Origin of the sequence: Legionella tucsonensis, from assembly GCF_001468035.1 — a bacterium.
GTDB classification, from domain to species: domain Bacteria; phylum Pseudomonadota; class Gammaproteobacteria; order Legionellales; family Legionellaceae; genus Legionella; species Legionella tucsonensis.
The window spans coordinates 2,303,931-2,361,601 of sequence record NZ_LNZA01000001.1 but is presented as its reverse complement, the minus strand read 5'-3'; the positions used below and the strand labels follow the sequence as shown (position 1 = coordinate 2,361,601).

The window sequence follows — 57,671 nt, the reverse complement described above, 5'->3', positions numbered from 1 at the left end:
GGTAAAGCGTTTAATAATAAAGATTATCGGATAGTCATATACTCCCATATAAGTATGAAAATAAATCCCAAATAGTTGCGGTTCTTCAGTTGGAATTATGCCTACTTCTTCTTTTAATTCACGTATGATGGCTTCTTTAGCGGACTCACCTTTTTTTACACCCCCACCTGGAAGATACCAATGCGACTGATAAGTATGTTTTACCAACAGGATCTGATGGTGATGATTTAAAATAATGGCACGAGAACCAAGAGTTTTTAAACCAAGTAAAGATTGTATTTTTCGTATGCAACGAGTGACGTTTTTATAAAAAAAATATCGTAGGTTTATCATAAATTTTTTAATATAAACAAAGGGATAGGTGCAGTATATAGTGTGTGCACAGAATTTCAATAAACCTATTTTTAAGATTAATACATTACGTATAGGAGAGTAACATTTTGGGATAAGTTTGATCTTGTTTCGCCCGGTTTCTTATTGCATACTGAATTGCGACTTATTTTATAAGGAGATTGTTGCATGTTTAAATCAGGGATTTTGGGTTTAGGTTTTTTATCGATGGCACATGGTGTTTTTGCTTCACCTCATCAGGATGCAGTTCGAGTCATAATCAAATATAAAGAACAAATAACCAGTGTTTCCTCTTTAAAGTCACAAATAAAACAAGTAACCCAGTTGCCTGTGAAGGAATTGAATCCTATGGCAAATGGTGCGTTTTTATTAATTTTAGACACAACAAACAGTACTTTGGTTAAAGGGGATAATCAGGATGTTACATCTTTGATTGTGGAACGTTTGCGTAAAAATCCCCAAGTTTTATACGCAGTTAAAGACAGAATTAGTTATTTTAAACCCGCTCCTGATCCTGAAATTTTGGGTACAGGTGATTTATTATCGCACGAAAGTCAGTGGGATGAGTTTTCCCGCCCTGCAGGGATTATGTTGGAATCCAAACCCGGAGTTAGAGATGGTGCCTGGGCCTATACTACTGGCTTTTCTAAAACACCAATAGTCGTTGCAGTTTTAGATACGGGAATCGCTTTAAATGATAGCTTGATCAATAATCTGGTAAAAGATAGTGCAGGTAATTTATGGGGTTGGAATTTTGCGGGAAATAATAATAACTTAATTGATGAAACCCGATCCTACCATGGTACTCATGTTGCTGGAACTATTGCGGGCTATGGCAGTGTTATGAGCGGCATGGGTGAAGATTTAAAAATTCTTCCTTTAAAAATTCCTGCTGCTAATGGCATGTTCTATGAAAGCTCTGTCATTAACGCCATTTATTGGTCTGTAGGCGGTGACGTTCCTGGAGTACCTACCAACATTCATCCCGCTAAGATATTGAATATGAGCTTTGGTGTGGACAAGGGACCTAAAGAAGAAATTGATTATTGTGATCAAGCGTTACAAGAAGCAGTCTTTTTTGCACGTAAAAAAGGTGCGGTATTAGTTGTCGCAGCAGGAAATGATAATGTTTGGGAGCATTTTAATGCACCGGCAATCTGTAATGGAACCATAAAAGTTGCTTCTACTGGTCCCGAGGGATTTAGGTCCTATTTTTCGAATTATGGCCCAAGTATTACTTTAGCAGCTCCAGGGGGAGACAAGCGTTATGGCACTTGGGGAGGTATTTTATCTACAGTGAATCCCGGAGGGGGTTATCATGGATCGGGTTTTGATTTTTACCAAGGAACCAGTATGGCTACTCCTCATGTTGCTGGTGTTGCTGGATTGATTATTGCCGCCAGTGAAAAAGTACTTAGTTCAGAACAAGTGGAACAATTACTTTATACAACGACGCATGATTTTGGAGTAAGTAATGATGCGAACAAATCATGTGTTGGTAAAAAACCTTGCGGACATGGAATTTTAGATGCTGAAAATGCGGTTAAGGCTGCAGCAGCGGGTTATGATCTTCACTTTTCTGCTCCAAAAATGGAACGTTTAGCAATGAAAGATTGTGGAAAGAATGCACTCACTCCTAACAAAACTCGTGTTATTTCAGAGGGTAGTATTTGGATACAAAATCATACCACTTGTGATGTTAGGGCAAACCTTCAAAAACCTCATGTAGAACAAACTAAAAATGGAGCTATTATTGCCTATTATGGTTCTGTAAGTTATCAGCTCGATCAAAGTGCTTACAAGTCATGCCATGTAATTGGTTATGATGGAGTGGGTTGTTATTTATAATCCAGTTTCTACCTCTCTCTTAACGGAGAGAGGTAGATATATCCTGGAAATTCTAAGACACCGCCTGTATTTTTGCTTTAAAATAGTCTAAATTGCAAATAAATATCTCATCACAAGGAGTGTGCAATGATACTAGAGAGCCCTGCGTTTACTCATTATGCGCTTATTCCTAAAGAATATACCTGCAATGGTGTCGACCATTCCCCGCCATTAATATGGAAAAACATACCTAAAAACACTCAATCTTTTGTTCTAATCATGGATGATCCGGATGCGCCAATAGGGTTGTGGGTGCACTGGATTTTATTTAATCTTCCTGCTGACTGTCACGAGCTTAAAACAGGAGCTATTCCTTCGAATGCAATCAGTGCACGAAATAGTTGGAACAGAACGGGTTATGGTGGACCTTGTCCGCCAAGTGGTACTCATCGTTATTTCTTTAAACTCTATGCTTTAGATACCTTATTAAATCTAGGAGAGCATGCGACGAAAAAAGAAATAGAGACTGCAATGCAAAATCACATTATTGAGCAGACTGAATTAATTGGTAGATACAGCAAGCCGTCTTAAAAATAAAGTGTTGTAGCTTAGGTGAAGCTAAAAGCAAAACCTAGGTTTAGTTAGACCCTTTAGGTTCTACTTTGCTTCATCTTAGACAGAAGAAATTTAAAATCGGGCAATAGTTAAACCACAACACGACTCAGTTACTTCATTTAAATGTTCAACAACAGTACTTATGAATCGAGTAAGTAAGTATATGGGATTAAAAACAATAGAGGCAACTGCAGCACAGGCTGCGATAATGCCCATAGTTGCATCCACAACGGTATGTGCTGCACATGTTTTAAATGCAGAACATGTACTGGAACTGATATCTGTATTAGGGGCAAAAATTGCTAATAGCAAAGCTGGAACGGTTAACAATAAAGTAGCCATCAGATAAATAAAGCTTTTTAAAAAAAGCAATAGGGCATTTACTCCCAACCAAATAGGGCTATGGATTGGACGAACGATTAAGTTAGTAAAATCTTGTAAATCATGAATTGGTTTAAAATAGGAGGGATTTGGAATTGGAATCAACTCAGCGTATTTGCTTCGCAAACTATAATATTGATCCCAAGTCGATCCTAATTTTGAAAAAAAACCGGGCATAACATCTCTCTTTTTATTGTTTAGACTAGAATAATCCGCATAGACTCTGCTGCATCCAGATTGAAAACGTATACTTTTTTAATTAAGAAGGAATTTTTCCACAAGCAATACGATCGCCACCACCACCCAAAGTTGGATTATCACTATAATTATCTCCTCCTGCGTGAACCATAATGGCGTGTCCCTTGATATCTTTAGTTTTTAAACGTGGTGCTAATGTAGGAGTATTTGCTTCACCATTACTATCAACAACCAACACAGGTAAATCACCTAAATGCCCCTCGCCATATGGACCAAGATGTTTATTAGTATTGGCAGGATCTAAATGGGCACCCGCTTTTTTAGCATGATCGCCACAATCGGGATGTTGATGGATGTGGAAGCCGCGAATTCCCACAGGAAGTCCAGACAATTGGGGTTTAATAAGTAAACCGTATTTGCTGTCTTCAAAAACGACTTTTCCTATTGAAGTGCCATCTATGGTGGAAAGATCACTTGTTACGGTTCCTGCAGTGACTATTGACGCGATAAATAACGTCACAGCACCCATAATAATTCGTTCTTTTTGTTTGATTTTATTCATGATTAAATCCTTTTTAGTGACAATTTTTTCATTCTAACATAGCATATCACTTATATATGTTATTTAAATGTTGAATTTAAAAGAACGTGAATAATTTATTGGTTAATAAGGTCTGTTTCCATTTCGCTAGTTTGGCCAAGATAGTAGAGATGGAAACAGACCCTAGAAATTTATTACGTCTTTAAGGCTTTTATTATGATTAAAAATTTAACGTCCAATATCAGAACAGCTACATTACACGATGCTGAAGCTATTGCACAAATTCATATCTGTTCCTGGCAAAAGATGTATCGAGATTTCATTCCAGAAATTATATTACAAAACTTATCCTTAAAAGAGCGAACTCAGCAGTGGCGCGATTTGATAGAGCGGGAAGTTAAAGTATTAATCATGGAAATCAACAATCAAATTGTTGGCTTTGCCAGCATTTGTCCTTTTCGTGATTTTAGTGCAGATAATTCAATGGGGGAGATCAGTGCTATTTATTTACATCCCGATTACTGGCGTAGGGGATTAGGAACCCAATTATGTCTGGCTGCAATTTCTGAACTTGCAAATCAGGGATATAAAAAAATACTTCTATGGGTATTCGAAGACAATATTCAGGCACGGAAATTCTATGATGCCCTAGGTTTTGAAGCCACCAGCTCAACTAAATTAGAAGAATTTTATGAGGGCGGGGCTCTATTAAAAGAAATTCTTTATCAGAAAACTCTTTAATTGGTCGCTGTTTTATGAGTTGTACCTGGGCAGTATAGCGCTCAGCTTCATGTTGAATAAACTTAAGTTCCACAGAATGTTTGATATACTCGTTCGTGAGGCTTAGGTAAGCACTGTAAGTATTCAGTGTTTTTCTGTTGGTGATAAGGATTTTTTAGTACAGCTAAAAGATTATTCATTAAGCTGCTGTCGTTGTTTTCAATAAACTTTCTAATTGCATTTTCAACTAAGTGGTTTCTGGGAATATAGGCCGGGTTTACCTGGTTCATCTTGGTTTTTATTTTGTTGATCGCAATATTTTGTTGTTTAATACACACTAACCAGTCAGAAACCCACTGTTCACTGTTAGGTTGATTTCCCAGTGCATTGATTAAATCGGTTTGAGAGCGCTCACAATCAATGGCTTGACTCATCAGCCTAAAGGTATTTGTAAAATCCGGTTTATGTTGCTGTAATAATATGAAAAAATTGTTAATAAGTTCACTAGAGTGAGTATTTTCCTCAGAAAGACCTAACTTTTTTCTTATTTTTTTATTCCAGTATTGAGAGAAGCGTTCTGTGAATGAGTTGAGTACTTCGAGTATTTGTTGGGGTGCTTCCTTATCTTTAAATAAAGGCAGTAGGCTTAGACTAAATTGTGCCAAATTCCACTTTGCTATAGCGGCTTGATTGCCAAATGCGTAACGACCTGCAAGATCAATAGAGCTAAATACAGTACCAAAGTCAAATTCATCCATAAACGCACAGGGGCCATAATCGATGGTTTCCCCAGATATTGTCATATTATCTGTATTCATGACTCCATGAATAAAGCCTACGCCTATCCACTCAGCAATAAGGCTTGCTTGCCGATCCACAACTTTTTTAAACAACTCAAGATAGGGGTTTGCACTGGGTAAAAGTTCGGGATAGTGTCTTTCAAGAGCATAGTAAGCAAGAGAGTGGAGTAATTGCTTATCTTTTTGGGCAGCGGCATATTCAAAAGAACCCACACGCAGGCTACTGGATGCAACTCGGGTTAATACGCCTGATGGTACGGGACCATCCTGGCGATAGATCTTTTCTTGGCTTGCAATGGCAGCCAGGCAGCGGGTAGTTGGAATATTTAAACCATGCATTGCTTCGCTGATCAGATATTCTCTTAATACAGCGGAAAGAGGGGCTCTACCATCACCCATTCGCGAAAACATTGTTTTTCCCGAACCTTTGAGTTGTATATCCCATCGCTTCCCATCTTGACTGCATAGTTCACCAAGTAACACGGCGCGCCCATCTCCCAGAAGAGGGACATAGTATCCGAATTGGTGTCCTGCATAGGCTAATGCAATACTTTTAAGATGTCCTGGGACTCGATTTCCGGCATAAAAAGATATAATTTCTTTTTCATTGGCAAAAGAGGCGTTCGGGGCACAAAGATATGAAGCAAGTTCGTGATTGAATTTAACTAAATATGGATTTGCGATCGGCGTTGGCTCGATCACCTCGTAAAAATTAGCAGGCAATTTGAGATAAGAACTCGGATGAATGTAAGGAATCAAATCAAGCCAATCCATAAAAAAAGTGTATGTTAAATGTTTAACAAAAATCCTTCAATTTAATACAGTTAGAATTTAAAAAAAATTAAATAGCTCTACGAGAGTTATTACTGAATTAATTAAAAGAAAACCCCTTAATGATATTATAGTGTCTTGTGTTAGAAACAGCTAAAACTGAGGGATGAGAAATAAAAACCAAATCTTCATTCTCATCAGGGCAAACGCATGCTTTGTTTATTAATCCAAATTGTGTAATCCGGGTTCAGTCGGGGATCGATCTGGCAAACATAGTGATGTACCACGTTGAGGAATGGATTTCCGTCTGCGCTGGAATAACACGATTTGCATGATGAACTGACTTCAAATTGAGCTCAAAATGATACGATCTTGCCCTGCATGCTCATATAGGTATTTTTAAATTCAAAAAATTTCATGTATTATAGTTAACCCTTAATCGATGAGGTAAAGTGATGCAAGGGAATATTTTTCAAGTGCAAGATCTTATTAAAACAAACATGTGGTTTTTTTATGTTGTTATTACTGTTATTAGTACAGGTCTTTTGCATGCTCTTGTCGCCCGAATGCTTCGTCACCTGACACATAGGGGAGAGAGTACCAGAGTTATATTTGGCAAAGCTTTGTTGAGCGCCTTAAGTTTACCAATCGGGTTTCTTATCTGGCTATTTGGTTTATCTTTCGCCTGTTCTATTATTTTAACTCATAAAAAAAGCCTTCTTTTTATAACCAATCTCCTGGAGATCAGAAAAACAGGAGTCATTTTGATTCTGTGTTGGATTCTGGTGCGCTTCATACGGAAGATTGAATTGCTCTATATTCATAACTGTACAGAGCAAGGCAAAGATGTAGATAAAACGTTGATCCATGCTGTAGGACAGCTCTTAACTATTGCTGTATTCATCTCAGGTATGTTGGTGATAATGCAAATTATGAATATTCCTGTTGCGGGACTTCTGGCATTTGGTGGAATTGGTGGAGCTGGTGTTGCATTGGCTGCCAAAGACCTCCTTGCAAATTTTTTTGGTGGTCTGGTGATATATATGGACAGGCCCTTTAAGGTAGGGGATTGGATTCGCTCACCGGATAAGAATATTGAAGGCATTGTTGAGCATATCGGATGGCGGATGACACGGATTAGAACTTTTGATAAGCGGCCATTATATGTGCCTAATGGTATATTTTTAACAATCAGCGTTGAAAATCCATCCCGAATGTTACATCGTAGAATTAAAACCAATATTGGCATTCGTTATCAAGATGCGGATAAAATAGATACAATTACAAAGCAAATAAGAAAAATGCTTCACGAGCATGAAGAAATCGATAAATCACAATCATTGACTGTAAGTTTAGTTGAATTCGGTCATTCCTCACTCAATATAATGGTCTCTGCTTATTCTAAAATGACAAAATGGGACCAATTTCAAATAATACAACATGAGATTCTTATGAAAATCCTCGATATTATTTCAGAAAATAATGCTGAATGTGCGTTCCCTACACAAACATTGTACTTACAACCGTCCAATGCTTAGAATAAATGGATACGGTTATAAAATAAGTCCCTCTTTAATGATGAATAACCATGCTTGACCGACAGCACCTTATGCCATGGCTCAATTGGGGAATGGCTACCACTTTTGTGTTTTTTCAGTTTTTTCTCCAAGCCACTGCGGGATTGATGGCGGCCAAGTGGAGTCAGGATTTTCAATTAACTAAAACACAGGTGGGTTCACTGTCTGCTGCTTTTTTTCTAGCTTATGTAATCATGCAAATTCCGGTTGGATTAGCTTATGATCGATTTGGTACACGTAAAATTTTAATATCGGCATCTATATTGCTATGCCTTGGTATATTTGGCTTGGGATTAAGTCAACAGTATTGGCAAGCTTACCTCTCCCGATTAATCATGGGGTGCGGAAGTGCTTTTGGTTTTGTTGGAATGCTTTATGTCACTGCATCTTGGTTTTCCAATCGTCACTTTACGATGCTGGTTGGCATTTCCGAGACTTTAGCGATGATAGGAGTAGCTCTTGGGGAAATTGGTATGGCCTCACTCATTACTCATTTGGGGTGGCGCATTACCATGTATCTGGTTGGTTGCTGTGCTATTGTAGTCGCCTTATGTGTTATTTTTATTATTCAAGACCCAGAGGATCGCTCTCTTTCTGTAGAAAAAGAAACGATATCGCTAAGTAAAGCACTGCAACAAGTTCTACGAAATCCACAAGTCTGGTTTGCGGGATTCTATGGATTTGCCATGATCTCCATCGTTAATGCAATCGCCAATTTGTGGGGGGTTCCCTTTTTGGTTCATCGTTATCCAGCAATGTCATTGTATACAGTGAGTACCATGATGTCGGTCGTATTTATTGGATCAGGCATTGGAGGCCCATTTTGTGCCTGGCTTGTTCAATGCGGGATAAACAGACAAAAGGTAATGACATTATTTGCCTTGTTAACATTTTTGTTTTATTCATTAGTGATCTATTGGAAAGTTTATTTTCTGGGTATTGTTTATTGTTTATTGTTCATCACTGGTTTTTTCTCTGCCGCCTATATTCTGGTTTTCGGAGTAGTAAAAGACAGTATCACCAAAGAATTACACGGTACAGCATTATCAACAGCCAACATGATTTTAATGATGAGTGCTCTTATACAACAACCGCTGCTTGGTAAGCTACTTGAGTTGCATTTTAATTTTGAGCAGACCTTGTCTGTTATTACGGTAGCGCTTGTAGTTGCCACAATATTATCCTTGGCGTTAGATAAACACGCATAATAAGAGGCTATTATTCACAAGTTTTAATAAAGGAAAAGCGATTAGTTTAGTATAAAGTCTTAGGGACAATATAGAAAATGTGAGCTTAGCTGCATCCACGAGTTAAACGTCTACCTAAAACAACCTCTCCTCGTGAGCTCCTAAAAGATTCTCTCGAGACACGACTATTTAAGCTGATGCCACAAAATCAAGAGTAAGCTTACAGGGAGGATAACCTTGTTTTGCGGTTTTTTCTAGAATTCGTTCACAGCACTGTGCAAGTGCTGTAAAATCCTGAGATTCGTCTCCTTGACGCTCAAGAAATAAAGCCGCTTCTTTGAATAAGGTGAGACTTGATACCAGTTTTTTAGTGTCAGTATTTCCATTCATAAGGATAAGCGCTGGGATTTTTCTTGTTAGTTGTTGTTCTACCAGTTGAGTTATTGCGTCATAATTTTGAAAAAGCTCTTCATTTTGCAAATAGCTGCATGCCTCTTTGAAATCAACAATGCCAAAGTATTGGGCTATAGAACTGACCCCAAGCTGTTTTAACTGGGGAAAAATATACCATATCCAGTGGCTTTGTTTGTTTCCAGCTTTAAGCTCATCATAAGCCTGCTGGAAGGAGATATATGCGTCTTGGCCTTGCTGTGCTTTGATAAAGCGTTGAATGGTGCTCATCAAAAGTCCCTTAGATTAATAATCTGTATTTGTACATTATACTAAGTAAGTATAGCTATATGACAAATCTGACTCTTAACCAAAATTCAAATATACTTAAATTGGAGTTATCTATAAGAGTGAATAGTGGATTTTAAAAAGAAGTAGCCCCCATTTTCCAGAGTGCTTTATTTTCCAAACAGTTTTTTAAGAACTTATTTCAGGTTAGACCCTCTGTACTCGGCTTCTTGCAAGCGCATAGCAAACTCTTCATCAGATTCGATTCGAACGCCATGTTCATTTTCAAGAGCTTTTTCATTATCAAGACTTTTCTTATCCAGGTTTTCAATTTTGTTTTTAACATGAGCAAATAAACCCTGAGTTGATGCAGCTTGAATGAGTGCGTTAATATGTGTTCGATACTTTTCTTCGGGAATTTGAGTGGCTACAGTGGGTGTAATCACTGGTGTAGTTTCTTTATTTTTATGAACTTCTTCTATTTGTTTTGAGTTCTCAATACGTTCTTTTTCAATAGGCTTAGCTTTTAGCTTGGGCAACTCCTCTACAGTCGTTGTCCAATGGATCGATTCACCTTCATTATTTAAAACAACAGTGGGACAACCTTTCATTGGTTCTCCATTTAATTGATTGGTCACATAAAGATTTACCGCAAGTTGATCTGCAACTTCTTTTAAATCACTATGTGTTGCCCATCTTCCTTGTTCCTTGATCTGCTCTATCCCTTTTAAAATGACTGAACGAGGATTTTCTTTACCACGAGATATTACGTCTGCCAGTAATACCTCTTTAACATGCGCATTTTCTATTTTTTGGATTTCCTCAAAGGAAGATTTACCCACAAGTTTGGGCTCTAATGACTTAGCTGTTTTTTGGGCTAAGTCAAGAACTTCAGGTAATAAAGCCAACTCGTTGAACTGTTTTACCTTATCTAGTGTACCTTCTTTTTTATCGTCTTCTTTTAAATAAAAGTGCACTAATTCCATAAACTTATGGTATACAGCTGAACTTTCAACCTGGGTGCTTCCATTACTTTTTGCTTCTGCTATTTTCTTAAGAAGATCATTTTTATATGCAGTAGCAGAAATACTTCTTAAAGACATTTGTAATTTAAGTAAGGTTTCTTTTTTGTAAGTATAAGGGGATTCGTAGAGCTGATTTAAATCAATGTCTAGAATTTCTGGTAAGCTCACATTGCTAAGACCTTTCTTTTGCCATTGAGCAAAAGTTTTGCTTTTTTTGCTGTCTTTATGTTCTTTTTGGATAGTCGCTATTAAACCTATTGCTAATGCATAAAATCCGCAATCACCGCCACCAGGATTATCTATTCTATAAGGCATTTTATACTCGCTCTAGGGTTAAATTTATATATATATTATACAAATTATACAATGGTAACATTAAGTAATTATTATGTAATCAATATTTATGAGGTATTAAGCAGGGCTAAGGCACCTGAATTTTAAAAATTTAAACTATTTTTTATGTCATAGATAGCAACTTTGGTGGAAAAACAAAATGGAATTGTTTGGGGCAATAAAATGTGGAAATAAGGGTTGTGACATTGCAGCAATGGAAGCTTTATTGAAAACACCCTTTAAAAGCAGTGGATTGCCAAAAAAATTAGCTGGATTACCTTGTAGCAGCAAAGCGAATCAAGGTACCCCCTACATATCGGTTTAATGATTGAAGTGTGTAGCTGTGGCTCACATTTTACCTTGTTAATAATCTCGTAATAAATTATTAGTATAATAAATATACGAAGTGAACTTTTTTTCTTTTGAGTATATTATGCCTGATAATTATGGTCTAGCTCCAATCAGTGATGCACAAGAAGCTCTCGATGCTTGGGAGTCATTTTTTGGTCGTTTTTTCTCACCTGAAATTCCAAAAGGGGTTGATGTAGCGTTTAATCCAGAGTTACGTCAATTTACTCCTAGAAAAAAGAAAGACGCTAAATATAAACATCCTGGATTCAGGGACCAAGAAACTCTCGAGTTGCCTATAGATGCAGAAAGAACTCTGCATTCCGATGATTTTGATGACTTTCTAAATGGTAACACGGTTACTATTCCTGAACGTATTACTCTTACTCCAGAAGGTTTGCAGAAAGTTGAGAAAGCCATTGATCGTGGGGATTATGAAGATGAAGCCTTAAAAAAGGAAGATAATACGTTTTATGCGTTATGGCTATTTAAACAAAACAAAATCACCCGTCAACAAATGACCACCATTCTCGCCAGAGCCCAAATTCCAAAAGAGTATCCTCTGCAAGAAACATTTCATATTTTTGATGATCAGGGAAAGCTTACCAAAGAAGCTCAAGAATTATGGATTCCAGCTCTAAGGAGAGGTTGGTACGGTAAAGAGTTTACTAAGGAGCAGCTATCTCGATTATTGCTTCTTATTGCAACGCTACCAAAATCAGAACAAATCTTTTTTATTTCAAAAGATAATCCAAACATTGTCTCACCAGTTCGTCGTGAACTAGGAAATGCTTTGCACATAAATAATGCCTGGCATAAGACAACATATAAGGGAGAAACATACGATCTTCATTTTTCTTTCGGTGCGATTGAAGCAGTGCAAATTGCAAAGCATGGAGTTAATGGTGCCGCAGCCAGTCGTGCAAAACTAGGGAAGGTAGGAATTGATGAAGTCAGAGAGGGTGTTGAATTTTATTATAGGCCTACCGCTATTAGCATGCCTGATAGTGGTGTCGAAGCAACCACTAAAGGGATTCATGGGTATGATGATAGTCCACCGCCTGCAGTAACTGCACACGATGTTTTTCATTCAAAATTACATAATACGATCCGACCAGAATTTCATATGATGTTAAATCATATGAGTCAGATCATTAATAAGCACACAAAACAAAAATGGTCAAAAACAATATGGGAATTGGTAGACCGTGAGTTTCATTCTTTTCAGTACGAAACAATAAAGGACTTGACTCCTAGCAAAGGTGCTGTGCTTTTCATGGAAATGCTTCATCGTAATGGGAAAGATCCAGCGCTTTTATTCAGGAAATATAGCCCTCCAGAGTTAAGTGATGATGGTTTTGTCATAGTTTGGGATATGGTGAATCATCCTGATGTTTGGAAAAAACTTTATAAAGTGGATATTGATCAGATAGACTATCCTTATGACGAATTAATTGAAAAAATGAAAGCTTTTAAAAAAGAAGTTGGCAGCAAGCATAAGCATCCCGAGATACTTAGACTTAAATATCATTTTTTTAATGTAATAACTAATAACACCGAGTTTAAAAAAATTTGCAATATACTTGATTCACTTGGAGATAAATTAATCCTTGAGAAAAATCAAAAAACCACGGATAAAGATCAAAAATTAGTATTCGGAAAATATACTAAAGGGGGAGATAAAAATTTAACGATACTTAAATTTAAAAATTTTGGCCAAGAAGTGCAGATTGATGCAACTTCTGTAAAACAACTAATCCCTATATTGGTAAACATGCAACTTGCTTCTAAATTTAACTTTGGGGAAAAACAGGATGTAGCCATACGAGAAGAGTTGCAAAAAATATCTAGCGAATTCAAGAGTACTTATCATGAGAGTAAATTTTCCAAAAAGCAACTGGAGACATCCGTTTCTACTCTCCCATCACTCACTGCAAAACTGGATTTTCTTGAGGAGTGTTATGAAGAGATAATTCACTCAAAAGGATATACCAGACGTCACGGCACTGCGGATAATATGTTTTCTTTTTTTAAAAATCCATTAACTACATCTCAACGCGAACATATTATCTTATTAAAAGAGAAACTTAATGAATTAATTACTGAGTATCAGAAAGAAAATAATTTAGATACAGACGCCATCAAAGAACTGGAGTGGTGTATGAAAAATCGCGGGTCAAATCTGTATCTTTGTAATACCGATCGATTTTATTTACATCTGGACTCTACTGTTCCTTCTGCCAGAATATCAAAAAATTAGTTCGTTACTCATATTAAACCTTCGTTAATTAAACTTAATCAGTTAGAACTCAGGACTTCAGATACAATGCTATGCCGTAGAGCTAAAGATTTTACTTTAAAAGTCAATTAATCAATGGGTAGGAATATTTTTATCGACTCGACGGGAACTCAAGTGGCATAAAGCAGAATGTAGCTTTTTTGATTTTCTAAATGGAGGTATTTTGGTTTTACCATGAATCATTAATGGACAGTGTGATTTTTATAAAATAAAATAAAATATGATTTCTTTTTATGCAAAAGTAATATCAACTCAAGGGAGGTAGAGAATATGAGTTTAATTGATAACAGGATTGTGAAAGCTTCCTTTAGAGAGAACCCAGTAGAAGAAAGAAAACAGTTTCCTCAATCTTCTTGTCTTATGCCCATTAGTGTTGGACAACCAATTCATGAGGGCGAAAAATTTGCAGCGGTGATTAAACTCATTAATGGGGCATTTAAACAGTGTACCATCCTTGTTGATGATAGTGTTCAACGTCATACGATGGGTATTATGCATCATGCGACACCAGATGAATTATATCAGCTCGCTGTAAAAGAAGGTGATGATTGGTTACTGCGAAATGAAATGGCTTATAATCAATTAACCATTCCTTTTGAAATTATGCGTTGGGATGATTGGTATAACAGTCAGAATTACATTGACAGTCATGTGCGTGTGCAAAAAGAATATGACTCCAATGGCTCATTTCGTCATGCGATTCATGCAAATATTGATGATTTTTTAACACGATACTTGAGCCGATTTTCTGCTGTGAATGTTGATTATGAACGGGCATTCAGACTTTGTCTTGATTATTTAATTGAAGAATGTTCGGTGATGTGTCTATGGATAGAAAAAGCATATGATTTTGAAGTTTATCCTAGCGGCAGAAACAAGGCGATGGCAGCCACATATGAATATTTAATAAAGCCTCATTATCCAAATTATTTAAGACCTGTTGCACTTCGATTTAAAAAATATCCTGGAAAGGTAGCAGGAGATGAATTTCAAATGATTAAGGAAGCTGCTCAGGAAGGCGAATCAGTGGTTGGCGATTTTTAAGCGATTCATTTAAATTTGTAGTGGCGGCGAAGTGGAGTCTAGGAAAAATTATTAAAAGATAAAACCGATGCTTCGCTGTGCCAGGTTTTCAAAAATATCTCACTTAAAATAAGCTCTTATTAATTTTTATTCAGTGTTTGGCTAAGACCTGTTTGCAATTCACGAAATTACTTAAAAAGAGAAACCACGGTTTTTTTAAAAGAGTTAAGCAAAGCTAATGCTCCAATTTCTACTACTTGGTGCGTCACTTTGCCACTCCATTGTATTCGCGCTGCTTTCCACCCTATAAAAAAAGCGGAAGCAAGGAGTATCGGGGTTGTTAAATGATAGCGAGCTATTCCGCTTTGTGCAAAATACTCTTGATGTTCAATTACTTCATCTTTTTGGGATTGTAAAGCCCCATTCATCAGTTCAATTTGTGCTATGATCTGCTTCCTCGAGTTTTTCATGCTCAACACTCTCTTGCGAAAAAAATTCCCTTGTTTTCTGAAAACTCATACTCTTTATGTTAAAGGATAGATACTTAAGCAATCCCAGTAAGAATCCCACATTAAGAAGTAAAACAAACAAAATAGATAACAGAAGACGGTTAGGAACTAAATGCACAAAATACCCTGAAGCCAAGTACGCAAAATACCCTATTAAGAACATAACCGATAACCATACTGTAAATAACACAACTAACAAAAGGCATATATTCAGTAATAGGGGAAAAACGCTCAACCCAGCCAGCCTTGCTTCAAGACGAATTAAAGAGCAGACTGTTTTAATAACAGATATTTTTGCAGCAATTAGAGCTTCTAGCTGTTTTAAAGCTTCCATTACTTTTTCAATAGTCGAGATAACAAAAAACCAATTCCTCCTGCGATCAAAACAGAAGCCAATGGATTTTTCTGTATTTTTTTCAATAAATGATCTGACTGTTCTTTAAGGTTTTCTTCTACTTCATTTGCCTTGTTTACCCCATCTTCGTACAACTGATTCACCTTTTTCTTTCCTTCTGTTAATAATTGGCTTGCAGCTGCTTCAAGATGCTCTTTAGGAGTATATGCTCGATTTTTCATGTTAGTACCCTCCTTAGTTGAATAATATTTTAAATATAGTCATTGAATCAGATTAAGCAAATAAACCTTCTATTTTTAATTATTATTTATTTTTAAAAATATAAAAAACATTTTTTTATCAATTAAGATATCCTTTCTGTTATCAGTTTACTGAATAACTCGTTATTGAACATCAAAACCTCACATTGACTTCAATAAAAAGATACGTACACTAAATAACCAAGAATAATAATATATAGGTAAATAAATAAAATGGTAGACTTAACTCTTCTCAGTGACCTACAGCAGTTAGAAGTAGTTGTAACTTTTTATTGTCAGGGCAAAGCTCAATATCTTGCTGAAAAAACCCCCTTTAACTTTGTCTCAATTACAAATATTTATAACTCAATCAAATTGTTACCCATGGACAACGAAAAAATTGAGCTTATGGAACGTTTTCATGAAAATGTCTGCAAAAAAATAGTTGAGTTTCATCCTAAACTTTATATATTTATAAATTTTACTAATGAAATCAATGAATATAGACCTTTGCTTGAACAACTTAATGCACTAAAAAAGCAAGCTTCAGAACTTTATGAACATTATTTTGATATTGAGAAACCACACTTTGACTGGGAGGGTTTGCGTCAACTTCATATTCAAATTTATAACCTGGAAAATACCTCAGATAAAATACAACTCATGCAATTATTCGAGTATGGAGTATTAGCAACAATTACTCAAATAGAGCCTAAAGCCTATTCTGGCCTAACTTTTCACTCTGAATTAGCAGCAGGGGAAGAACCGCCAACATTAGATCATCAAAGCATTTCTTCCCACCAAATCAGATAAGTGTATTAATTATAGAACTCGCAAGAGTTCTATTAATTAATAAATTACTCAATAAAATATACCAACCTCCTAAAGAATTTGCTCATAGATTGAAAATCACTTCCGACGGAGCACGAATAATAAGCTTGAGGATCACCATTAATAAAACTATATTTTACTTATTGTGAGTTCGATATAAAAAATTTTATATCGGACAATTCCTGTTTAGAGTCGAACTCACGTTATTTAAGCTATTCTTATTGGAAAACATATGAAATAAGGAGATAAGTATGTTGAGTCTTGATACAGAAACAATTTGTAATCTTCTTGATAAAGCACGACAATTTCAAGTCAAAGAAGACGTCAGCTTTCCGGAAGTCACTGATGAAATGGATGCACTCTACGTATTAGCTGATTATCAAGATGATCCGGTTTATCAAGAGACAGTAGAATTTATTGATAATTTACGACCTGATCAGCAAGCAACTTTAGTCGCATTAATGTATTTAGGGCGTGGAGATTACACTCAAGATGAATGGGAAGATGCGCTTAATTTCGCCCAGGATGAATTGACTGAGCATACCGGGGAATATTTGTTATCCAGACCCACTGTGGCTGATGACATTGAGCAAGGTCTAAATATGCTAGGGATTTCCTACCAGGAATAGTTTTTTTCAGAGTTTAGCATGCTATTCGTTAATATTGGCACCTCAGGATGGGTCTATAAAGGTTGGAAAGAAGTTTTCTACCCTAAGTCTCTTGCTGTAAAAGATGAGCTAGCCTATTACTCAAACATCTTTAATACTGTAGAGCTTAATAGCAGTTTTTATCGCGTACCCACCCCAAGATCCATTACAAAATGGAAAGAGATAACTCCGAATCAATTTATTTTTTCGTGTAAAGCCAGTCGCTATTTAACTCATATAAAAATGCTTAAAGATGTTCAAGATAGTGTTAATTATTTATTGCAAGTACTTGAAGGATTAGAAGAAAAATTAGGTCCTATTTTATTTCAACTCCCCCCTTATTGGCCTTTTAATCTGGAACGTTTGGAACAATTTATCAAAGGGTTGCCTGAATCTTTTGATTATACATTTGAGTTTAGAAATAAAAGTTGGTTGCGTCAGGAAGTTTATGATTTACTCAAAAAAAACAATATTGCACTTTGTTTTTATGATTATAAGGGATTTCAGTGTCCAGAAATTATAACCAGTGATTTTATCTACTTACGATTGCATGGACCTCATCTCCAACCTTATTCTGGTCATTATGAAGAAAAATCGCTTTTAAACTATGCTCATAAATTTTCCAGCTGGCAGCAACACGTTAAAAAAATTTTTTGCTATTTAGATAACGATGAGAAAGTAGTTGCGCCCCATGATGCACAAGTATTAGAACGATTAGTACAGTCGACAATTATCAATACAGATCAATAATCATAATTTCGGGTAAATTAAAGAATTGTATTCAAACGCAAAGATTGTTTTATTTTCCAATAATCTGCCCATGGATCGCTCTTTAATGTGTCTAAGCGTTTGGGTAATGTTTTAATCGTAAATTCAATATCTCGCTTCTCCTTACTTAATTCATCCCAATGAATAGGTACGGCTACAGGGGCATGTATACGTGCTCTTGTAGAATAAGAGCTAATTGCCGTAGCACTTCGTTGATTTCGTAAAAAATCAATAAATATTTTATTTTTTCGTTTGGCTTTACTCATAGTACTCGTATATTGATTTGGATTAACTCGCTCCATAAACTCCGCAAAAACCTGAGTGAAGTTTTTTACCTCATCCCAATCATATTCAGGTGCAATAGGCACTACTATATGCAATCCTTTACCGCCAGTTGTTTTAGCAAAAGAAGTTAGTTTGAATTCATTGAGGTGTTTTTTAATTTCAAAAGCTGCTTTAACAATTGCTTCCCAAGTTACAGAGGGGCCAGGATCTAAGTCAAATACAATAAAATCCGGTTTTTCTATCTGACTAATTTGGCTAGCCCAGGGGTGAATTTCCAAAACATTCATTTGCACTAAACTGAAAAGCCCTTCTATTGTATTTAAATAAACATAAGGCTCTTTCTTTTTTTTAGTTTCTATAGATATAGCCTTTAAAACTTTTGGTGTTGAATCAATATAATGACGTTGAAAAAAACAATTATGCCGATTTTCAGGACAACGAAGTAAAGATAAGGGCCTATTTTTTATAAATGGCATTATGTAATCACAAACATATTCGTAATAATTCAATAAGTCTTTTTTGGTAATACCGTCTTCAGGATAAAGTACTTTATCAGGGTGAGTCATTTTAATTCTAAAGGAATGCGCTTTGGTATTTTTGGCCGCCCCTTTCTCTATTTTTTTTTCTTTATTTTCCAATGCGTCTTTTTGTTCACGAAAAACCTCTTCAGGTTTTTTATCCAGGCGCAGTCCTTTGAAACTAGGATGTCGTAAACGTCCTCCTTCAGTCCAATGAGTAAACTCGATTTCTGCGACCAATTGGGGTTGTACCCAAACTACTCCTTGGGATTCAGGGATTTCCTTATCAAAGAGCTTTTTCTGTGCCGGAATTTTTTGCAATAAAACGAATACTTCCTTAAGCGATGCCTCGGTAAAGCCAGTCCCTACATTTCCTGTATATTCCAACTCTCCTTGCTTGTTATATACTCCTAAATACAGAGCACGGAAATACTTACGCGAGCCGCTCGGTAAGGAGTAACCGCAAATAATAAATTCTTGCCGCATCAAGCACTTGATTTTAAGCCATCTTTTAGTGCGCCCTGATATATAGGAGCTATCGATTTGTTTGGAAATTATTCCCTCAAGCCCAAGTTCGCAAGCACGATGAAAAAGAAAACTCCCTTCACCGATAATATGATCACTGAAGCGGAGCACTTTATCCTGCCCTTCCAACACATTTTTCAAGATTGCTTTACGTTTCAATAAAGGTATAGTCCTTAAATCAAACTGCTCGTAATACAAAATATCGAAAAGATAATAAACATAGGGAGCATTAGGGTTCAATTTAATTGTATTTTGTAATAATTGAAAGTCAGATTTTCCATGTTCATCGAGTAAAACAACTTCTCCATCCAATATGGCTTGAGGTAAAGCCAATTTTTTAAGTGCATCTACTACGGATAATAAATCATTGGTCCAATCTTTATTATTACGTGATTTTAAGCGGATGTGTTCATTATGAATTAGCGCAATAATTCGATATCCATCAAATTTTATTTCATGCACCCAATCTGAACTTTCAGGAGCATGGTCAACTGGCGTAGCCAGCTGAGGTGCAATAAAACCAGGGAAGGAACTGATGCTTAAGTGCTCAGAAAGTTCTGGCTCGTGCTGATTATGCAGTTTTTTTTTACGTCACTTCTATTAGATTGATTAGTCCTACTGTAATACTCCCCTATCTGATCAATCGAAAGATTGGTCAACACACTATCTGGCTCTTCTTCAATGATGTTATATTCCTCCAGTTTTCGAGTAAATTTGTCTTTAAATTTGATTAAAAACCAATGTCTCTCATTCTTAAAACGTACTAAATCCCAACGTCCTTTTAACTTGATGGCCTCTAATTCAAAACGTAAGTGCCCGGATTTATAAGCTTTTTCAGGATCCTCATCAAGGGGTTTCCAGATGCCTTTATCCCATAACATCACATTACCCGCACCATATTGGCCCTTAGGTATTATTCCTTCAAAATAACCATATTCAATAGGATGATCTTCTACATGCATTGCAAGACGTTTTACCGAAGGATCTAAGCAAGGGCCTTTGGGAACAGCCCAACTCAATAGAACTCCATTTAATTCAAGACGAAAATCATAATGAAGATGGCTGGCAGCATGTTTTTGAATCACAAATAAATAGTTCGTCTCAGAAGAAACACCACCTCTGGGCTCAAGGGTTTTATTAAAATTCCTTTTTTTACGATAAGGCTCAATACCCATGCACCGCTCCTTTCAGCATGATTACTTTAATTTTAAGAAAAATACTAAGAATTTCCACTCAACTCTATTTCTTGTCTAGGTAAACAGGGCTTATTCCTCTGCGACTTTTAAAAATGGTCTACTCTTTGAATATGAAATGTAATTAAGGATAAAAGAATGCCTAAATCAATCTGGAAAGGCGAAATTTCCTTTGGTCTTGTTTCTATACCGATTTCGTTATATTCCATTGAAGAACAAGATGAGCTTAAATTTAATTTGCTTGATAAAAAAACGAAATCCAGAGTGCATTATCAACGAATTAGTGAAAAAACCGGAAAGGAAGTTCCTTGGGACCAAATAGTGAAAGGATTTGAATTTGAAAAAGACCGTTACATTATTGTCGATGAAAAAAAATTCGAAAAGGCGAGTCCAGATTTATTTAAAGCGATTAACATTGAAGAGTTTGTTGATTTTCAGGAAATTGATAGCCTTTACTTGATGAAGCCTTATTACCTTATCCCAGAAAGTAAAAATAAAAAAGCCTATGTATTATTGCGCGAGTCATTAAAAAAAACAAATAAGGCAGGCGTTGCCAAAGTCATTATTCGGACAAAAGAATCTATTTGTTTAATCATTCCTTATCATCATGCCTTACTTTTGTACTTAATTCATTTCAAGGATGAGATACGTGAAGAAAGGGAAATGGATGTTCCAAAAGAGGACCTTAAAAACTATAAAATTTCCCAATCAGAAATAAAAATGGCTGTTACTTTAATCAATGAAATGACTACTAAATGGCAACCCGAAAAATACCATAATGAATATCGTGAAGCATTGAGAAAATGGCTTGATCAACAAATAGCCAAACAACCAGTAATTAAAGAAGAGGAAGATTCTGAGGTTGCCAAGGAAAGTTCTGCAGATGTAGTTGATTTTATTTCGCTTTTAAAAGAAAGCATGCAAAAAAGAAAATCATCAGAAAATTCAAATAAGAAAAAAAGCTCATAAATCAAGAAAACAATCAATCTGCTCCATTGGCTACACTCTTGTCAAATTATCTCACTTTATGCAAAGATAATTGAGACAGCTTAAGAGTAAGCATCATAGACCTCTTTCGAAATTCGCTGCAGGGCGAGGAGCGAGAAGTCTGCAATAGAATTTCGGAAAAGTTCTAGTGTTAGAGCAGCAATCTCGGAGGGACATACAATGAGACGAATATTTAGAATTGATAAAACCATAAGTCAACCTAACTCTGTATTTAAAACACATCCATCTCAAACAATGCTTCCAGCAAAAAAAATAATAAAACCATTGTTTGTAGCTCAAAAAAAAGCACTAACAGCTCCCCTTGGGACAAAAGCACTCGATCCACTTTTTTTTACACAATTAAAAGCAGAAGAACACAAGCAATTTACGTCTAAAAAACGGCTTCGCTCTCAATACAAAGACAATTACAGTGCCGCACTCCACTTGCCCTATTCAAACCATCAATTAGCCATAAAGCATCACGATCAAAACGCACTGCTTACTATGTCTAAAAAAAATATTATTGAACATGCAAATCGACGAGTTGACTTGTTTTTTTATACGCTAATTGCTTATTACAAAACGGGGATCTTGCCAATCTATGGACATACAACATTACAACATGGCAGAGGTCGTACAACACGTAGTAATAGAAGTATCTCTGAAGCCTGTCATAGCAGTCTGACTCCTTCATTAGTGGATTCAAGCATTTATCAAAATAAGAAAACAGGAGAAAAACATAAAAGTTTAGTGTCTGATACACATTTTATGGATAGCCTGAATTCCACTGTCGAATTACCTCCTTTTGTCAATGATCTCGATGATCTGTTAGAAAATGCATTAAGAGAAAAAAGTTTGACTATTCTTCGCGAGGTTTCACTTGGAACAATAAATCCAATTACAGGACTCACTCAGTTTCTGCAAATAATGAGTACTGTTTTAAAAGGTTTTAAAGAAAATGCTGAAAATAAAAGCAAATCTGCCTTATCCCAGCATCCCTTAATCAAACAACCGATTACCCCAAATCTGATCGAGCTGGTAAAAACTGGGGCACTAGCAACTACCTATTTACCTCAAAAACAAACCGCAAATGATGCATACATCCAATTGTTACTTAGAATGACACCCGAAGAAAAAGCATCATGCAAAGATGTACAGAGTAAAGAAGTGTTATACATCAAGAAAATTATTGAGTTACAAAACGAAATTTTACACACGAAAAGTAATAAACTTCCATCACCATAAGTAAAGAAAACAAGAGATAGTGAGACATCTTAGTTCGCAGATTCCAGGAATCGAGCGGCATTACTGGATTCTGCGCGCAAGTCGTGGGTAGGGACTTAGATAAGAAAACTGGTTTTTAACTTAATCATTAATTAATGTGAGTTCGATATAAATCAAGCAATTCCTGTTTAGAACTCGATCTCGTATAAATGCTGCGCATTTTACGGGATAACCTTCATTTAGAACGGACATAAAAGACATTTTTATGTCTTTTATGTCGAACTCACGTTAATTAACTAAAGAAAACCGGAAGCTAAATTAGATGAGCAATCTCTAGAAATACCTGAGAGATTTGACTAGAATACAGTTTATCTGCTGATAAATAAAAACTTTTTACGTTGGTGTCAATTTATGAATATCCACAGTGTTGTTGAAGAGCAGAGAAAATTTGCTGCTTCCGGACAGGCTAAAAATATTGATTTTCGTAAACAGCAACTGCAAAAATTGAAGAGGATTATCAAACAAAATGAGCAACTCCTTTGCGATGCACTTTATGCAGATATAAAAAAATCCCAATTCGAAACTTATTTAACTGAACTTGCCATGGCTTATCATGAGCTTGATCTAGCGATTAAATCGATACATAAATGGGCTAAACCCAAAAGCAAAAAAACGGAATTAGTACTTCAACCCGGAAAGAGTTTTATCTTACCCGAACCTTACGGTACGACGCTCATTATTGGTGCGTGGAATTATCCTTATCAACTAACCTTAAGCCCTTTAATAGCAGCTATGGCTGCTGGAAATACCAGCATTATCAAACCAAGTGAGTTACCACAAAATACATCATCAGCCCTCGCAAAAATAATAAATCAAAATTTTGATCCCGCTTATCTTTATGTCGCAGAAGGTGATGCTGCTGTGACTCAGGAGCTTCTTAACTTTCGTTTTGATAAACTTTTTTTTACTGGTAGTACTTCTGTAGGGAAAATCGTAGCCAAAGCTGCAGCAGAACACCTAACTCCTGTCACACTTGAATTAGGTGGAAAAAGTCCTTGTCTTGTTTTTGCTGATGCCGATCTCAAGATTTCAGCCCAGCGCATTGTTTGGGGCAAGTTTTTAAACGCAGGCCAAACCTGTATTGCACCCGATTATCTTTTAGTTGAAGAATCGATTTACCAACCCTTATTGGAAGAGCTTAAAAACCAAATCGACAATATTATTGGCCCTAATCCTCTTGAAAGTGAAAGTTATGTACGGATTATTAATCAAAAACATGTACAACGCTTAAAAAAACTCATCGACCCTCAAAAATTATTTACAGGGGGGCAAGTCATCGAAACAGAAAATTATATTGAGCCGACAATTCTTAAGGATGTCAGTTTTACTGATGAAATCATGAAAGAAGAAATTTTTGGCCCAATTTTACCTGTTATTCCTTTTACTGATCTGCAAACTGTTCTACAGGAAATAAAACAACGTCCACGCCCACTATCACTTTATATGTTTGGAAAAGATTCAACCGTACACACACAAATTTTGCATGAGGTTTCCTTTGGCGGTGGTTGTATTAATGATGTAATAATGCATATTTGTAATTCCCACCTTCCATTTGGCGGCGTAGGAGAAAGTGGTATGGGAAGTTACCACGGTGAAGCAGGTTTTAAAACGTTCAGCCACTTCAAAAGTATTTTAAAAAGACCTTTTTGGTTTGAACTCCCCATTAAATATAGACCATACAATCAATTAAAATTGAAGATAATTCGCGCTCTTTTGGGATAAATTAATTACTGGTATTCCTTGCTCCCAATAAATAAACCTTTCTTTATTAAAAACTCTGACAGCTAATTAAGCAAAAATAGTGCGCTTTTAGAATTCGATTAAGTTATCTTAATTCATTTTTTAAATATGTATCCTTATCTTGTACGCTGCCAATATTAGGTCTATAACTTATAAGAATAAAAGAGAACACTTATGTCAGAAAAGAAACCTAAAATTAAAATCAGCAGTTCTAAGGAATCTCCCTCCTCACCTTCTGTTGAAGCAGATCCTTCTATTCTTGCAAGCATCATTAAAGAATTGCCAGGCAGTATTTATTGGAAAGACAAAAATGGGGTTTATTTAGGTTGTAATGATACCATGCTTGAAATGACTGGGATGAAATCCATAATTGGAAAAACAGACTTTGATATGCCATGGGCAGCATCTGCAGAAACAATTCGCAACAATGATTTAAAAGTGATGGCACTTAATTCTTCATTAGAACTGGAAGAAACCGGAACATTAGCCAATGGCCAACAAGCAGTTGTATTAACCAGGAAAACCCCTCTACGCGATGAACAAGGAAATGTCGTGGGTATTTTAGGTATCTCATTAAACATTACCCATCGTAAAAAGCAAGAAGCAGATTTGCGCTCAAACCAGGAAAAAACACAATCAACTTTAGAAAACATTCTTGCCAATATGCCAGGACATGTTTATTGGAAAGACAAAAATGGCGTGTATTTGGGATGCAATAACCGGCAAGCACAAAGCGTAGGATTTCAATTTGGCTATGAACTTATAGGAAAAACCGATTTTGATTTATCTTGGGGTGAAAATCAAGCAGAATTATTCCGCCAAAATGATCTTTATATTATGCAAACAGGTGAAACTGAAATTATTGAAGAAAAAGCCCTAATCGAAGGTAAAAATGCCATTTTTTTAAGCCATAAATCCCCGATGCGCAATAAAAAAGGAGAAATTACCGGAGTACTTGGTATATCAATTAACATCACTGACCGCAAAAAAATTGAAGCAGAACTCAAGATCGCAAAAGAAAAAGCCGAAGCAGCAAGCCTTGCAAAAACAGAGTTTCTTGAAAATATGCGTCATGACATCCGCACCCCTCTTACCGGTATAGTTGGATTTGCAGATCTCATCAAATCTGCAGCAAAAAGTGTCCAGATTAAAGAATATGCGGATAATCTAGTCGCATCCAGCCATGCTTTGCTTGATTTTATGGATGAGGTGCTTGAAGCAATTCATGTAAGTTCTGGCGAAGTGCCCAAAGTTAGGAAAAAATTTGTCTTACAACAAATCGTTCAACATATTATTGATCTTAATAAAGCCAAAGCATCTGCAAAACACCTGCGTTTATCATTGGATTTTGATCCCAATATTCCCAAATACCTCATTGGTGATCCTGTGCGCATCCATCGCATTTTACTCGAGCTAATTGCTAACTCATTGAATTTCACAGATACAGGCTTTGTAAAATTAACCGCTAAACTGGCAAAACGAGAAAACCGAGAAATCATTATTCAATTCATCGTAGAAGACAGTGGTATGGGAATTCCCAAGGATAAGCAGCAGGAAATTTTCCTGCAATTTAAACGCCTAACGCCTTCCTACAAAGGAATTTATAAAGGAGCAGGTCTAGGTCTTGCGGTAATTAAACAGTTTATTGATGAATTAGATGGGGAAATATATGTTGAGAGTACGGTTGCCAAAGGAACACTATTCACCTGCATCATTCCCTTAAAAACAGCACTTTTAGAAGATGAAACAGGAATTGATAATGATTTTGTTGAGTCTAACATTCCAAGTGTTGCACACAATACTGCAATCACTCAACAAGCCCCAGATTCAGCTGAAAAATTATTCAAACATCGTATCTTATTAGTTGAAGACAATGCCATTGCACAAACAATTGCAAAAGAAATGTTGAATCAATGTAATTGTTACGTTGATATAGCAGCTGATGGACAATCGGCACTACAATTCTGGAAGAAAAATAAGTACGATTTAATTTTTATGGATATCGGTTTACCTGATATGGATGGTTATCAAGTGACCCACCACATTCGTGTCCAAGAAATCGCTAAAAACCATCACACCCCCATTATTGCACTAACAGCTCATGTTGGTGAAGAAAACAAGCAACGCTGTATTGAATCAGGAATAAATGCCGTACTCTGTAAACCATTAACTCAAAAGAATTGTTGTGATATTTTGAGTTCATTTATCTCCTCCATACAAAAAGAAAAAGGAATCTCTCCTGAACTTGATGTTTTAGATTTACCCGCAACAGAAGAGCAATTTTTTGAACTTTCAGGATTCCCTCTACTTGATATTGCAGAAGGAATTAAAACTACAGGGACAGAAGATATGCTCTGTAAGATGTTCAAGTTACTGCTAAATCATTCTCTTGTTGAAGATATTACCTTACTAAAAAATGCACACACTCAAGGTGACTGGGAAAAAACCCAGAAACTTGCTCATAAAATTAAGGGAGGTGTAGTATATGTCGGTGCCATCCGTTTGAAAATCGCTTGCCAATATCTTGAGCGTTATTGGAAATCAGGACAACGTGATTTATTGGAGAAATTATATCAGCAAATGATTCAAGTGATTGATGAAACGACCTCTGAAATTCAAAAATGGATGAAGACAAAAACAGTTCATTAAGTGAATTTTTAGTTTTATCCTGTTTACGATACCACTATCTTGTTAGCAGTCTGGATTTATGATAGAGGTCCTTCTGAAATGCTCCAATAATCATTAATTGATTTGAATATTTCTATAATTTTTTTGGAATCTGCTGGTTTTGCAATATAACCCGTAATACATTTTTCGTATGCTCTCATTTTATCTTCTATTTGTTGAGACGTTGTAAATACAACTACAGGAATGAATTTAAATAACTTGTCTCTTTTAATAATATCTAAAAATTCCAAACCATTCATTCGTGGCATATTTAAATCTAAAATTATAAGGCAAGGTTTTCCAAATTCTTTAAGATAAAGCAAGGCATCTTCACCATTTTCACGAATGACAAGTTCATTTTTTATATTAAGTTGTTCAAAGGCTCTCTGAATTGCCATTTGATCAACCTGATCATCTTCGATAAGTAGAATAGGCTTAGTTGAATACATTATTAACCCCCACTTACTTTTTCTTTATTTAATGTAAAGTAAAATGTGGTTTCTTGTCCAACTATTGATTTAAACCAAATTTTCCCACCATAAAGCTCTAAAATTTTTTTGACAAGTGAAAGACCTACTCCAGTAGATGAGTATTTTTCTTTACTTTGTAGTGTTTGAAAAAGTTCAAAAATTTTGTCTTTATATTGTTCGTCAATTCCTATTCCATTATCTTTTATAAAAAATTTCCATTCTTTAGAGTATTCGCACACTCCAATTTCTATGAGTCCTTGTTCCTTATCATTGTAAATGATGGCATTGCTAATCAAATTTTGGAGTATTTGATAAATATGAGTTTTTTCTGCATAGATAACTGGAAGATCTTGCTGGGCTCTTATTTTAATGTATTTAGGAGGCATTAAAATCTCTTTAATTTCTTCAATTAATTTATTCAAATTAATTCGTTCTAATTCTCCTTGAATATGTCCTATTCTTGAATATTCCAATATACCGTCAATTAGCGCTTGCAGTTTTTTAACCCTGTTATCAAGCAGTTCTAAATAATTTTTGCCTTTAGAATCTAATTTTTGCTTATATTCTTCAATAATCCATTCAGATATAGTAGCAATTCCTCTTAGGGGTGCTTTTAAGTCATGAGACACTATATAGGCGAAACGTTCAAGCTCAGCATTACTCTTTTTTATGATTTGTTCATTAAACTTACGTTCTGTTATATCAATAACAGAGGCTAAAACAAAAACTCCTGATTCTGTTTTTAATGGATTTAAGCCAATTTCAACAGGAAACTCGGTACCATCACTTCTCAAACCATATAAATCACGACCAGTTCCCATTGCTCGTGTTTGTGGTTTCATGAAGTAAGTCATACGGTACTTTGGGTGATTAGCACGAAATCGGTCGGGTACAAGTACCTCAATTTTTTGTCCAATTAAATCTTCCTTTTTATACTTAAACATTTTAAGTACTTGTCTATTGGCAAGTTCTATTTCCCCCATTTTATTTACCATCAAAATTCCTGCTGGGGTCGATTCAATCGCCAATCGGAATTTTTCTTGCTCTTTTTTTCTTTCCGTAATATCAACAACAGACGCCAAAACAAAACTTCCATCTTCAGTAATTAATGGATTTAAACCAATTTCAACAGGGAATTCAGTACCGTCTTTTCTTTGACCAAAAAGATCTCTCCCCGCACCCATGCGTCGCGCTTTAGGATTTTCAAAAAAAACAAGTCGATGTTCAGGATGCTTTGCTCTGAATCGTTCAGGCACAAGAATTTCTATTTTCTTACCCATTAGTTCGTGTTTCTTATAGCCAAACATTTTAATGATTTGCGAATTTAAAAGTTCGATTTCCCCAGCACGATTAATCATTATCATTCCAGTTGGAGAAGCCTCTACAGCCAACTTAAATCGCTGAGTCAATCGCTTTCGTTCGGTAATATCTACAACCGAAGCAAAAACTAAAATTCCTTCATCTGTTTGTAAAGGATTTAAGCCAATTTCAACAGGAAACTCAGTTCCATCCCGTCTTAATCCGTAAAGATCCCGTCCAGCTCCCATTAGGCGTGCCTTAGGATCTTTAAAAAAATCTTCTCGATACTGTGGATGGTTTTCTCTAAAACGCTCAGGGACAAGAACCTCTATGGGTTTTCCTAAAAGTTCAGCTCGAGTATAACCAAACATTTTCTCGATTTGTTCATTTACAAGCTTTATATTACCTAGAACATCAATTATAAGCATACCATTTGGGGCAGCTTCCACCGCTAATTCAAACTTCTTTTGCTCAGGTGTTACAAATGGGATTTCTCTGATAATGGATGCTGCACCTATTACTTTACCAGAAGCATTTTTAATTGGTGAGCCAGATACGGATACTTTGATTTCTGATCCATTTCTTTTCAAGTGAATCGTTTCATAGTGCTCTATTTTCTTACCTTCTTTAATTTTTGTTAAGATTTGTTGAGTCTCATATTTTCTATCAGTAGGTGTAAGGTAATCTATTGATAAACCAATAATTTCTTTGGCTGTGTATCCATATAGATTTTCAGCCGCTTTGTTCCAACTTATAATCGTGCCATTCAGATCTTTCCCGATAATCGCATCATTACTGGATTCAATAATTGCAGCGTAAAAAATGTCTTTAGCTGTTGGATTCCTATTTATTTTCATAAAATATCTTCAGGAGAGTATGTTGATTATATTAAGTTTTTACTCTACATTATCTTGAATTCAGTAGTAAATTCAACTGCTAATTCGCAAGCAGATTTCTAAAATGAAATTTTATCTCTATCATTTTTGGAAAATTTTTATACTTGACGAACACTATAAAGTATTGGATGTTGCCAAGATTACGAACTGAAAATTTTTAAATTCATGCCTCACCAAATAGTGCGATCGGAGACAGAGTACCCTCCATCAATCGGGATCATTGTCCCTGTTATGAAGTCTGAGCCACTTGAGGAGAGAAAAACAGCTAAAGGGCCAATATCTTGAGGTTGGCCCCACCTGCCTAGAGGTGTTTTCTTCCTGATTTCCTCTCCTCTGTTTGTTTGTGGTAAGGAACCATTAATTGCTGTTTCAAACCAACCAGGCAAAATAGCATTGACCTGTATATTCCAGGGGCCAAGTTCTAATGCAAGCGAACGGGTTAAACCCAATATTCCTGTTTTTGTGGTGGCATATCCGATGGAGTTAGGGTGGCCAAACAGAGAATACACAGAACCTACGTTGATAATTTTACCATGATGTTGGGTTTTCATAAGACGAGCTGCGTTTTGTGAGCAGAGAAAGACTGAAGTAAGATTAGTTCTTATGAGATGTTCCCAGTGTTCTAGTGAAAGTTCTAAAAGATGCTGATCTTCATAGATGCCCGCGTTATTAATCAATATATCCAGTTTTCCAAATTGCTCGGTTATTGTTTTAAAACCTTCATGAATACTTTCTTCATGACTTACATCCATCGTCAGTGGAATGAGATCATGTTTTTGGGCTTGTTTTAGTTTTTCCTGATCTCGACCGCAAACAAGTACTTGTGCTCCGGTTTTTCGTAAGGCGAGTGCCATGGCAAGACCTAGTCCACCATTTCCACCCGTGATTAAGGCAACACAATGATTTAAATTATTTTTTGAGTTCATAATGATCATGCACCTTTTTGATGGCAGTTAAGAATTCATCCAGATCTTCTTTTTTCAATGTAGGTGAAAGAGCAATATCAATATAAGATTGGATGTTTCTAAAACTGTCAGGATAAAGATTTGGAATTTCATGTTTTGCTACATCCTTAAATAAATAGGCCCAGTCCCAAAATCTGCGAACATTGATTTTAGTAAGGTCTCCAAGCGCTTTTGAATCTATCCCTTCTGCAGTAAGTGCTTCAGCAAACCAGCAACAGTCCTCAATTGAGCCATCTAATTCCAAAAGTAGGTTATCACCAAGCGGTAATGCGGTGTCGCTCCAGGTATCACGTGGTCTTAAGCATTTTAAATTTACAATGTTTTGAATGACATAAGTATAGTTTTGTGAGAGCAAATTCAGTCGCTTATTGAGTTTTTTTAATTGAGTTAATCCAAGTGCACCACGGATTTCGTCTAAGCGAAAATTAAATATGGGTATCGATGTACAATCAATGGCGCAAGGTTGATTAGAAAAATGTTTTTCGAAAAGACGTTCATATGCTCCAGATAAAATAACACATTTAAGATAGAGATCTTTGTTGTTGGTTAAGATAAATCCTCCTTCTCCAGTATTTAATGATTTGTCCGATTGAGTACTAAATGCCCCTGCTACACCGTATGTACCTAAATATTTATTGTTTAATTTACATCCAAGACTGGGAACAGCATCCTCAATAACAGGTATGCCGTGTTGAGCGGCAAGCTCCAGAATTTGCGGAAGAGGAGCAGGAAAACCTCTCATATGAACTACTACCAATGCTTTCATATGAGTAATTTTTTTATCAAGATCCGCTAAATCAACGTGAAGATTTCGATCCACTTCAATGAGGAGTGGTTTTAATCGTGCCTGGAGAATCGCACTGGGTGTTGCTGTAAAGGAATATGCGGGACATCCAACTAATGAGTCATCAGGTAGCTCAAGCGCCATAAGCGGTAGTGAAATTGCAGCTGTACCAGAGCTTACTGCAAGCGCATATTCAGAATTAAAGTAATTTTTGAGTCCTTCTTCGAATTGACCTACTTTTGTATCCTTGATTTCCCGGTTGTCATAACGAAATAATCTCTTGCTTTTAATCACATCCAGAATTAGATCGGTGTCCTCGTCATCTATGATAACATTCCCTTTGTCATAGGTTGGCCAAGGTTTTGTGCGAACTGGTGAGCCGCCATATAATGCCAACCCTTTAAGGGAAGGGTATTCTTTTTTCATACTACTCATACTACCTATCTCCATGTTACCACTTAGGATTGTAGTTTTTTAATTTGACTTTTTTTTATCAAGCCACAAACGAAAGCGAGCTAAAGTTTTATTCCCCAGAAATAACCTGATTGTTGCAAGTACAATAAAACCTCTTAGAAATTGCAACTTAGAACTTTTCCTAATCCAAAAATCACATTCTTCTCCTTTTGTAAGTACGAATAACTTTTCATAAAAAATAATTTTGGGAAAAGGGAGAGAAAAAAAATTATTAATATTTTTTCCATGAGTGCCAAAAATAATGGGCCTCATGGGCAGACGAAGCACATCAAGAAATAATATAAAATAAAGAAATACTACCCAGGATGCATGTTGCGAGGTTTTTTCGATCCAAAGACATGTGATTTCATGAGGTTTCTTTCGATCAAAGCTATGGTCACTATAGAGTTTCTGCAATTGAGATGAGCTCAATGGGAGAAAGGTTCGATAATTAGGACCTGAGTTGATACAAAAACCTGCCAGCATGTTTTCCTCTGAGTCTCTAAAAAAAATACGGACCTTGGAGCGTTTAAAATATTCCAGGTCAGAGCGATTATGCGCCAGGGATGAGTAATTAGCTCCATAGATTTTAAGTAAACTATCCTTTTTAATTATTTTTGTTTTAATCATCATCAGGCTCTAAAAAAACTCTATTTTCAATTATAGAACATATTGTGTTTCTTTTGTCCAGATTGTGCGGGAAAGTGAGTTTGTAGTGAGCGCTGTGAGTCAAATATGCTCATGAAAATAATTGGAATTTTTATAGCTGTCACTGCGCTCATTTGAGGCAATAATTTTTTCTTATTCAAGAAAATTGCTTAATCCATGCGTCATTAATTAATTTTTTTGAATTTACATGTATTTGAAGAGACCAGAAAATCCATTAAAAAATTAGGGATGCGTTGCTCTAACCAATAGTGTTTTTTATTTGCAATAAATCCTACATGACCTCCGTGTGTACTTAACTCCAAAAGAATATCTGAAGATAATTCACCGGTAGTTGGGAGAATTTCGGGCGTCATAAAAGGATCATCTAAAGCATGAATAATTAAAGTAGGTGTAGCAATTTGAGAGAGATACTGCCTCGAACTGGATTTTTGATAATACTCATCTGCATTAGCAAATCCATGTAATGGGGCAGTTATTTGTATGTCAAATTCGTATAGGGTTTTTATGGAAAACAGCTTCTCTTTGGAAAGCGGTAATTGGCAATTTATAACATCTAATTTTTGTGAAAAGACAGAGCGTAATTTTTCTAACAAATGTGCCTGATACACACGAGAAAATCCTTTATTTATCTTTTGAACTACATTTTTCAATTGAAATGGCACAGAAACTGCTACGGCTGCATCAATTAGAGATTGAGAGCTTACTTCTCCCAACCATTTGAGAAGTATATTGCCGCCTAATGAAATACCTACCACAGCTTTTTTTGTTCTGGGTTCTCTAAATTTCAGTACATTGAGAAAATGTGCTAAATCAGTGGTATCTCCTCCATGATAAGAACGTGGCAGGCGATTTGGTTCACCGCTTGCCCCACGCAGATTCATTAAAACAGTTCGATAACCCGATTTATTGAATGCATGAAACAAGGTGGTAACATACGCTGAATTGATATCGCCACCTAATCCATGCACCAGAATAATTAAAGGAGCATCATGTTCTAATCCATTAACTTTCCAGGCTAGATCAATAAAATCACCATCAGGAAGTTCAAGCCGCTCATAAGAATCGACAAAGACATTCTCTCGATGAGTCAATGTCCGATACAGAGTTTGCCCGTGCGTATTGGTAAGCCACCAAGCAGGTTTAAATTCACTATGAATGATCATATTCTATCCCATTGAGATTTATTTGATCTTTTTAGTATTGGTTTAATCTATAAGTATAAAATATAACTAAAAGGAAATAAATGAGCTTGAAGAGTTGTGCTTTCAGTTCGTTTATCCTTGCTAAGGTGCTCATCTGCATTTAAATTATCTTATTTAAGGTAACTTTTTTTCAATAAAATTAAGTGATTCGTTACTTGGGTAGTATTTCTATGAGTAGGGGGGGGGATGCAAGTAAAGGCCGCAGTAGCATACGAGGTTGGGAAACCGTTGGTAATTGAAACGGTTGAGTTGGAAGGACCAAAAAAAGGAGAAGTACTCGTTGAAATTAAGGCTACAGGTGTCTGTCATACTGATGCATATACATTATCTGGTGATGATCCTGAAGGTCTTTTTCCAGTTATTTTAGGGCATGAAGGCGCCGGCGTTATTGTAGATATTGGTCCGGAAGTAACTTCACTAAAGCCTGGGGATCATGTAATTCCCTTGTATACTCCTGAATGCCGTCAATGTGAATATTGTCTTTCCCAAAAAACTAACCTTTGTCAGGCAATCCGAGCAACACAAGGTCAGGGGGTAATGCCTGATGGAACAAGTCGTTTCAGCCTTAATGGAAAAAAAATATTTCATTATATGGGGACGTCAACTTTTGCAAATTATATTGTGTTACCTGAAATTGCTGTTGCGAAAATTCGTGAGGATGCCTCATTTGAAAAAGTATGCTATATCGGCTGTGGAGTTACTACAGGGATAGGGGCTGTAATTAATACCGCACAAGTTACTCCAGGTTCTCGGGTTGTTGTTTTTGGTTTAGGCGGTATTGGACTGAATGTGGTTCAGGCAGCTCGTATGGTTGGGGCAGATCAGATCGTAGGTATCGATATTAGATCTGAACGTCGCGCTTTAGCTCAAAAAATGGGAATGACTGATTTTATTAATCCTATGGACATTAATAATGATTTAGTGTCCTACCTTATTGAACTGACGAAGGGGGGCGCTGATTACAGTTTTGAATGTGTAGGTGATGTAAAACTGATGCGTCAAGCGCTTGAATGTTGTCATAAAGGTTGGGGTGTTTGTACCATAATTGGAGTTGCAGGAGCGGGGCAGGAGATTGCTACCAGACCGTTCCAATTGGTTACTGGCAGGGTGTGGAAAGGATCGGCATTTGGTGGAATGCGTGGACGTACCGATGTTCCTAAAATTGTTGATTGGTATATGGATGGGAAAATCAATATTGATGATTTAATTACTCACGTTCTTCCTTTTGAGCAAATTAATCAGGCCTTTGATTTAATGCATCAGGGACAGTCGATTCGTACGGTGCTCACTTTTTAAAGCTTTAAGGAATATTAAATGTCCATTGAACTCATTGAAGAGCATTTTTGTTTTGGCGGTATTCAACGGGTATATTCTCATCAATCTGAAGTAACTCATTGTACTATGCGTTTCGGTATTTTTTTGCCGCCACAAGCGCAGAAACAAAGTGTCCCTGTTCTATATTGGCTTTCAGGATTAACGTGTACAGAACAAAATTTTATTACTAAAGCGGGAGCACAACGTATTGCTGCTCATTTAGGTTTAGCTCTTGTTGTACCTGATACAAGTCCTCGAGAGGTTAATTTGCCAGGGGATAAAGAGAGTTATGACTTTGGTGTTGGTGCTGGATTTTATGTGGATGCTACACAATCTCCTTGGTCAAAATATTACAATATGTCAACTTATGTACATGAAGAGTTGCCGAATGTGCTTCAGCAAAATGTTCCAATCAATCACCACGCTTGTGGTATCTTTGGCCATTCTATGGGGGGACATGGTGCACTTATTTTAGCTTTGAAACATCCAAAACAGTATCGTTCGGTCTCCGCCTTTGCTCCAATTTGTGCGCCGTCTCAATGTCAATGGGGACAAAAGGCGTTCACAGGTTATCTGGGGACAGATAAGAAACACTGGAAGCAGTACGATGCGTGTGAGCTCATCGCAGAGAGAGGATGGCCACATCAGCATATTTTAATTGATCAGGGTGTTCAAGACCCTTATTTAAAAGAGCAACTTAGGCCTGAATTATTTCAGGCAGCTTGTATGAAAGCTCAAGTTGCACTTAATCTGCGTATGCATAAGGGTTATGATCATAGTTATTATTTCATCGCAAGTTTTATCGAAGATCATTTAAATTTTCATGCATCAATACTCTATGGTGATCATTAATAAAAAAATTAAACAATCTGTATCCTATATCCTCGAAAATGAAGTACTATCTTGGTAATTGCGTTAATTTATGGATTTTTATTGTTATGAAAAAAGTATTATGTTTAAGCGTTCTGATGGTGGTATTGAATCACTCAAGTTTTGCCTATCCAATGCCAAATTCTTTTCCTCCTTTTCAGATTGCCGGAAATTTGTATTATGTGGGTACTGATGATCTCGCAAGTTATCTGATTGTCACGTCAAAAGGAAATATTTTGATCAATAGTGACCTTGAGGCAAACGTTCCAATGATTAAAGCCAGTATAGAAAAACTAGGTTTTAAATTTAGCGATACAAAAATTGTTCTGATCAGCCATGCACATTTTGATCATGCTGCAGGTAGCGAATTGGTTAAGCGGCAAACAAATGCAAAATATATGGTTATGGATGAAGATGTACCTTTGGTTTTATCTGGTGGTAAATCTGATTTTCATTATGCAAATGACTCCAGTACTTATTTTACTCAAAGTACTGTGGATAAGGTACTTCATGACGGAGATAAGGTGGAATTAGGAGGAACTGTACTCACTGCTCATTCGACTCCTGGACATACTAAAGGGTGTACTACATGGACAATACAACTAAAAGATCACGGCAAGCAATATCAGGCCGTAATTATAGGAAGCATTGGCGTAAATCCTGGTTATAAATTGGTTGATAATATAACCTACCCTAATATTGCTCAAGATTATAAGCATTCCATAAAGGTACTCGAGTCGCTACGCTGTGATATTTTTTTGGGGGCTCATGCTGGAATGTTTGATCTCAAAAACAAATATTTATCATCGCAAAAGGGTAGGAAGAATCCTTTTATTGATCCGGAAGGTTGCAAAAAATATATTGAACAAAAGGCACAGGATTTTTATGCGGAACTTAAGAAACAAGAAACTGCATAACCAATCATAATAACCTGAACTATCAAAACTCCCGGTAGAGCTTCCGTCACCAGACTACAATAAAACTACTATTCCTAATGTTCTCTCGTCACATAAAACAATACTCCGTAATTGTAGCCTGGGTGCAGCGTAGCGAAACCTGGGTTAGAGTTTCAACTTCAAAATACTCATTCTATGAACTAAGTTCTCGATTCTTACAAAAGCAATCGACTAAATGATCATCGACCATTCCAACTGCTTGCATGTAAGCATACATGATTGTTGACCCGACAAAACTCATCCCTCTTTTTTTTAAATCTTTGGATAAAGCATTTGACTCGGGAGTGCTGGCCGGTACTTCTTGAAGATTTTTAGGATAGTTTATTTTAGGACTTCCATTTACAAATCGCCAAACATAGTTGTCGAAGGAACCGAATTCCTCCGCAATTTTTAAGAACACAAGCGCATTCTTGCGTGCTGAAAAAATTTTAAGGCGATTACGAATAATGCTCGAATCAGTAAGTAGGACATGTAATTCCTCATCTGTCATTTTTGCTACGGCATTGGGATCAAATTGTTTGAATGCTTTACGGTATGCTTCACGGCGTTTAAGTATTGTTTCCCAACTCAGTCCTGCTTGCGCTCCTTCAAGCAAAAGTATTTCAAAGTGTTTCTGATCATTATGTACAGGAATACCCCATTCTCTATCATGGTATTGTTCATAATAAGGCTTGCCAGTTCCAACCCAAGTGCAACGTTTCATGATGGACTCATTATCTCCTATATATATTTGTATTTAGCGTGAATTTTATTAAAATGAATTGAAAATTTATCTTATTGTCCTACGTTCCGCGACTTGTTCGCGGAATCCATGAATGATCTGATTAATACCAAACTTAATCTTATTCTCCTTTCTGGATCCCGCGAATAAGTCGCGGGACGTAGGTTAGGTGAATTGTATCAATACATCTTAATTTATGAATTAAGTTTTGATCATAACGCCTTTATAGAGGGTAAAGACTATTTTAATCAGCTCTCTTAGTTCACTATTTCCCTAAGAATAATTCTTCGTCTTGTATTTGTTCAGGAATCGCTTAAAATTCACTACATACGATAATATTATATATGTTTAGAGAATTTTATGTCCGATTTTTATCAGGATTTCAATACACGACGAACCTTCGCAATTATTTCTCACCCTGATGCGGGTAAGACAACAGTAACTGAGAAATTACTTTTATTTGGAGGTGCAATTCAACTAGCTGGAACGGTTAAAGGACGTAAAGCCGACCGACATGCAACTTCTGATTGGATGGAAATGGAAAAAGAGCGTGGTATTTCTATTACTACTTCCGTCATGCAGTTTGTACATAATCAGCATGTCATGAATTTGTTGGATACTCCTGGGCATGAGGACTTTTCTGAAGATACCTACCGCACCTTGACTGCTGTAGATTCAGCACTGATGGTTATTGACGTAGCCAAAGGGGTCGAGGAGCGCACTGTTAAATTGATGGAAGTATGTCGTTTGCGTGATACGCCAATCATGACCTTTATTAATAAACTGGATCGTGAAGGTCGCGATCCTATTGATTTACTGGATGAGGTTGAATCAGTTTTAGGTATTCAATGTGCGCCAATTACTTGGCCTGTAGGTATGGGAAAACGTTTTAAAGGCATTTACCATCGTTATGAAGATATAGTTTATTTATATCAACCCGGAAAAAATGCGCAAAAACAGGATGCGGTGCAAATTAAAGGATTAGATAACCCGCAATTGGATGAAATATTGGGCGATGGTGCTCAGGAGTTACGTGAAGAAATTGAGCTGGTCAAAGGCGCTTCTCATGAATTTAATTTGGAGAACTATTTAGCGGGTAAAATGACACCCGTTTATTTTGGGTCTGCAATAAATAATTTTGGGATTAAAGAGTTACTGGATGATTACGTCCGTTATGCTCCAGCGCCACAGCCTCGTGCAACCCAAGAGCGGGCTGTATCACCTAATGAAGATACCTTTAGTGGATTTGTGTTCAAAATACAGGCTAATATGGACCCGAAACATAGGGACAGAATTGCCTTTTTACGTATCTGTTCTGGATCTTACAGAAAAGGGATGAAAATCAATCACTTACGCATTGGAAAAGAAGTACAAATTTCTAATGCCTTAACCTTCATGGCTGGTGACCGCTCACACACAGAAGTTGCTTTACCTGGTGATATTATTGGTTTACATAATCATGGAACAATTCGAATCGGCGATACATTTACCCAAGGTGAGCAATTAAAATTCACTGGTATCCCCAATTTTGCCCCCGAGCTGTTTCGGTTAGTACGTTTAAAGGATCCGTTAAAGAGTAAGGCCTTATTAAAAGGTTTAATTGAATTATCTGAAGAAGGTGCAACCCAGGTATTTAGGCCATTAAATAGCAATCAATTAATCCTGGGAGCAGTTGGGGTGCTGCAGTTTGATGTAGTTGCTCATCGTTTGAAACATGAATATAAGGTAGATTGTATTTATGAAACAGTGAATGTAGCATGTGCTCGTTGGGTTTATTCTGACGATGATAAAGCAATGAGTGAATTTCGAACAAAAGCACATGATTATCTGGCACTGGATGGAAGTGATGCTTTAATGTATCTTGCTCCGACTCGTGTTAATTTAACAATGGCTGAAGAACGATATCCTAAAATTCAATTTCATGCGACACGGGAACATTAGGTGATGATGGCCTCATCGTAGCCTGGGTGAAGGCGTAGCCGTAACCCAGGCATTTTGATATTGCTATAAACCCGGTTTCGCTTCATTGCACCCCAGGCTGCAATTAAAGATTTCTTTAAATAAAAAGTTCTGCGTACATTAAGCAGCAGTGCACGTAGCTTTTACTGTATGCAGACCCAAATTAGTGATTTCCACTTTTGCGCCCGAGTCCGCATTTATTTTCAAGTTCTCGCCTGGATGGACGGTGATTCGCAAAGATTCTCCTGCTGACAAGCCGATGTCATTAACTTTTCCTTTTTTAGCTAACGCTACAATTAAAAACTCATCACCTTCATCTTGTGAGTCGATTTTACAATTGGCCTCTACTGGCCAGAACAGGTAATTAAGAAATATTTGAGGATCATTACTAGGTAATTCATATTCAATCGAGACTCCTCGTTGGAGCAAATGACTTTCCATAGAATAGGCGCTTGTGCTTAAAGATGTGGCAAAATACAACAAGCAAAGTCCAAATTTTCGTAACATTAAATAACTCCATAATGATAATAACTGAACTAAGATACATTTATTTTGTATGTATGGCAAATTAATATTCATGCGTTGAAAGATAGAATCGTAACCTGTGTGGGATATAGAAAAACTCGGAAGAACACCCAGGTTTTTGTGCGTTTATTCAGATTCACAATGCTTCCAAAGCCTTGGCAATGGATTCAGTCATTACTTTTGCATCACCAAAAAGCATGTAGGTATTGTTATGATAAAACAAATCGTTTTCTACGCCTGCATAACCGGGTGCCATGCTTCGTTTAACAAACAATACATTTTTTGCTTTTTCTACTTCCAAAACAGGCATACCATAAATAGGTGAACTAGGATCGGTTTTTGCTGCAGGATTGGTTATATCGTTTGCTCCAATTATATAAGCTACGTCACAGCTTGAAAAATCACGGTTAATTTCACTTTGTTCAAAAACTCTATCATATGGAATATTTGCTTCTGCAAGTAATACATTCATATGACCGGGCATTCGACCAGCAACAGGATGAATTGCAAAGCGAACTTTGATGTCGCGATGTTCTAAGACATCAACTAATTCTTTGACTGCATGTTGGGCATGTGCTACCGCCATACCATATCCAGGGATAATGATTACATCTTTAGCATTACTTAAGAGGAAAGCTGCATCTTCACCATTACCTTGTCGTACTGTCCGTGATTCATCTGTTGCATTAGAGTGTGAATTAGTCGCAGATGACTGGATGCCGCCAAAAATTACATTAAAGATTGAGCGGTTCATTCCAACACACATGATGTAACTTAGAATAGCCCCACTAGCACCTACTAAAGCTCCGGTAATAACAAGCAAATGGTTACTGAGTGTGAATCCAATACCTGCCGCAGCCCATCCTGAGTATGAGTTAAGCATTGATATAACCACTGGCATGTCCGCACCACCAATAGGGATAATGAGTAATATGCCAATTAAAAAAGATAAGCCAGCCATTACACTAAACAACGTTAGTGTTTGGTTAATAAAAAACAAAGCCAATATAATGAGAATGGCTAACGTGGTAATTAGATTAATTACGTTATGACCTATGAGCTTAATTGGTTTACCTGACATAATTCCTTGCAATTTGAAAAAAGCAATGACTGAGCCTGAAAAAGTGATGGCCCCAATAATTAAACCGAGACTCATTTCGATGAGGCTCGCTTTAGCAATTGCACCTGGGACACCAATATGAAACGAAGCTGGGGATAAAAATGCACAGAAAGCAACTAAAACTGCTGCCATCCCCACTAATGAGTGGAATGCTGCGACGAGTTGCGGGATAGCAGTCATATTAATTTTGAAGGCAATATAAGTTCCAATAATGCCTCCTGCAATCATTAAGCTAATGAGTAAAGGTTGATGATATGTTGTTGGCATCATCAAAGTCGAACCTACTGCAAGGATCATGCCGACAATACCCAAAAGATTTCCTCTCCTTGCTGATGCAGGGCTGGCTAAACCTTTGAGTGCCAATATAAAACACACAGCAGATAATAGATAAAACAAAGGAACTAGGGCTGTCATAAGAAATTATCCTTAATTTTTGTAACTATTTTTTATACATACGCAACATACGTTGAGTTACAACAAATCCACCAAAAATATTAATTGACGTAATAAATATTGCTAAACCACCGATCCAGGTGATTGTTCCTGTTAACTGGCTTCCTGCAGCAATAAGTGCCCCTAAAACAATAATACTGGATATTGCGTTGGTGACTGACATTAATGGAGTATGCAGAGCTGGGGTGACCTTCCAGACGACATAATATCCTACAAAGCAGGCCAAAACGAAAATAGTGAGTATGGTAATGTAGGGATTACCTAGAGTGTTAATCTCATGCACTTTGTGTCTCCTTTATTGCCTGAAACGGTAGATATTGATTTTGATGGCAAAGCACTGCTTGCTGAATGATTTCATCACTGGGGTTTAGTGTGATTTCTGGAGGTTGGGGAGCCAACAAATTAATGAGATGCACTAGATTATTGGCATACAGTTCACTTGCAGTAGTAGGAACCAGACCAGCCAGGTTACTTAAACCAATGACGGTCACTTCCCCATGTTTTATGGCTTCATTAAGAACGCTTACTTCGCAGTTTCCTCCTCGAGAAGTCGCAAGATCAACGACGACTGAACCGGGCTTCATTTGTTCTACCGTTTTTTTATACAGTAAAACAGGTGCTTTTCTACCTGGAATTAATGCTGTGGAAATGACAATGTCCGCTAATTTAGCGTATTGATCAATAAGTTCTGCTTGGAGTTCTTTATATTCTTCACTCATTTCCGAAGCGTAGCCACCTTTAGTTTCACTGTCTTGAACCTGACTTACTTCAATAAATTCTGCGCCTAAGCTTTCAACTTGTTCTTTTGCTGCCCGTCGTACGTCGAATGCATAAACTACAGCTCCTAAACGTTTGGCTGTTGCTATGGCCTGTAAACCAGCGACTCCTGCACCAAGAACAAGTACCTTAGCTGGCTGAATCATACCTGCTGCCGTCATCATCATCGGAATGGCTCGATGGAATTGAGAACAGGCCTCTAGAACAGCCCTGTAACCCGCCAAGTTTGCTTGTGAGGATAGGCTATCCATGCTTTGGGCACGGCTGATGCGGGGTATAAGGTTCATTGAGAACAGAGTGATTTGTTTATCCTTGCACCAGGTGATTAGTTTACTTTCTGGATTATTATCGATGTGGCCTATGAGCAGGGCACCCTGAAGCAAGCCTTCTAGAGCTTTGGGATTAGGTTCATTAATAAAAAAAAGAAGCTTGGCTTTTTGCAGGATACTTTTTTTATCATGAACAGAGACACCGACTTCTTCGTAATTTTGATCTTTGAAACCTGCAGCAAGACCTGCATCTTTTTCTATGGCGACTTCAAAACCTAATTTTATAAAGTGCTTTGCAGAGTTAGGAGTAATGGCTACTCGGGTTTCATTGTCTGGTGCCAGTAATGTTGCAATCATCATGGTAAATCCTTTTCACCTAAATATTCATTATCCTATTGTAATTTAGATTGATTTTCCAGACTAAGGATGACATTTAAATAAGATGATTGTAGAAATGGCGGCTGGGGCAGCGAAGGCTCCTCTGATCTATCCTGCAACTTTTTTCACCCAGTATACGCATACATAACCCCCTTTATGTATTGCATATACTCCTTTCAGATACTGCATACACCTTCCTACGTACCGCGCATAAAGCGTCGCGGCAGAGTAGGAAAATGGAAAATTTTATGAGGCTCCTTGAGGCATGTAAAAAAAATTTATAAGAGCGCAATGTTCATGAATGAGAATTATTTAACTTATTTGGTTCTTCATGCAGACTATCTACTTCTAATGCCAACGCAATTTGATTAGCACAAGATTCCAAAAGCTGTATTTTTTCAGGTGTTGTGAAATCATTATTTTTAGAGGATTGTGCTCTTAAAACCCCCACGGTTCCGCGCGCACCAAGTAATGGTATAAACAGCGCATTAGAAAATGAGAGGGTGTCAGTTCCCAATCCTGCTTTTTGTCCTAATTCAAATACCCATTGGGCAATGCTGTATTCCTTTTCATCCAATTCTTCATGTGATTTGGCTCGTGCACACACAACAAGACGTCCATTTTTTGGTAATAAAGCGATTATTTCACAGTGAAAAATTTCCGAAATAAAATTGATTCCTGTCCGTAATAATCTGACTATTCCACGAGTTCTAGATAGTTTTCGACTTAATGTGTACAAAGCTGATGTTTGATATTCTGCAAGACGCGTAATTTCTGACTGGCGTCGAGTAACTAAGGTTAACTGGCAAATAACGAGTGCTAAAATGAACATCATAACTAAAGTGAAGAAATAAGCTGAATTGTCCAGGAAAAAACTGTAATAAGACGGGATAAATAGATAATCATACGCCAAAATACTCAGAATAATTCCCGAAACCGCAGGACCTGTGCGTCCTAAGATAGCAATGGAAATTATTCCTATTAAGTAAACCAAAATTAAACTGCTTTCATTTACTAAAGGATAAATTAAATAATTAATAAGTGTTGTGATGGCTACAATGCTGGTTGATAAAAAATAATAAAGCCAGGAAGAAGTCATTGATTTGGCAAGAGATTTTTTTCTTGATTTCTTAGTTACCTCGGTCATGGTATAAACATCAATTTCACCACTATAGCGCAAAACCTCATCTGCCAGACTACGAAAGAAAAAATTTCTCCAGCGATGACGAATTTGTTTACAGATCATAATGAGAGTGACATTTTGTTCACGGGAAAAATTGATAATTTCTTTAACAAGGTCATAACCTATCAAAATATGAGTTTCAGCCCCCAATTGTTCTGCAAAAAATAAATTTTTTATGGCTTGATTGCGCTGTGTTGTGGATAACAGGGTCCCTGTGGAATCCACATATACAGCAATCCAATCCGCTTGCAAACTGGTAGCCATTCTTTTGGCTGCTCGAATCAATTTATGTGATTCAGGACCTGGACCAACGCAAACCAGTATTTTTTCCATTATGGGCCAGATGTGTTTAATACCCTGACCTTGCCTGTATAAAAGCACTTGTGTATTAACCTGTTTTGCCAGAGTCCGTAATGCCAGTTCGCGTAACGCCATTAAATTGCCTTTGCGAAAATAAAACTCGGCAGCAAGCCGTGCCTGTTTGGGAACATAGACTTTGCCCTCAGCAAGACGCTTTAATAAGTCTTCTGGAGCTAAGTCCACTAACTCGATGGTATTCGCTCTCTCTATCATGAAATCGGGAACAGTTTCCTGAACAGGAGCATGAATGATTTGCGAGACATCGTCACTGAGGCTTTCTATATGTTGAACATTGAGTGTGGTATATACATCGACTCCACGATCAAGCAGTTCTTTAATATCTTGCCAGCGTTTTTTATGTCGTACGCCACTTACATTTGTATGCGCCATTTCATCGATGAGAATTAATCCTGGATTTCTTTTTAAGGAAGAATCCAGATCAAATTCTTGGAGTTTTTTACCGTGATAATCAATCGTTATTTTAGGTAAGACCATGAACTTTTTAAGTATCTCTTCGATTTCAACACGCCCATGAGACTCAACAATACCCACTATTATATCCAATCCTTTGGCCTGCTCACCCATTGCTTCATGAAGCATGGAGTAAGTTTTTCCTACTCCTGGAGCAGCGCCGAGGTAAATTTTGAGTTTGCCGTGCTGTTTTTGTTGCTCTTCTTCGATGACCTGTTGTAATAATGCGTTAGGATCGGGGCGTTTGTCAGTCATTGAGTAGTCCTTAGATGATCCAGAGCTAAATTAAGCTCCAATACATTTATTCGGGGTTCTCCCAAAAGGTGTAAGGTGCGTTTTTTTATTAGCTGATTCACTAATTCTTGAATTTGTTGCTCCGAGACATGACGTGCTTTGGCGATACGAGGTATCTGATAATAAGCTGCCAGGGGACTTATTTCAGGATCCAAGCCGCTGGCAGATGCAGTAACTAAATCAACTGGGATTAATTGCTTGCTTATTTTATTTGGATTGTCCGAACCGTACTGATGCAAGTGATTCACTCGTTTTTTTACGGTTGCCAAAAATTCAGGATTAGAAGGCCCCATATTTGATCCTGAAGAGTTAGCGGCATTATAAGGAAATGGAGTGGTGGCAGAAGGACGTCCCCAAAAGTAATTGGGGGCGTCAAAGTGTTGTCCAATTAATGCAGAACCAATGGGTTTTCCGTCACGTTGCAACAAACTGCCATTTGCCTGATAAGAGAAAAATAGTTGAGCTAATGCTGTAACGACAGCCGGATAGATTAAACCCGTTAGGAGAGAAAAAATAAGTAGAAACATAAAAGCAATTTTTATTTGTTTTAGAGCTTCTCTAATCATTTTTTATCCTGTTAGACCCAATGTTGTTAAAAGCATATCAATCATTTTGATGCCAATAAAAGGTACGATTAATCCACTTAACCCATAGATAAGTACATTATTTCGCAGAAGTTGTGCTGCAGGAAGGCGTCGGTATTTAACTCCGTGTAAAGCTAAAGGAATGAGAAGAACAATAATAATCGCATTAAAAATTACTGTGGAAAGCACTGCAGTTTGTGGTGTTGAAAGGTGCATGATATTGAGTATATTCAGTACGGGATATGTAGTCCCAAATGCGGCAGGTAAAATGGCAAAATATTTAGCTATATCATTGGCAAGACTAAAAGTCATCAGTGCTCCACGTGTCATAAGTAGCTGCTTACCTATTTCCACGACTTCAATCAATTTAGTTGGATTTGAATCCAGATCCACCAAGTTACCTGCTTCTTTTGCTGCTTGCGTTCCTGAATTCATTGCAACAGCAACATCCGCTTGTGCAAGCGCAGGTGCATCATTGGTTCCATCACCTGTCATCGCCACTAAATGGCCTTGAGCTTGTAGATCGCGAATTAAATTGAGTTTATCTTCGGGTTTTGCATTGGCAAGAAAATCATCTACGCCTGCTTCACCAGCAATTGAAGCAGCAGTTAGGGGATTATCGCCCGTTACCATGATGGTTTTAATACCCATTTGTCGTAACTGCGCAAAACGCTCCCGAATTCCTCCTTTAATGATATCTTTAAGACGAATGATACCCAACACTTTTGGGCCTTCAGCAACAACCAACGCTGTTCCTCCTTGACGTGAAATAATCTCAACATTGGCTTTCACATTTTCGGGAACGCTACCTCCTAACTGATGGATGTATTCTTCAATTGCTTGAGATGAACCTTTACGAATTTGCCGTGTGCCGAGATTTGCTCCACTCATACGTGTTTGTGCTGTAAAAGGAATAAATGTGGCTTTCAATTGAGCAAGAGCTCTGCCGCGTAATTTATATTTTTTTTTAGCAAGGATAACGATACTTCGACCCTCTGGAGTTTCATCAGCTAAAGAAGCTAATTGAGCCGCATCGGCTAAATCTTTTATATCGACTCCTTCTGCGGGAATAAATTCTGTTGCTTGTCGGTTACCTAAAGTAATTGTACCTGTTTTATCAAGCAATAGAATGTCGATATCTCCTGCAGCTTCAACTGCACGGCCAGATAAAGCAATGACATTAGCTCGAATCATTCGGTCCATGCCAGAAATACCAATTGCGGAAAGTAGCCCGCCAATAGTAGTTGGAGCCAGACAAACAAAGAGGGCGACAAGTACCGTGATTGAAATTACCGAACCTGCTCGAGTTACTGATACACTGTAAATCGAAAAAGAAAGTAAGGTACTGCAAACCACTAAAAATACGATGGTTAAACCAGCAAGTAAAATGGTCAATGCAAGCTCATTAGGTGTTTTTTGTCTTTTTGCCCCTTCCACTAAGGTAATCATTCGATCTAGAAATGTTTCACCCGGATTGGAGGTGATACGAATGATAAGCCAATCAGAGATCACTTGTGTGCCTCCTGTTACTGCACTGCGGTCTCCACCACTTTCACGAATTACCGGCGCACTTTCCCCAGTTATAGCACTTTCATTAACCGAAGCAATCCCTTCAACAACCTCTCCATCACTGGGAATAAAATCACCTGCTTCAACTAGTACCAGATCCCCGGCACGTAAGTGTATTGAGGCAATAATAGTGAATTTTGCACTTTTAGATGCTTTCGCTAATTTTTTAGCCCGAATTTCTCGACGTGCTCGCCGTAACTCTTGAGCCTGGGCTTTACCACGACCTTCCGCCATAGCTTCCGCAAAATTAGCAAACAGCAGTGTAAACCAAAGCCATAAACTAATAGCAAGAATAAAAAGCGTAGGGGCGTCCCCATCTTCTAAGAGTGCTTTTATAAAAAGAACTGTAGTGAGAATTGAGCATACATACACGGTAAACATTACGGGATTTTTTATTTGTACACGAGGTGTTAATTTGAACAATGCATCGAGTAACGCCCCTTTGATAATGCCAAAATCCCAGATAGAGTGTGATTTAGTATCCATATTTCTCCCAAAGCATCAAATGCTCCACAACAGGACCAAGAGCAAGAGCTGGTAAAAAAGACAATGCGCTAAGAAGGATGACAATACAGACTAATAAAGTAATAAAAAGTGGCGTATGAGTTGCTAATGTTCCTAAACTGCTGGGAATCCTTTTTTTCTTAACAAGTGAGCCAGCAATTGCCAGGGCAGGTATAGCGAGCCAATATCGGCTAATTAACATCAGCATGCCACCGACGATATTATAAAAAGAGGTATTGGCATTTAAACCGGCAAAAGCACTGCCATTATTATTTCCCATCGAAGTAAACGCGTAGAGGATTTCTGTAAATCCATGTGCCCCGGGATTGGCTATAGAGCTTATTCCTCTATCTGTTACTGAAGCATAGGCCGTAGTGATGAGTACAATTAAAGGCATAATTAAAACAGAAATGGATGCCATTTTCATTTCATAAGGCTCGATTTTTTTACCCAAATATTCTGGAGTTCTGCCGACCATAAGCCCTGCAACAAATACAGTAAGAATAACGAACATCAACATGCCATATAATCCGGAACCAACTCCACCAAAGCTCACTTCATTTAAATGCATCATCCATAAAGGAACTAAACCACCAAAAGGCGTAAATGAATCAAGCATGGAATTGACTGCACCACCAGAGGCTGCGGTTGTAGCAGTTGCCCACATTGCTGAATTGACGATGCCAAAACGTGTCTCTTTACCCTCCATATTTCCTGCAGGATAAAGTTCAGATAGAGCTGTAGTGTCGATTCCCATTTGCTGAAATGCAGGATTTCCTTTTTGTTCAACTATTGTGTCGAGTATTAAACAGGGAACAAATAAAATGGACATGGCGATTAATATTGCCCATCCTTGTCTTTTATCACGTACCATGACACCAAACGTAAAACAAAAGGCTGCTGGAATGAGTAAGAGCGCCACCATTTCCAGAAAATTGGTTAGTGGAGTAGGATTTTCAAATGGATGTGCAGAATTGGTATTAAAAAAACCACCCCCATTAGTACCTAGTTGTTTAATGGCAATTTGTGATGCTGCAGGTCCCATCGGAATGATTTGTTCTGTTACGCTTACAGATGTTGTTTTAAAATGGCCTTGATTATCTAATACAGTTTGGCCTGTTACATCAGTCATAGGTTTCTGGTAAGTAAATGGGTGAGTTAAGTTAATTTTTTGATAGGGTTTGAAATTCTGAATAACACCTTGAGAGCACAAAATAAGTGCAAAAATCAATGACAAAGGCAATAAGATATAGAGTATTCCGCGAACAGTATCTACCCAGAAATTCCCCAGGCTGCTGCTTTCATGTTTTACGAGGCCCCGTATTATTGCAATTAATAAAGACATGCCTGTCGCTGCTGAAATAAAGTTTTGTACTGTCAGGGCAAACATTTGTGTGAAATAACTCATTGTTGCTTCGCCGCTATAAGCCTGCCAATTTGTATTGGTGGCGAAACTTGCAGCGGTATTAAATGCAAGTTCAGGAGAAGGAGAAACAAATTTTTGAGGATTTAGTGGTAGATAGAATTGGATACGTTGCAGGAGATAAACGACCAGTAATCCTGCTAAATTAACGAAAAGCATGCTCGATAAATAGGTTTTCCATCCCATTTCCTCTTGAGTATGAATACCGCAAAGTCTATAGATGAGGTGCTCAAAAGGTTTTAATAAAGTGTTTAAAAAACAAGGGCGGTCTTGATACACTCGTGCCATGTACCAGCCCAACGGTTTTACAAGGAGCAATAAAAAGAACAGATAAAACGCAATTTGTAGGAAACCGGGTTTTGTCATAGGAGTCCATTCCCATTTTTAAATTAAAAATCCGCTGCTTAGAATAATTCGGGTTTGAATAATACAACTAACAAAAAAATTAATAAGCTGAACGCAATTATTCCACAGCTTAAATACAAAATCATGATTCACTCCTTGATAAATAATCATAGAATCTGATTAGCCCTAAAGATAGGCTAAAAAAGAACAGGACAAGAAAAATCAATAAAATATCCATTTGAGTGAACGTCCATTTTGTAAGCATATATTTAATTAATCTGAGTTCAATATAAAATTTTTTATATCGAACTGTCCCGTTTCGAACTGGATCCCGAATAAATGCTGCGCGTTTTACGGGATTACGTTTGTTTAGTTATACAAAAGGCATTTCCATGCCTTTTACGTCGAATTCACGTTAATTATAATACTAATTTAAGTTTAACTATTTGATTATAGTGGTTATATATAAAAAAAACAGTCGGATAGGTAAGGATGATTATATAACTCTGCGTAGCAGCAAATGCACAGGCTATATCTAAGCCATCATTAATTACTCAATTTCAAAGCAGTAAATAAAAAAGGCGTATTATTTTAAATACGCCTTTTTATGGAATCCGGATAGACAGTAAGATTGAGTACAGTCCTGTTTACCAAGGTGGACTCCTCTGGAGTGTTTTAGGCTTCTTAGTACATGCTAAGCTTGCACACCTCACTCTCAATCTGGCTCCCAAAGTAATGATGTTGGCTGAACAATGTGTACTGTCTATGATTCTATGATAGGCCAGTCTGGGTGCTAATGCCACATAATTTTCATGATTTTTTGCAAAGATTTCGTTAAAGTTGGAAAAACAATATACAGCTCATTGAATTGATGAGAAGAATGAGAGGTATACGGATGGAACAATAGTTATTAGACACTATTAATTGTGTAACCTAGGTGCAGAGAAGAAAAACCCGTACTTCGTTTCACCCTGGCTATGAATTTTTAACTCCCTTGATTAACTCTGTCTTTTGATACCGAAGAAGGGGACTCCGATGTAGGGTCTTCTTACAGCGTGACTTCGGGGACTCTTGCCCGTTTGCAGGAAAATTTGAGTATAATAAAGTTTACCTTGTTTATCGCGGGCAATACCTATACCTGTCAGATTATAATTCCCTACAATATTTCTTCTATGCCCCGGACTTTTAACCCATTGGCTGACTACAATTTGAGCTGTTTTGTAGTTGTATGCAACATTCTCGGCTGCCCCCCCGGTATTTTTAATTTGTGAACGCAGTTTAGCTATACGCTTTCCAAAGTCTTGATGACCAAAATGCATGCGATGATTGGCCATATCCAGAGAATGTTGCCTGGCTTGAATTACCATATGATCGTCCATTATAAGCTTAGATAAGCCATGTTTTTGCCTGTAATCGTTTATATAGAATAAAACAGCATTTTGGATGGCAGTATCACTATCAACATGCTTTGCTGCTGAGCCAGCGTAGGCATTGGGTAGTAAGCTAAAAACGATCGAACTTAAAATAATTATTTTAATTTTTAAAGACATAAATATTCTCTTTGTTTGGAAGTAAAAATTGAGTGAAATGGTGACTAAAAAAAGGTCATTTGTCCAGGATTTTTATGTGATAAATGAGCTCAAAATAAACCAATACAGGTCACTTTGGGTTAAAATGCCATGCGATGCATTTTGAGGAGACAACTTAATGGCTTAGATTGGCGATAGCATTCTTTAAATCTTCAACTTCGCCGGAATAATGAAAGTAAATCCGTTTTTTTGAGCAGTCGATGATGCACAGCGGTTCTTGAGGTTGATCACTAAACTGTTTAAATACCCAGAATATCCCTTCATGATGCTGGCTTTCTATTTCCTTTAATAAATCCACCATTCTATCTTTTTCCAAGACGGAATGGGGGCAATTCAAGTCTGATGTGCCATGCGTGATTTTATAGGCATAATGTTGTTCTTTCATGATAATACTCCCTGAAACTCAATAGAGAAGTAGATCCATTTTGATTACATTATAGCCTAATATACTCCATATGAAGCAGTGTGTGTACGCAGTTTGTAAGCATAATAGCACAAAAAATCAGGATGGCTTGGCCAATATAGTAGAAGATGTAAACAGGCTGCTCAATGAGCAGCGATGAATTATAGATTAACCGACAATCCCAAGAGTACCGCATGTAAGGTAGGAATATTAGATAATTGCTCCCTTTTAGAATAGGTATCCAAATGAAAATTTGGTCCGTTACCGCTGAATATTCCTTGATACAGTAGGCTTAGATTGGCTAAAGCAGTGATGGGATAACCAAATCCTGCCTGTACTTCACCTGCTAATTGAGAAATATCATTCAGAGGGACACGATTATCCCGCCAATGTCTGTAGGCAAGCCCTCCTTTTAATTGAGCAAAAAAAGAACTGCTACCCAGGGGGTCACTTTTGCTGGTTATCAATAAATCCAAGGTAGGGGCAAGAGTAGTTTGCATAGGAATCCATTTTTTAAGAGCCTGAAAAGTTTCTCGGGGCATATTCAGTTTTATGTGAGTACCCGTTTGCAGTCCTAATTCCAAGCCCAAAGCAATATTTCCTGCAAGCATCATTTCATTGGCTAGTGCTAATCGTCCTATTGGAACACTTTTGTCTCTGGTTGTTACCTCATAATTGCCTGCGCCAGCGCTTGCAGTAACAGACCATGGCTGATCTTGTGATGTCAGTTTAGGGAAATAATCACCAGCGATTGCATTAAATGATAATAAAATTCCTATTATAATTAATTTCATATGCCATATCCCTAAATGAATTGTTCATAATCTCTTGCATGTTCACAAATAAGGATTTTCAGTTCCATCATTGCAAAAACACCTATGGGAATATTAAACATAAAAAACGGCAGGTACTTCAGTCGCATGTGCTCAGCCCCTATCAATGAACGGCCGTACTTAGTAAATCCAAACGTTCGAGTAACCAGGGGACTGAGCCTATTACATTCAGTCATGATTTAACTGCCATTTTATTAAATGGCGGAGAGAGAGGGATTCGAACCCTCGATACGTTGCCGTATACACACTTTCCAGGCGTGCGCCTTCGACCGCTCGGCCATCTCTCCCAATTTGGGCAAGCTTATACATGTCGGATAATAAAATCAACCCTTGGTCTAAATTTATGATTGATATTGTATATACTATTAATAAATAGACTTTAAAGACTATTAAGATACATTTTTATGATGTCTGCCATTGGGGACAAAACAAATTGTTGTTATGTTCTATTAATAGTAAGGATTGAACCATGTTAGTAAGAACTTTTATTTTCATTTTGAGCCTGATTTTATCAAGTTCTCTTTGGGCTGCTGAAGTGACCTGTTATTACACTTTAGTTAAAGATAATTGTTGGACCGATTATAATGTATCTGTAGATGTAATGGACGCTGTAACTGCTAAAGTTTTAACAACAGTTACTGTACCTGCTAAAAAATCCTGGATCCGTCAGACTTTCCCTTGCACACCCGGTCAGAAATTAATTTATGAAGCTCAGTTTTCCCCAGTTTTTTGGCAAAATGACGTAGGAAAAACTTATATTGCTAAGAATTATTGGTCTTTACCTCACTCAATAAATCCTGGTGATTCAGCTTGGAACGTAACCGTTTGTTTTTCTAGTGATTTCTCACTCGTTCCTCTTCCTCCTAAGGGGTCAGGAAATTGCAGTTGTGATTTTAGTGATATTCCAGCAATACCTCCAAAAAAGATATAAATGGCATTAATTTTTATCTTTGTGTATGATTCTCGTTACAACACCAGCTATTTAGGGTCTATTTAGGAAGATTTTTCCTTATTTTGTTGACGGAGCAACTGATGATTACTCTTAGAAATAAAATTGGTCAAATGTTGGTTATAGGATTTGAGGGCTGTGACCTTCATGACAAGAGTCCTGTAGCTGAATGGCTTTCTACAGATGGATTAGGTGGCGTTTTGTTATTTGATCAAGATGCTTCTACGGGTATATATGGTAAAAATTTAAAAAATCAGGCGCAAATCAAACGATTAACGCATCAACTCAATTACTATTCTGCAGAAATAAATTACAAAAATAATGACTCACCTTTATTAATTGCCATAGATTATGAAGGAGGAGCCATAGATCGATTGTCTCGGGTCGAAGGATGTATGCCGACTATGAGTGCACATAACATGGCACAATTATCGCCAGAGGCTTTGCAGGCTGAGTTAACTCAAATGGCATTTACGTTAAAGTCGTTGGGTTTTAATCTTAATTTTGCCCCAGTTGTTGATTTGTATTTACAAGACGACCAAGGAATTATTGGGGGGTTGCAGCGTAGTTTTTCAGCGAATCATAATGATGTAATTCATTTAGCCAAAAAATTTGTTGATGTCTTTTATCATTATGGTATTGCTTGTTGTTACAAACATTTCCCAGGCCATGGCAGCGCGGTTGGTGATACTCATAAAGGATTTGTCGATGTTACAAAAACGTTTCATAAAGAAGAGTTGATTCCATATTACCAATTAGTACGCGATATTTATAAACCAACTATGATTATGACAGCACATGTGGTGAATAAGCAGTTGGATAATCAGGGGTTACCCGCAACTTTATCTCGTGAAATTTTAACGGGTGTGTTGCGTGAGACTATAGGCTATGATGGAGTAATCATTGCAGATGACTTACAAATGCAGGCAATTACAGATCATTATTCGCTTGAAGATGCTTTATGTCTGACAATCAATGCAGGAGCAGATATGCTAATTTTTGCAAATCAATTGGCAAAAATTACGGCGCCTGAGTTGATTGAGGTCATTGAACGTTTGATTTTTGAGCAAAAAATAGAACGGCAACGTATAGAAGATGCCTATCGCCGGATCATTCGTTTAAAGCAACAAATCAATTGCATTGAATTGGTTGATGAATCGTTTAAAATTTCTTGACGAACCTATTGGATGTGTTAGAATATTTCTCATTGAACATATTTTAATCATAAAAGGTGTAAGGCTTTATAATGCTAACTCACTCGAATCAGACGACTCATCGTTCAACTCTCGCTCACTTTAAACTCCTTTCTTGTTGTTGCTAAACGTAATCTTCAAATTCTTCACTTTTTTTATTTTTAAGGATTACCAATATGTGTGCAGCACATCAACAAAAAAAATTCATTTTCAGCACTCCTTTGATTTACGCTTTAATGATAGGTTTAGGTATTGCCAGCGGGATATCAAATATAGTTGTTTTGAAAGAGACAGGTTTATTGATTTCTGATTTGTTTATTAAGATTTTCAAGTGCATTAGTTTACCCATTATTTCTTTATCGATAATTGTTACCTTGGCGAATTACAAGACTGACGGGTTCATGAAAAAAATTTGGCAGCGAACGATTAAGTATACTTTTTCTACTACAATCGTGGCTGCGGTGATTAGTTGTTTGCTTTATATTTTAATCCAACCCAGCTCGGTTCAGGTTGATCTGGATGCACAAACAGTCAAGTCAGCGAGTAGTTTAGGTTATTTAGGATATTTGGCGAATATTATACCTACCAATTTATTATCTCCTTTTCTTGAACAACAAGTTATGGGTGTATTGTTCTTAAGTATTATTATCGGTATTGCCGTGCGACAAATTCCTGATGAAGAATCTCGTGAAACTATTACGCGTTTTTTCCGTGGTGCGCATGGTATGTTTTTAGTCATGACACGTTGGATTATCACAGTTATTCCATTGGGATTATTTGGCTTTATTACTTCAACAGTTGTTCAGTTGCGCTCAGGTATGGATATTAAAGGCATAGGGGAATATTTACTGATTGTTGTTTTAGCTAATTTAGTTCAAGGTTTTGTGGTATTACCTTTATGGTTAAAAAAGAATAAGATTCAACCTTTTGCAGCAATGCGCTCCATGCTTCCAGCGCTATCAGTAGCGTTTTTTTCCAAGTCTTCAGTAGGGACATTACCTGTCACAATGAATACTATAGAAACGAATTTGCAGGTAAAACCATCGGTAAGTCGTTTTGTTTTACCTTTATGCACCAGTATTAATATGAATGGCTGTGCAGCCTTTATTTTCGCTACGGTGATTTATTTAATGCAGAATCATGGTATGCCCATTACTTATAGCACAATGGTTTTATGGATATTTGTTGCCACTGTAGCTGCTATTGGAAATGCAGGCGTACCCATGGGTTGTTTTTTTCTGAGTATTAGTTTGTTATCCAGTATGAATGTCCCTATTGTGCTTATGGGTGTTATTTTACCTTTCTATGGTTTAATTGATATGTTGGAAACTGCTTTAAATGTTTGGTCTGATGCGTGTGTGACTAAGATCGTGAATGATAAAGCCATTGCTGAAGAACAAGGTGAATTAAAGCCTAGAAAAATATCTGCATTTGAACCTGAGTTGGGTTAGGGATGTCTAATTAATTTATGTAGCCTGGGTAATTCCGCTTCGCTGCACCCAGGCTACGTTATTCATAATTTATGAAGCTACTTTTGAATCATATTCCTCACTGTCAATTTTTCCTGTTCGATTCAAGCAACGGTGATTTTCATAAGCCTCACAGAAATGTCCAAAATATTGTTTCAAGTTCGATACAAATATTTCTTCATTATCCATGAGAAAAATTTTTTCAGGAAGTAATTCAACATAATTTGAATCTCTTAAGACGGCTTTATAAATAGAACTTGCATGTGAAGAAATCCATTTATCCAGGAAAGGAAGTATTTTATCTGGATCAGGAGTAAAGAAATTTTGATAAATATCGCTAAATAACTTATCTTTCATTTCATAATTACTTTTGAAATAGAAACTGCTATGGTCTTTTCTATATTCCGTAAAAGGAGGTCTATTGGGTTTCTTTTTCATTCCTGCAGCAATCTCTAAGGAAATGACAAGGCCTTTTGCAGATTCAATTTTGTATTGTGTTCCTAACAGCTCGGTACCATTGTATTCATTGAGATAGGATTCTAAGTATGTAATCGCTTCATCACTTAAGGGATCAAAATAGCTGTTGATAATGAATTGGGTTGCCAATTTGGTTTCCGGGTTATAATAACAACTAATATAAATTGCATAACTAAATTTCTCATTCACTATATGTTGTACTAAGATTTTATCAATTTGATCATTCACCTCATCGCAAGAAAACTGCTGACCTTCTATATTTTCCTCCATACGAATGATTTGAGTAGGATAGTCAATGCTGCGAGTAAACGACTTATTTTTTTTTAAATTTTCTGTTTCGTTAGAGTATGTGATGACATGGCTATTTTTATTCTCCGGATTTTGTGAAAGGGTTAAAGTAGTAACATCATCATGAGTCTGGCTGAAACTACATAGCGGTATTAAAATGAGGGAAGTAACCAAATAATTAACTTTCATAAAAAACTCCTTTTTGTCAGCCCAGTATTGCGTCCTACAAAAAATCAAAATTTTTTACCGGGTATTTTGAGTATAGATGAGTGAGTGAAAATTACTCTAAATGTTCATTAGACCTCTTTATAAACTCTACTGAGGAGGCGAATTGCTTCGTCGATGCGATGCTCGAATCTTGATGTACTTACGTGTCACACTCCGGTTCTCCACTCCGCTCTCTTCTCCTCTCCTCTCCTCGCACTTCACTACCCT

General features: G+C 37.0%; 52 protein-coding genes, 1 tRNA gene and 1 other RNA gene (1 of these 54 only partly in view). 22 read left to right on the top strand and 32 right to left on the bottom strand.

Going from position 1 to position 57,671, the window contains the following annotated elements:
* Window positions 1-333: the 5' portion of an NUDIX domain-containing protein gene (locus tag Ltuc_RS10395; RefSeq protein ID WP_058521190.1), read on the bottom strand. The gene continues 138 nt to the left of window position 1, outside the view; only the first 333 of its 471 coding nucleotides appear in the window; the start codon lies at window positions 331-333; the stop codon falls past the left edge of the window.
* A 186-nt stretch (window positions 334-519) separates the two neighbouring features.
* On the opposite strand from Ltuc_RS10395, the gene Ltuc_RS10390 reads away from it, so the two are divergent.
* Together Ltuc_RS10390 and Ltuc_RS10385 are read left to right on the top strand one after the other, a co-directional pair.
* Window positions 520-2,199, top strand: coding sequence for a S8 family serine peptidase (locus Ltuc_RS10390; RefSeq protein ID WP_058521189.1), 1,680 nt, complete (start codon window positions 520-522; stop codon window positions 2,197-2,199).
* Window positions 2,200-2,325: 126 nt separating this feature from the next.
* Entirely contained in the window at window positions 2,326-2,769 is a 444-nt protein-coding gene (locus Ltuc_RS10385; protein WP_058521188.1) for a YbhB/YbcL family Raf kinase inhibitor-like protein, read from the top strand.
* A gap of 96 nt (window positions 2,770-2,865) precedes the next feature.
* Here the strand turns inward: Ltuc_RS10385 and Ltuc_RS10380 are convergent, their stop codons facing one another.
* A complete protein-coding gene (locus tag Ltuc_RS10380; RefSeq protein ID WP_058521187.1) occupies window positions 2,866-3,351 on the bottom strand; it encodes a hypothetical protein in 486 nt (161 codons plus the stop codon).
* An 82-nt stretch (window positions 3,352-3,433) separates the two neighbouring features.
* Window positions 3,434-3,934 carry a superoxide dismutase family protein gene (locus Ltuc_RS10375; RefSeq protein WP_058521186.1) on the bottom strand — a complete coding sequence of 167 codons (501 nt, stop codon included), beginning with the start codon at window positions 3,932-3,934 and terminating at the stop codon, window positions 3,434-3,436.
* A gap of 195 nt (window positions 3,935-4,129) precedes the next feature.
* Between Ltuc_RS10375 and Ltuc_RS10370 the strand changes: the two genes are divergently transcribed.
* Window positions 4,130-4,654: a GNAT family N-acetyltransferase gene (locus Ltuc_RS10370; protein WP_058521185.1), complete on the top strand. Its 525-nt coding sequence runs from the start codon at window positions 4,130-4,132 to the stop codon at window positions 4,652-4,654.
* A gap of 62 nt (window positions 4,655-4,716) precedes the next feature.
* Here Ltuc_RS10370 and Ltuc_RS10365 read toward each other — a convergent pair whose 3' ends face one another.
* Window positions 4,717-6,207 (bottom strand): protein adenylyltransferase SelO, encoded by a 1,491-nt coding sequence (locus Ltuc_RS10365; RefSeq protein WP_058521184.1) that lies wholly within the window; start codon window positions 6,205-6,207, stop codon window positions 4,717-4,719.
* Between the two features lie 452 nt (window positions 6,208-6,659).
* On the opposite strand from Ltuc_RS10365, the gene Ltuc_RS10360 reads away from it, so the two are divergent.
* Together Ltuc_RS10360 and Ltuc_RS10355 are read left to right on the top strand one after the other, a co-directional pair.
* Complete coding sequence (locus tag Ltuc_RS10360; RefSeq protein WP_238584113.1) at window positions 6,660-7,742, top strand: mechanosensitive ion channel family protein; 1,083 nt, start codon at window positions 6,660-6,662, stop codon at window positions 7,740-7,742.
* 50 nt (window positions 7,743-7,792) lie between these two features.
* Window positions 7,793-8,989, top strand: a complete 1,197-nt coding sequence (locus tag Ltuc_RS10355) for an MFS transporter (RefSeq protein ID WP_058521183.1) — start codon at window positions 7,793-7,795, stop codon at window positions 8,987-8,989.
* Window positions 8,990-9,157: 168 nt separating this feature from the next.
* Here Ltuc_RS10355 and Ltuc_RS10350 read toward each other — a convergent pair whose 3' ends face one another.
* A complete protein-coding gene (locus tag Ltuc_RS10350; RefSeq protein ID WP_058521182.1) occupies window positions 9,158-9,649 on the bottom strand; it encodes a DUF1810 family protein in 492 nt (163 codons plus the stop codon).
* 194 nt (window positions 9,650-9,843) lie between these two features.
* Complete coding sequence (locus Ltuc_RS10345) at window positions 9,844-10,986, bottom strand: hypothetical protein (RefSeq protein ID WP_058521181.1); 1,143 nt, start codon at window positions 10,984-10,986, stop codon at window positions 9,844-9,846.
* A gap of 178 nt (window positions 10,987-11,164) precedes the next feature.
* Between Ltuc_RS10345 and Ltuc_RS15355 the strand changes: the two genes are divergently transcribed.
* From Ltuc_RS15355 to Ltuc_RS10335, 3 genes are all read left to right on the top strand, one after another.
* Window positions 11,165-11,329 carry a hypothetical protein gene (locus tag Ltuc_RS15355; RefSeq protein WP_157064606.1) on the top strand — a complete coding sequence of 55 codons (165 nt, stop codon included), beginning with the start codon at window positions 11,165-11,167 and terminating at the stop codon, window positions 11,327-11,329.
* 108 nt (window positions 11,330-11,437) lie between these two features.
* Window positions 11,438-13,612, top strand: a complete 2,175-nt coding sequence (locus Ltuc_RS10340) for a hypothetical protein (protein ID WP_058521180.1) — start codon at window positions 11,438-11,440, stop codon at window positions 13,610-13,612.
* 309 nt (window positions 13,613-13,921) lie between these two features.
* Complete coding sequence (locus Ltuc_RS10335) at window positions 13,922-14,695, top strand: hypothetical protein (RefSeq protein WP_058521179.1); 774 nt, start codon at window positions 13,922-13,924, stop codon at window positions 14,693-14,695.
* 167 nt (window positions 14,696-14,862) lie between these two features.
* On the opposite strand, the gene Ltuc_RS10330 is transcribed toward Ltuc_RS10335, so the two are convergent.
* Together Ltuc_RS10330 and Ltuc_RS10320 are read right to left on the bottom strand one after the other, a co-directional pair.
* On the bottom strand, window positions 14,863-15,144 hold the full coding sequence (locus Ltuc_RS10330; protein WP_058521178.1) for a hypothetical protein: 282 nt from the start codon (window positions 15,142-15,144) through the stop codon (window positions 14,863-14,865).
* Window positions 15,145-15,516: 372 nt separating this feature from the next.
* Window positions 15,517-15,759, bottom strand: coding sequence for a hypothetical protein (locus tag Ltuc_RS10320; RefSeq protein WP_058521176.1), 243 nt, complete (start codon window positions 15,757-15,759; stop codon window positions 15,517-15,519).
* Between the two features lie 252 nt (window positions 15,760-16,011).
* Here Ltuc_RS10320 and Ltuc_RS10315 point away from each other — a divergent pair, with 252 nt between their 5' ends.
* The 3 genes from Ltuc_RS10315 to Ltuc_RS10305 all read left to right on the top strand — a co-directional run bounded on the left by Ltuc_RS10315 (window position 16,012) and on the right by Ltuc_RS10305 (window position 18,005).
* Window positions 16,012-16,590 carry a hypothetical protein gene (locus Ltuc_RS10315; RefSeq protein WP_058521175.1) on the top strand — a complete coding sequence of 193 codons (579 nt, stop codon included), beginning with the start codon at window positions 16,012-16,014 and terminating at the stop codon, window positions 16,588-16,590.
* 269 nt (window positions 16,591-16,859) lie between these two features.
* Window positions 16,860-17,237, top strand: coding sequence for a DUF3775 domain-containing protein (locus tag Ltuc_RS10310; RefSeq protein WP_058521174.1), 378 nt, complete (start codon window positions 16,860-16,862; stop codon window positions 17,235-17,237).
* Window positions 17,238-17,255: 18 nt separating this feature from the next.
* A complete protein-coding gene (locus Ltuc_RS10305) occupies window positions 17,256-18,005 on the top strand; it encodes a DUF72 domain-containing protein (RefSeq protein WP_058521173.1) in 750 nt (249 codons plus the stop codon).
* Between the two features lie 17 nt (window positions 18,006-18,022).
* Here the strand turns inward: Ltuc_RS10305 and ligD are convergent, their stop codons facing one another.
* Together ligD and Ltuc_RS15710 are read right to left on the bottom strand one after the other, a co-directional pair.
* On the bottom strand, window positions 18,023-19,813 hold the full coding sequence (gene ligD / locus Ltuc_RS10300) for a DNA ligase D (RefSeq protein ID WP_238584112.1): 1,791 nt from the start codon (window positions 19,811-19,813) through the stop codon (window positions 18,023-18,025).
* A 77-nt stretch (window positions 19,814-19,890) separates the two neighbouring features.
* A complete protein-coding gene (locus Ltuc_RS15710; protein WP_238584111.1) occupies window positions 19,891-20,526 on the bottom strand; it encodes a DNA polymerase ligase N-terminal domain-containing protein in 636 nt (211 codons plus the stop codon).
* A 156-nt stretch (window positions 20,527-20,682) separates the two neighbouring features.
* Between Ltuc_RS15710 and ku the strand changes: the two genes are divergently transcribed.
* The 4 genes from ku to Ltuc_RS10280 all read left to right on the top strand — a co-directional run bounded on the left by ku (window position 20,683) and on the right by Ltuc_RS10280 (window position 27,204).
* A complete protein-coding gene (gene ku / locus Ltuc_RS10295) occupies window positions 20,683-21,513 on the top strand; it encodes a non-homologous end joining protein Ku (RefSeq protein WP_058521172.1) in 831 nt (276 codons plus the stop codon).
* A 198-nt stretch (window positions 21,514-21,711) separates the two neighbouring features.
* On the top strand, window positions 21,712-22,776 hold the full coding sequence (locus tag Ltuc_RS10290; RefSeq protein ID WP_058521171.1) for a hypothetical protein: 1,065 nt from the start codon (window positions 21,712-21,714) through the stop codon (window positions 22,774-22,776).
* A 390-nt stretch (window positions 22,777-23,166) separates the two neighbouring features.
* Window positions 23,167-24,537 carry an aldehyde dehydrogenase gene (locus tag Ltuc_RS10285; protein WP_058521170.1) on the top strand — a complete coding sequence of 457 codons (1,371 nt, stop codon included), beginning with the start codon at window positions 23,167-23,169 and terminating at the stop codon, window positions 24,535-24,537.
* Between the two features lie 192 nt (window positions 24,538-24,729).
* A complete protein-coding gene (locus tag Ltuc_RS10280) occupies window positions 24,730-27,204 on the top strand; it encodes a PAS domain-containing sensor histidine kinase (RefSeq protein ID WP_058521169.1) in 2,475 nt (824 codons plus the stop codon).
* 56 nt (window positions 27,205-27,260) lie between these two features.
* Here the strand turns inward: Ltuc_RS10280 and Ltuc_RS10275 are convergent, their stop codons facing one another.
* From Ltuc_RS10275 to Ltuc_RS10250, 6 genes are all read right to left on the bottom strand, one after another.
* Entirely contained in the window at window positions 27,261-27,671 is a 411-nt protein-coding gene (locus tag Ltuc_RS10275) for a response regulator (RefSeq protein WP_058521168.1), read from the bottom strand.
* A 2-nt stretch (window positions 27,672-27,673) separates the two neighbouring features.
* A complete protein-coding gene (locus Ltuc_RS15080) occupies window positions 27,674-29,848 on the bottom strand; it encodes a PAS domain-containing sensor histidine kinase (RefSeq protein ID WP_058521167.1) in 2,175 nt (724 codons plus the stop codon).
* A 209-nt stretch (window positions 29,849-30,057) separates the two neighbouring features.
* The gene (locus Ltuc_RS10265) at window positions 30,058-30,813 is read right to left on the bottom strand and encodes an SDR family NAD(P)-dependent oxidoreductase (protein ID WP_058521166.1); all 756 of its coding nucleotides are present in this window, start codon (window positions 30,811-30,813) and stop codon (window positions 30,058-30,060) included.
* On the bottom strand, window positions 30,797-32,071 hold the full coding sequence (locus tag Ltuc_RS10260) for a DegT/DnrJ/EryC1/StrS family aminotransferase (protein ID WP_058521165.1): 1,275 nt from the start codon (window positions 32,069-32,071) through the stop codon (window positions 30,797-30,799). The genes Ltuc_RS10265 and Ltuc_RS10260 overlap by 17 nt, the downstream gene beginning before the upstream one ends.
* Before the next feature lie 39 nt (window positions 32,072-32,110).
* Window positions 32,111-32,722 carry a hypothetical protein gene (locus Ltuc_RS10255; RefSeq protein ID WP_133138345.1) on the bottom strand — a complete coding sequence of 204 codons (612 nt, stop codon included), beginning with the start codon at window positions 32,720-32,722 and terminating at the stop codon, window positions 32,111-32,113.
* Between the two features lie 200 nt (window positions 32,723-32,922).
* Complete coding sequence (locus Ltuc_RS10250) at window positions 32,923-33,921, bottom strand: hydrolase (protein WP_058521163.1); 999 nt, start codon at window positions 33,919-33,921, stop codon at window positions 32,923-32,925.
* Between the two features lie 225 nt (window positions 33,922-34,146).
* Here Ltuc_RS10250 and Ltuc_RS10245 point away from each other — a divergent pair, with 225 nt between their 5' ends.
* The 3 genes from Ltuc_RS10245 to bla all read left to right on the top strand — a co-directional run bounded on the left by Ltuc_RS10245 (window position 34,147) and on the right by bla (window position 37,061).
* The gene (locus Ltuc_RS10245; protein ID WP_058521162.1) at window positions 34,147-35,256 is read left to right on the top strand and encodes an S-(hydroxymethyl)glutathione dehydrogenase/class III alcohol dehydrogenase; all 1,110 of its coding nucleotides are present in this window, start codon (window positions 34,147-34,149) and stop codon (window positions 35,254-35,256) included.
* Between the two features lie 18 nt (window positions 35,257-35,274).
* Window positions 35,275-36,126, top strand: coding sequence for an S-formylglutathione hydrolase (fghA, locus tag Ltuc_RS10240; protein WP_058521161.1), 852 nt, complete (start codon window positions 35,275-35,277; stop codon window positions 36,124-36,126).
* A gap of 86 nt (window positions 36,127-36,212) precedes the next feature.
* A complete protein-coding gene (bla, locus tag Ltuc_RS10235; RefSeq protein WP_065236216.1) occupies window positions 36,213-37,061 on the top strand; it encodes a subclass B3 metallo-beta-lactamase in 849 nt (282 codons plus the stop codon).
* A 172-nt stretch (window positions 37,062-37,233) separates the two neighbouring features.
* Here bla and Ltuc_RS10230 read toward each other — a convergent pair whose 3' ends face one another.
* Window positions 37,234-37,803 (bottom strand): DNA-3-methyladenine glycosylase I, encoded by a 570-nt coding sequence (locus Ltuc_RS10230; RefSeq protein WP_058521159.1) that lies wholly within the window; start codon window positions 37,801-37,803, stop codon window positions 37,234-37,236.
* A gap of 378 nt (window positions 37,804-38,181) precedes the next feature.
* Between Ltuc_RS10230 and Ltuc_RS10225 the strand changes: the two genes are divergently transcribed.
* Window positions 38,182-39,762, top strand: coding sequence for a peptide chain release factor 3 (locus Ltuc_RS10225; RefSeq protein WP_058521158.1), 1,581 nt, complete (start codon window positions 38,182-38,184; stop codon window positions 39,760-39,762).
* Between the two features lie 138 nt (window positions 39,763-39,900).
* On the opposite strand, the gene Ltuc_RS10220 is transcribed toward Ltuc_RS10225, so the two are convergent.
* From Ltuc_RS10220 to Ltuc_RS10160, 14 genes are all read right to left on the bottom strand, one after another.
* Window positions 39,901-40,287 carry a hypothetical protein gene (locus Ltuc_RS10220; RefSeq protein ID WP_058521157.1) on the bottom strand — a complete coding sequence of 129 codons (387 nt, stop codon included), beginning with the start codon at window positions 40,285-40,287 and terminating at the stop codon, window positions 39,901-39,903.
* Window positions 40,288-40,441: 154 nt separating this feature from the next.
* A complete protein-coding gene (locus Ltuc_RS10215; RefSeq protein WP_058521156.1) occupies window positions 40,442-41,839 on the bottom strand; it encodes an NAD(P)(+) transhydrogenase (Re/Si-specific) subunit beta in 1,398 nt (465 codons plus the stop codon).
* A gap of 25 nt (window positions 41,840-41,864) precedes the next feature.
* The gene (locus Ltuc_RS10210; protein WP_058521155.1) at window positions 41,865-42,161 is read right to left on the bottom strand and encodes a proton-translocating transhydrogenase family protein; all 297 of its coding nucleotides are present in this window, start codon (window positions 42,159-42,161) and stop codon (window positions 41,865-41,867) included.
* Entirely contained in the window at window positions 42,154-43,284 is a 1,131-nt protein-coding gene (locus tag Ltuc_RS10205; RefSeq protein WP_058521154.1) for a Re/Si-specific NAD(P)(+) transhydrogenase subunit alpha, read from the bottom strand. The genes Ltuc_RS10210 and Ltuc_RS10205 overlap by 8 nt, the downstream gene beginning before the upstream one ends.
* A gap of 313 nt (window positions 43,285-43,597) precedes the next feature.
* Window positions 43,598-45,571, bottom strand: a complete 1,974-nt coding sequence (locus Ltuc_RS10200) for a DUF4118 domain-containing protein (protein ID WP_058521153.1) — start codon at window positions 45,569-45,571, stop codon at window positions 43,598-43,600.
* On the bottom strand, window positions 45,568-46,176 hold the full coding sequence (gene kdpC, locus Ltuc_RS10195; protein ID WP_193786846.1) for a potassium-transporting ATPase subunit KdpC: 609 nt from the start codon (window positions 46,174-46,176) through the stop codon (window positions 45,568-45,570). The genes Ltuc_RS10200 and kdpC overlap by 4 nt, the downstream gene beginning before the upstream one ends.
* 3 nt (window positions 46,177-46,179) lie before the next feature.
* Window positions 46,180-48,249, bottom strand: a complete 2,070-nt coding sequence (kdpB, locus tag Ltuc_RS10190) for a potassium-transporting ATPase subunit KdpB (protein ID WP_058521152.1) — start codon at window positions 48,247-48,249, stop codon at window positions 46,180-46,182.
* Window positions 48,239-50,056: a potassium-transporting ATPase subunit KdpA gene (gene kdpA, locus Ltuc_RS10185; RefSeq protein ID WP_058521151.1), complete on the bottom strand. Its 1,818-nt coding sequence runs from the start codon at window positions 50,054-50,056 to the stop codon at window positions 48,239-48,241. Before kdpA ends, kdpB begins: the two co-directional genes overlap by 11 nt.
* Window positions 50,057-50,094: 38 nt before the next feature.
* Window positions 50,095-50,181, bottom strand: coding sequence for a potassium-transporting ATPase subunit F (locus Ltuc_RS15895; RefSeq protein ID WP_133138347.1), 87 nt, complete (start codon window positions 50,179-50,181; stop codon window positions 50,095-50,097).
* A gap of 470 nt (window positions 50,182-50,651) precedes the next feature.
* Window positions 50,652-50,803, bottom strand: a non-coding RNA gene (ssrS, locus tag Ltuc_RS14845) — 6S RNA.
* A 230-nt stretch (window positions 50,804-51,033) separates the two neighbouring features.
* Window positions 51,034-51,585, bottom strand: coding sequence for a CAP domain-containing protein (locus tag Ltuc_RS10180; RefSeq protein ID WP_058521150.1), 552 nt, complete (start codon window positions 51,583-51,585; stop codon window positions 51,034-51,036).
* Window positions 51,586-51,739: 154 nt separating this feature from the next.
* Window positions 51,740-52,009, bottom strand: coding sequence for a hypothetical protein (locus Ltuc_RS10175; RefSeq protein WP_058521149.1), 270 nt, complete (start codon window positions 52,007-52,009; stop codon window positions 51,740-51,742).
* A 179-nt stretch (window positions 52,010-52,188) separates the two neighbouring features.
* Window positions 52,189-52,821 carry a hypothetical protein gene (locus tag Ltuc_RS10170; protein ID WP_058521148.1) on the bottom strand — a complete coding sequence of 211 codons (633 nt, stop codon included), beginning with the start codon at window positions 52,819-52,821 and terminating at the stop codon, window positions 52,189-52,191.
* A 238-nt stretch (window positions 52,822-53,059) separates the two neighbouring features.
* Window positions 53,060-53,147, bottom strand: a tRNA-Ser gene (locus Ltuc_RS10160).
* 182 nt (window positions 53,148-53,329) lie between these two features.
* Between Ltuc_RS10160 and Ltuc_RS10155 the strand changes: the two genes are divergently transcribed.
* From Ltuc_RS10155 to Ltuc_RS10145, 3 genes are all read left to right on the top strand, one after another.
* Complete coding sequence (locus tag Ltuc_RS10155) at window positions 53,330-53,791, top strand: hypothetical protein (RefSeq protein WP_058521146.1); 462 nt, start codon at window positions 53,330-53,332, stop codon at window positions 53,789-53,791.
* A gap of 101 nt (window positions 53,792-53,892) precedes the next feature.
* Window positions 53,893-54,984: a glycoside hydrolase family 3 N-terminal domain-containing protein gene (locus Ltuc_RS10150; RefSeq protein ID WP_058521145.1), complete on the top strand. Its 1,092-nt coding sequence runs from the start codon at window positions 53,893-53,895 to the stop codon at window positions 54,982-54,984.
* A 194-nt stretch (window positions 54,985-55,178) separates the two neighbouring features.
* A complete protein-coding gene (locus Ltuc_RS10145; RefSeq protein ID WP_058521144.1) occupies window positions 55,179-56,453 on the top strand; it encodes a dicarboxylate/amino acid:cation symporter in 1,275 nt (424 codons plus the stop codon).
* A 69-nt stretch (window positions 56,454-56,522) separates the two neighbouring features.
* On the opposite strand, the gene Ltuc_RS10140 is transcribed toward Ltuc_RS10145, so the two are convergent.
* The gene (locus Ltuc_RS10140) at window positions 56,523-57,425 is read right to left on the bottom strand and encodes an Lpg0189 family type II secretion system effector (RefSeq protein ID WP_058521143.1); all 903 of its coding nucleotides are present in this window, start codon (window positions 57,423-57,425) and stop codon (window positions 56,523-56,525) included.
* Window positions 57,426-57,671 lie beyond the last annotated feature (246 nt).

Coding starts and splice junctions, on each gene's coding strand:
- Ltuc_RS10230 (WP_058521159.1), bottom strand. CDS start 37,803: ATGAAACGTTGCACTTGGGTTGGAACTGGCAAGCCTTATTATGAACAA.
- Ltuc_RS10310 (WP_058521174.1), top strand. CDS start 16,860: ATGTTGAGTCTTGATACAGAAACAATTTGTAATCTTCTTGATAAAGCA.
- Ltuc_RS10330 (WP_058521178.1), bottom strand. CDS start 15,144: ATGAAAAACTCGAGGAAGCAGATCATAGCACAAATTGAACTGATGAAT.
- Ltuc_RS10290 (WP_058521171.1), top strand. CDS start 21,712: ATGAGACGAATATTTAGAATTGATAAAACCATAAGTCAACCTAACTCT.
- Ltuc_RS10155 (WP_058521146.1), top strand. CDS start 53,330: ATGTTAGTAAGAACTTTTATTTTCATTTTGAGCCTGATTTTATCAAGT.
- Ltuc_RS10145 (WP_058521144.1), top strand. CDS start 55,179: ATGTGTGCAGCACATCAACAAAAAAAATTCATTTTCAGCACTCCTTTG.
- Ltuc_RS10150 (WP_058521145.1), top strand. CDS start 53,893: ATGATTACTCTTAGAAATAAAATTGGTCAAATGTTGGTTATAGGATTT.
- Ltuc_RS10370 (WP_058521185.1), top strand. CDS start 4,130: ATGATTAAAAATTTAACGTCCAATATCAGAACAGCTACATTACACGAT.
- Ltuc_RS10340 (WP_058521180.1), top strand. CDS start 11,438: ATGCCTGATAATTATGGTCTAGCTCCAATCAGTGATGCACAAGAAGCT.
- fghA (WP_058521161.1), top strand. CDS start 35,275: ATGTCCATTGAACTCATTGAAGAGCATTTTTGTTTTGGCGGTATTCAA.
- Ltuc_RS15710 (WP_238584111.1), bottom strand. CDS start 20,526: ATGGGTATTGAGCCTTATCGTAAAAAAAGGAATTTTAATAAAACCCTT.
- Ltuc_RS15895 (WP_133138347.1), bottom strand. CDS start 50,181: ATGATTTTGTATTTAAGCTGTGGAATAATTGCGTTCAGCTTATTAATT.
- kdpB (WP_058521152.1), bottom strand. CDS start 48,249: ATGGATACTAAATCACACTCTATCTGGGATTTTGGCATTATCAAAGGG.
- Ltuc_RS10265 (WP_058521166.1), bottom strand. CDS start 30,813: ATGAACTCAAAAAATAATTTAAATCATTGTGTTGCCTTAATCACGGGT.
- Ltuc_RS10320 (WP_058521176.1), bottom strand. CDS start 15,759: ATGAAAAATCGAGCATATACTCCTAAAGAGCATCTTGAAGCAGCTGCA.
- Ltuc_RS10385 (WP_058521188.1), top strand. CDS start 2,326: ATGATACTAGAGAGCCCTGCGTTTACTCATTATGCGCTTATTCCTAAA.
- Ltuc_RS10170 (WP_058521148.1), bottom strand. CDS start 52,821: ATGAAATTAATTATAATAGGAATTTTATTATCATTTAATGCAATCGCT.
- Ltuc_RS10245 (WP_058521162.1), top strand. CDS start 34,147: ATGCAAGTAAAGGCCGCAGTAGCATACGAGGTTGGGAAACCGTTGGTA.
- Ltuc_RS10350 (WP_058521182.1), bottom strand. CDS start 9,649: ATGAGCACCATTCAACGCTTTATCAAAGCACAGCAAGGCCAAGACGCA.
- Ltuc_RS10380 (WP_058521187.1), bottom strand. CDS start 3,351: ATGCCCGGTTTTTTTTCAAAATTAGGATCGACTTGGGATCAATATTAT.
- Ltuc_RS10205 (WP_058521154.1), bottom strand. CDS start 43,284: ATGATGATTGCAACATTACTGGCACCAGACAATGAAACCCGAGTAGCC.
- ku (WP_058521172.1), top strand. CDS start 20,683: ATGCCTAAATCAATCTGGAAAGGCGAAATTTCCTTTGGTCTTGTTTCT.
- Ltuc_RS10335 (WP_058521179.1), top strand. CDS start 13,922: ATGAGTTTAATTGATAACAGGATTGTGAAAGCTTCCTTTAGAGAGAAC.
- Ltuc_RS10345 (WP_058521181.1), bottom strand. CDS start 10,986: ATGCCTTATAGAATAGATAATCCTGGTGGCGGTGATTGCGGATTTTAT.
- Ltuc_RS15080 (WP_058521167.1), bottom strand. CDS start 29,848: ATGAAAATAAATAGGAATCCAACAGCTAAAGACATTTTTTACGCTGCA.
- kdpA (WP_058521151.1), bottom strand. CDS start 50,056: ATGACAAAACCCGGTTTCCTACAAATTGCGTTTTATCTGTTCTTTTTA.
- Ltuc_RS10200 (WP_058521153.1), bottom strand. CDS start 45,571: ATGACTGACAAACGCCCCGATCCTAACGCATTATTACAACAGGTCATC.
- Ltuc_RS10140 (WP_058521143.1), bottom strand. CDS start 57,425: ATGAAAGTTAATTATTTGGTTACTTCCCTCATTTTAATACCGCTATGT.
- Ltuc_RS10360 (WP_238584113.1), top strand. CDS start 6,660: ATGCAAGGGAATATTTTTCAAGTGCAAGATCTTATTAAAACAAACATG.
- Ltuc_RS10390 (WP_058521189.1), top strand. CDS start 520: ATGTTTAAATCAGGGATTTTGGGTTTAGGTTTTTTATCGATGGCACAT.
- kdpC (WP_193786846.1), bottom strand. CDS start 46,176: ATGATTAGAGAAGCTCTAAAACAAATAAAAATTGCTTTTATGTTTCTA.
- Ltuc_RS10250 (WP_058521163.1), bottom strand. CDS start 33,921: ATGATCATTCATAGTGAATTTAAACCTGCTTGGTGGCTTACCAATACG.
- Ltuc_RS10255 (WP_133138345.1), bottom strand. CDS start 32,722: ATGATGATTAAAACAAAAATAATTAAAAAGGATAGTTTACTTAAAATC.
- Ltuc_RS10305 (WP_058521173.1), top strand. CDS start 17,256: ATGCTATTCGTTAATATTGGCACCTCAGGATGGGTCTATAAAGGTTGG.
- Ltuc_RS10225 (WP_058521158.1), top strand. CDS start 38,182: ATGTCCGATTTTTATCAGGATTTCAATACACGACGAACCTTCGCAATT.
- bla (WP_065236216.1), top strand. CDS start 36,213: ATGAAAAAAGTATTATGTTTAAGCGTTCTGATGGTGGTATTGAATCAC.
- Ltuc_RS10175 (WP_058521149.1), bottom strand. CDS start 52,009: ATGAAAGAACAACATTATGCCTATAAAATCACGCATGGCACATCAGAC.
- Ltuc_RS10375 (WP_058521186.1), bottom strand. CDS start 3,934: ATGAATAAAATCAAACAAAAAGAACGAATTATTATGGGTGCTGTGACG.
- Ltuc_RS10180 (WP_058521150.1), bottom strand. CDS start 51,585: ATGTCTTTAAAAATTAAAATAATTATTTTAAGTTCGATCGTTTTTAGC.
- Ltuc_RS10280 (WP_058521169.1), top strand. CDS start 24,730: ATGTCAGAAAAGAAACCTAAAATTAAAATCAGCAGTTCTAAGGAATCT.
- Ltuc_RS10260 (WP_058521165.1), bottom strand. CDS start 32,071: ATGAGTAGTATGAAAAAAGAATACCCTTCCCTTAAAGGGTTGGCATTA.
- Ltuc_RS15355 (WP_157064606.1), top strand. CDS start 11,165: ATGGAATTGTTTGGGGCAATAAAATGTGGAAATAAGGGTTGTGACATT.
- Ltuc_RS10275 (WP_058521168.1), bottom strand. CDS start 27,671: ATGTATTCAACTAAGCCTATTCTACTTATCGAAGATGATCAGGTTGAT.
- Ltuc_RS10215 (WP_058521156.1), bottom strand. CDS start 41,839: ATGACAGCCCTAGTTCCTTTGTTTTATCTATTATCTGCTGTGTGTTTT.
- Ltuc_RS10315 (WP_058521175.1), top strand. CDS start 16,012: ATGGTAGACTTAACTCTTCTCAGTGACCTACAGCAGTTAGAAGTAGTT.
- Ltuc_RS10285 (WP_058521170.1), top strand. CDS start 23,167: ATGAATATCCACAGTGTTGTTGAAGAGCAGAGAAAATTTGCTGCTTCC.
- Ltuc_RS10355 (WP_058521183.1), top strand. CDS start 7,793: ATGCTTGACCGACAGCACCTTATGCCATGGCTCAATTGGGGAATGGCT.
- Ltuc_RS10220 (WP_058521157.1), bottom strand. CDS start 40,287: ATGTTACGAAAATTTGGACTTTGCTTGTTGTATTTTGCCACATCTTTA.
- Ltuc_RS10365 (WP_058521184.1), bottom strand. CDS start 6,207: ATGGATTGGCTTGATTTGATTCCTTACATTCATCCGAGTTCTTATCTC.